The 57,671-nt window shown below is 41.3% G+C and carries 47 protein-coding genes and 3 pseudogenes (1 of these 50 running past the window's edge); 33 read left to right on the top strand and 17 right to left on the bottom strand.

The genetic code is table 11. From position 1 onward, the window contains the following. Positions 1-255: HTH domain-containing protein (locus BW961_RS24865; RefSeq protein ID WP_342190557.1), on the bottom strand; the 255-nt coding region annotated here is incomplete at its 3' end. 279 nt (positions 256-534) lie between these two features. On the opposite strand from BW961_RS24865, the gene BW961_RS24870 reads away from it, so the two are divergent. Continuing rightward, positions 535-1,140, top strand: coding sequence for a pentapeptide repeat-containing protein (locus BW961_RS24870; protein WP_068587388.1), 606 nt, complete (start codon positions 535-537; stop codon positions 1,138-1,140). A 244-nt stretch (positions 1,141-1,384) separates the two neighbouring features. Here BW961_RS24870 and BW961_RS24875 read toward each other — a convergent pair whose 3' ends face one another. Continuing rightward, positions 1,385-1,789 (bottom strand): DUF4003 family protein, encoded by a 405-nt coding sequence (locus tag BW961_RS24875; protein WP_280175224.1) that lies wholly within the window; start codon positions 1,787-1,789, stop codon positions 1,385-1,387. 175 nt (positions 1,790-1,964) lie between these two features. Here BW961_RS24875 and BW961_RS24880 point away from each other — a divergent pair, with 175 nt between their 5' ends. Next, entirely contained in the window at positions 1,965-2,870 is a 906-nt protein-coding gene (locus tag BW961_RS24880) for a VanZ family protein (RefSeq protein WP_068587389.1), read from the top strand. A gap of 604 nt (positions 2,871-3,474) precedes the next feature. On the opposite strand, the gene BW961_RS24885 is transcribed toward BW961_RS24880, so the two are convergent. From BW961_RS24885 to BW961_RS31360, 3 genes are all read right to left on the bottom strand, one after another. Continuing rightward, positions 3,475-3,909, bottom strand: a complete 435-nt coding sequence (locus BW961_RS24885) for an SRPBCC family protein (RefSeq protein ID WP_076577023.1) — start codon at positions 3,907-3,909, stop codon at positions 3,475-3,477. Between the two features lie 643 nt (positions 3,910-4,552). Next, on the bottom strand, positions 4,553-4,789 hold the full coding sequence (locus BW961_RS24890; protein ID WP_068587394.1) for a hypothetical protein: 237 nt from the start codon (positions 4,787-4,789) through the stop codon (positions 4,553-4,555). A gap of 364 nt (positions 4,790-5,153) precedes the next feature. Continuing rightward, on the bottom strand, positions 5,154-5,519 hold the full coding sequence (locus BW961_RS31360) for an S-layer homology domain-containing protein (protein ID WP_068587396.1): 366 nt from the start codon (positions 5,517-5,519) through the stop codon (positions 5,154-5,156). Positions 5,520-5,715: 196 nt separating this feature from the next. Between BW961_RS31360 and BW961_RS24900 the strand changes: the two genes are divergently transcribed. The 6 genes from BW961_RS24900 (at position 5,716) to BW961_RS24925 (ending at position 10,491) form a co-directional block, all read left to right on the top strand. Continuing rightward, on the top strand, positions 5,716-6,087 hold the full coding sequence (locus BW961_RS24900) for an iron chaperone (protein ID WP_068587397.1): 372 nt from the start codon (positions 5,716-5,718) through the stop codon (positions 6,085-6,087). Positions 6,088-6,128: 41 nt separating this feature from the next. Next, a complete protein-coding gene (locus BW961_RS24905; protein ID WP_068587400.1) occupies positions 6,129-6,722 on the top strand; it encodes a YdeI/OmpD-associated family protein in 594 nt (197 codons plus the stop codon). Between the two features lie 367 nt (positions 6,723-7,089). Continuing rightward, positions 7,090-7,752, top strand: coding sequence for an MgtC/SapB family protein (locus tag BW961_RS24910; RefSeq protein ID WP_068587403.1), 663 nt, complete (start codon positions 7,090-7,092; stop codon positions 7,750-7,752). A gap of 283 nt (positions 7,753-8,035) precedes the next feature. Next, entirely contained in the window at positions 8,036-8,617 is a 582-nt protein-coding gene (locus BW961_RS24915) for a GNAT family N-acetyltransferase (RefSeq protein ID WP_068587405.1), read from the top strand. 121 nt (positions 8,618-8,738) lie between these two features. Beyond that, positions 8,739-9,722 carry an ROK family protein gene (locus BW961_RS24920; protein ID WP_068587408.1) on the top strand — a complete coding sequence of 328 codons (984 nt, stop codon included), beginning with the start codon at positions 8,739-8,741 and terminating at the stop codon, positions 9,720-9,722. A 247-nt stretch (positions 9,723-9,969) separates the two neighbouring features. Beyond that, positions 9,970-10,491 (top strand): GNAT family N-acetyltransferase, encoded by a 522-nt coding sequence (locus tag BW961_RS24925; protein WP_068587410.1) that lies wholly within the window; start codon positions 9,970-9,972, stop codon positions 10,489-10,491. Positions 10,492-10,520: 29 nt separating this feature from the next. Here the strand turns inward: BW961_RS24925 and BW961_RS24930 are convergent. Beyond that, positions 10,521-11,614 (bottom strand): annotated as a pseudogene (locus BW961_RS24930) (lactonase family protein). Positions 11,615-12,309: 695 nt separating this feature from the next. Here BW961_RS24930 and BW961_RS24935 point away from each other — a divergent pair. The 8 genes from BW961_RS24935 to BW961_RS24975 all read left to right on the top strand — a co-directional run bounded on the left by BW961_RS24935 (position 12,310) and on the right by BW961_RS24975 (position 23,310). After that, on the top strand, positions 12,310-13,182 hold the full coding sequence (locus BW961_RS24935) for a YitT family protein (RefSeq protein ID WP_170878610.1): 873 nt from the start codon (positions 12,310-12,312) through the stop codon (positions 13,180-13,182). 366 nt (positions 13,183-13,548) lie between these two features. After that, positions 13,549-14,544 (top strand): amidohydrolase family protein, encoded by a 996-nt coding sequence (locus BW961_RS24945; RefSeq protein ID WP_068587412.1) that lies wholly within the window; start codon positions 13,549-13,551, stop codon positions 14,542-14,544. A gap of 465 nt (positions 14,545-15,009) precedes the next feature. Beyond that, complete coding sequence (locus BW961_RS24950; RefSeq protein WP_068587414.1) at positions 15,010-16,629, top strand: response regulator transcription factor; 1,620 nt, start codon at positions 15,010-15,012, stop codon at positions 16,627-16,629. A gap of 5 nt (positions 16,630-16,634) precedes the next feature. Next, positions 16,635-18,395: a cache domain-containing sensor histidine kinase gene (locus BW961_RS24955; protein WP_068587416.1), complete on the top strand. Its 1,761-nt coding sequence runs from the start codon at positions 16,635-16,637 to the stop codon at positions 18,393-18,395. A gap of 19 nt (positions 18,396-18,414) precedes the next feature. Beyond that, complete coding sequence (locus BW961_RS24960; protein ID WP_169810311.1) at positions 18,415-19,398, top strand: substrate-binding domain-containing protein; 984 nt, start codon at positions 18,415-18,417, stop codon at positions 19,396-19,398. 280 nt (positions 19,399-19,678) lie between these two features. After that, on the top strand, positions 19,679-21,211 hold the full coding sequence (locus BW961_RS24965; RefSeq protein ID WP_068587420.1) for a sugar ABC transporter ATP-binding protein: 1,533 nt from the start codon (positions 19,679-19,681) through the stop codon (positions 21,209-21,211). 24 nt (positions 21,212-21,235) lie between these two features. Beyond that, positions 21,236-22,219, top strand: coding sequence for an ABC transporter permease (locus BW961_RS24970; protein ID WP_139331744.1), 984 nt, complete (start codon positions 21,236-21,238; stop codon positions 22,217-22,219). 71 nt (positions 22,220-22,290) lie between these two features. Next, positions 22,291-23,310, top strand: a complete 1,020-nt coding sequence (locus tag BW961_RS24975) for an ABC transporter substrate-binding protein (protein ID WP_068587424.1) — start codon at positions 22,291-22,293, stop codon at positions 23,308-23,310. 187 nt (positions 23,311-23,497) lie between these two features. On the opposite strand, the gene BW961_RS24980 is transcribed toward BW961_RS24975, so the two are convergent. After that, positions 23,498-24,367, bottom strand: a complete 870-nt coding sequence (locus BW961_RS24980; protein ID WP_068587425.1) for a helix-turn-helix domain-containing protein — start codon at positions 24,365-24,367, stop codon at positions 23,498-23,500. A 127-nt stretch (positions 24,368-24,494) separates the two neighbouring features. On the opposite strand from BW961_RS24980, the gene BW961_RS24985 reads away from it, so the two are divergent. From BW961_RS24985 to BW961_RS25000, 4 genes are all read left to right on the top strand, one after another. Beyond that, entirely contained in the window at positions 24,495-25,316 is an 822-nt protein-coding gene (locus BW961_RS24985) for a phytanoyl-CoA dioxygenase family protein (RefSeq protein ID WP_068587426.1), read from the top strand. A gap of 90 nt (positions 25,317-25,406) precedes the next feature. Beyond that, entirely contained in the window at positions 25,407-26,333 is a 927-nt protein-coding gene (locus tag BW961_RS24990) for an NHL repeat-containing protein (protein ID WP_068587428.1), read from the top strand. Positions 26,334-26,663: 330 nt separating this feature from the next. Continuing rightward, entirely contained in the window at positions 26,664-29,123 is a 2,460-nt protein-coding gene (locus BW961_RS24995; protein WP_068587430.1) for a GH39 family glycosyl hydrolase, read from the top strand. Between the two features lie 326 nt (positions 29,124-29,449). Next, positions 29,450-30,562 carry an alpha/beta hydrolase gene (locus BW961_RS25000; RefSeq protein WP_068587432.1) on the top strand — a complete coding sequence of 371 codons (1,113 nt, stop codon included), beginning with the start codon at positions 29,450-29,452 and terminating at the stop codon, positions 30,560-30,562. Positions 30,563-30,941: 379 nt separating this feature from the next. On the opposite strand, the gene BW961_RS25005 is transcribed toward BW961_RS25000, so the two are convergent. Further along, complete coding sequence (locus BW961_RS25005) at positions 30,942-31,793, bottom strand: aldo/keto reductase (protein ID WP_068587434.1); 852 nt, start codon at positions 31,791-31,793, stop codon at positions 30,942-30,944. A gap of 425 nt (positions 31,794-32,218) precedes the next feature. Here BW961_RS25005 and BW961_RS25010 point away from each other — a divergent pair, with 425 nt between their 5' ends. Continuing rightward, positions 32,219-33,103, top strand: coding sequence for an AraC family transcriptional regulator (locus tag BW961_RS25010; protein ID WP_068587436.1), 885 nt, complete (start codon positions 32,219-32,221; stop codon positions 33,101-33,103). Between the two features lie 252 nt (positions 33,104-33,355). Here BW961_RS25010 and BW961_RS25015 read toward each other — a convergent pair whose 3' ends face one another. Then, complete coding sequence (locus BW961_RS25015) at positions 33,356-34,567, bottom strand: sugar efflux transporter (protein ID WP_068587438.1); 1,212 nt, start codon at positions 34,565-34,567, stop codon at positions 33,356-33,358. Between the two features lie 691 nt (positions 34,568-35,258). Here BW961_RS25015 and ppsA point away from each other — a divergent pair. Beyond that, entirely contained in the window at positions 35,259-37,910 is a 2,652-nt protein-coding gene (ppsA, locus tag BW961_RS25020) for a phosphoenolpyruvate synthase (RefSeq protein WP_068587440.1), read from the top strand. Positions 37,911-38,221: 311 nt separating this feature from the next. On the opposite strand, the gene BW961_RS25025 is transcribed toward ppsA, so the two are convergent. The 4 genes from BW961_RS25025 to BW961_RS25040 form a co-directional block, all read right to left on the bottom strand. Continuing rightward, the gene (locus tag BW961_RS25025) at positions 38,222-39,370 is read right to left on the bottom strand and encodes a Ger(x)C family spore germination protein (RefSeq protein ID WP_082867544.1); all 1,149 of its coding nucleotides are present in this window, start codon (positions 39,368-39,370) and stop codon (positions 38,222-38,224) included. Next, positions 39,367-40,806, bottom strand: coding sequence for a spore germination protein (locus BW961_RS25030; RefSeq protein WP_068587442.1), 1,440 nt, complete (start codon positions 40,804-40,806; stop codon positions 39,367-39,369). The genes BW961_RS25025 and BW961_RS25030 overlap by 4 nt, the downstream gene beginning before the upstream one ends. After that, positions 40,803-41,897, bottom strand: a complete 1,095-nt coding sequence (locus BW961_RS25035; protein WP_068587444.1) for a GerAB/ArcD/ProY family transporter — start codon at positions 41,895-41,897, stop codon at positions 40,803-40,805. Before BW961_RS25035 ends, BW961_RS25030 begins: the two co-directional genes overlap by 4 nt. A 467-nt stretch (positions 41,898-42,364) precedes the next feature. Then, positions 42,365-43,081 (bottom strand): CAP domain-containing protein, encoded by a 717-nt coding sequence (locus tag BW961_RS25040; RefSeq protein WP_068587446.1) that lies wholly within the window; start codon positions 43,079-43,081, stop codon positions 42,365-42,367. Positions 43,082-43,197: 116 nt separating this feature from the next. Between BW961_RS25040 and BW961_RS31365 the strand changes: the two are divergent. Both BW961_RS31365 and BW961_RS31370 read left to right on the top strand, forming a co-directional pair. Then, positions 43,198-43,611: pseudogene (locus BW961_RS31365) on the top strand (VOC family protein). A 307-nt stretch (positions 43,612-43,918) separates the two neighbouring features. Beyond that, positions 43,919-44,122, top strand: coding sequence for a pentapeptide repeat-containing protein (locus BW961_RS31370; protein WP_068587448.1), 204 nt, complete (start codon positions 43,919-43,921; stop codon positions 44,120-44,122). Positions 44,123-44,189: 67 nt separating this feature from the next. On the opposite strand, the gene BW961_RS30070 is transcribed toward BW961_RS31370, so the two are convergent. The 3 genes from BW961_RS30070 to BW961_RS32130 all read right to left on the bottom strand — a co-directional run bounded on the left by BW961_RS30070 (position 44,190) and on the right by BW961_RS32130 (position 46,795). After that, a complete protein-coding gene (locus tag BW961_RS30070; RefSeq protein WP_139331745.1) occupies positions 44,190-44,471 on the bottom strand; it encodes a hypothetical protein in 282 nt (93 codons plus the stop codon). A 159-nt stretch (positions 44,472-44,630) separates the two neighbouring features. Then, positions 44,631-46,511 carry a terpene cyclase/mutase family protein gene (locus BW961_RS25055; protein ID WP_082867545.1) on the bottom strand — a complete coding sequence of 627 codons (1,881 nt, stop codon included), beginning with the start codon at positions 46,509-46,511 and terminating at the stop codon, positions 44,631-44,633. Positions 46,512-46,597: 86 nt separating this feature from the next. Next, positions 46,598-46,795, bottom strand: a complete 198-nt coding sequence (locus BW961_RS32130; protein ID WP_139331748.1) for an IS3 family transposase — start codon at positions 46,793-46,795, stop codon at positions 46,598-46,600. Between the two features lie 458 nt (positions 46,796-47,253). On the opposite strand from BW961_RS32130, the gene BW961_RS25060 reads away from it, so the two are divergent. From BW961_RS25060 to BW961_RS30080, 3 genes are all read left to right on the top strand, one after another. Then, the gene (locus tag BW961_RS25060) at positions 47,254-47,931 is read left to right on the top strand and encodes a MarR family winged helix-turn-helix transcriptional regulator (RefSeq protein WP_068587450.1); all 678 of its coding nucleotides are present in this window, start codon (positions 47,254-47,256) and stop codon (positions 47,929-47,931) included. Between the two features lie 150 nt (positions 47,932-48,081). After that, on the top strand, positions 48,082-49,434 hold the full coding sequence (locus BW961_RS25065) for an MATE family efflux transporter (RefSeq protein WP_068587452.1): 1,353 nt from the start codon (positions 48,082-48,084) through the stop codon (positions 49,432-49,434). Between the two features lie 172 nt (positions 49,435-49,606). After that, entirely contained in the window at positions 49,607-49,786 is a 180-nt protein-coding gene (locus BW961_RS30080) for a hypothetical protein (protein WP_139331746.1), read from the top strand. A gap of 258 nt (positions 49,787-50,044) precedes the next feature. Here the strand turns inward: BW961_RS30080 and BW961_RS25070 are convergent, their stop codons facing one another. After that, the gene (locus tag BW961_RS25070; RefSeq protein ID WP_068587454.1) at positions 50,045-50,662 is read right to left on the bottom strand and encodes a TetR/AcrR family transcriptional regulator; all 618 of its coding nucleotides are present in this window, start codon (positions 50,660-50,662) and stop codon (positions 50,045-50,047) included. A 303-nt stretch (positions 50,663-50,965) separates the two neighbouring features. Between BW961_RS25070 and BW961_RS25075 the strand changes: the two genes are divergently transcribed. The 6 genes and pseudogenes from BW961_RS25075 to BW961_RS25105 all read left to right on the top strand — a co-directional run. Then, positions 50,966-52,660: a CocE/NonD family hydrolase gene (locus tag BW961_RS25075; RefSeq protein ID WP_068587456.1), complete on the top strand. Its 1,695-nt coding sequence runs from the start codon at positions 50,966-50,968 to the stop codon at positions 52,658-52,660. A 552-nt stretch (positions 52,661-53,212) separates the two neighbouring features. Next, positions 53,213-53,536: an ArsR/SmtB family transcription factor gene (locus BW961_RS25080; protein WP_068587459.1), complete on the top strand. Its 324-nt coding sequence runs from the start codon at positions 53,213-53,215 to the stop codon at positions 53,534-53,536. A 64-nt stretch (positions 53,537-53,600) separates the two neighbouring features. Further along, the gene (locus tag BW961_RS25085) at positions 53,601-55,037 is read left to right on the top strand and encodes an NAD(P)-binding domain-containing protein (RefSeq protein WP_068587461.1); all 1,437 of its coding nucleotides are present in this window, start codon (positions 53,601-53,603) and stop codon (positions 55,035-55,037) included. A gap of 227 nt (positions 55,038-55,264) precedes the next feature. After that, positions 55,265-55,936, top strand: a pseudogene (locus BW961_RS25095) (ArsB/NhaD family transporter); the annotation flags it as partial. 24 nt (positions 55,937-55,960) lie between these two features. Beyond that, the gene (gene arsC, locus BW961_RS25100) at positions 55,961-56,380 is read left to right on the top strand and encodes an arsenate reductase (thioredoxin) (protein ID WP_068587465.1); all 420 of its coding nucleotides are present in this window, start codon (positions 55,961-55,963) and stop codon (positions 56,378-56,380) included. Positions 56,381-56,652: 272 nt separating this feature from the next. Next, positions 56,653-57,671: the 5' portion of a chromate transporter gene (locus tag BW961_RS25105; protein WP_068587467.1), read on the top strand. Its footprint extends 193 nt past the window's final position; 1,019 of the gene's 1,212 nt are visible here — the first part of the coding sequence; the start codon lies at positions 56,653-56,655; the stop codon falls past the right edge of the window.

The raw sequence follows: 57,671 nt of genomic DNA on the forward strand, positions 1-57,671 counted from the left end.
AGCAGTGTACGTATTACGCCAACGATTTAGACAATGCTTTGGCTTGTCACGACCAATGAAATCCAAGTCAAATCCAGCTTCAAGAAAGATCTCCATTGGAGTCTGTCCCTTCTCGTAGGCTTTCACTGCGGCCAGCTTAAATGTGGGTGAATACGTAATGGTCTTCTCCCTGACATTCTGAACATGGGGATTTACCTCCAATTGCTTGATCTCATGTTCATTAAATATCTTTGAAGTTCCTCTCGCTTTGTTCATAAATTGACCTCCGCTTTTTTAGATAATTCGATTAAAACACAAATGACCCGCAAGAGGGTCACTTTTTTCAAAGTTTCCATCTTACGGGTCACAGTTCATTACATTCTCGGCGGTCCTTTTTTACAGATTCAGGTTTCACATCATGTTGTATAAAAAAATATCTAGATTGACTTTCAGTTGAGTTCATGCAGGTACTTGACACCCGTGTGGTATATTAAAAAAAGTGATTTCACGAGGAAAGAGTCGGAAGTCTAACAAACTCTACTTAGGAGGCATTTAATGTTTCAGCATAGCAATCAGGATTTTACGGAAATAAACTTTGGTACACAAGATTTAAGGTATAGCGATCTAGTTGGTTGTACATTTAATCGATGCTCATTTGCTAACGGATCACTAGAGGAGATTAACACCACCAACTGCCGATTCATCGAGTGTGATTTTCGCGGAGCATTGCTAAATGGCTCCATTCATAAAGAAACGGCATTTGTGAATTGTAACTTTAACGGAGCAAATCTTTTTGTTTCGAAATTTGAAATATGCAAAATGACAGGTTCGGATTTCTCTGGATCAAATATGGACGGGATCACCATTTATCAAGGCGATTGGTCATATACAAATTTAAGACATGCCAGATTAGTTAAGCAGGACTTACGTGGAATTAAATTCTTTGAAGCAGATTTATCAGGAAGTAATTTAGAAAAAGCTGATTTAAGAGATTCCGATCTGACAATGGCAATACTAGGAAAGGCACAGCTACAGGGTACTGATGTGAGAGGGGCTAAACTAGAAGGCGTAGATTTTAAAACATTCAACGTTTCAGGGATGAGAATGGATAGAGAGCAGACTGTATTGTTAGCGATTTCTCATGGAGCCAAGGTGAATTAATGATCATTCTATGCCTACAATGGATCAACAAACAAGCAGGTCAGTAGAGGGGATTCCCTTAACTGGTCTGCTTGGCATTCAATATGATTTATCGCGTTACTATTTAAAGCGTTTAATGGTAAATTGAGAGGTAGATTTTACTTTTTGGAAATGGACTGCCGCTCTTTATTGGATAGTCTATTTTTATTTCCTCCCGCCCTTATTAAAAAAATGGACGCATAGCATCCCATGTCTTCCCTCACAGTCAATTCGAAGAGGAATCTGCAGCGGCAGCTGACGAAGCCGCAGCAACGGCAATGGCAGTCTGCTGCGCAATTACAATATTGGTAATGCTGGTAGAGAGCATCGTGGTTAAAATGCCGTTTCGGACATCATCCACATTTTTGAAGGCTACCAACGCAGCCGACAGCAGCAACAACTCCTGCTTTGCAATGGACCAGTTGCCGAAGCCTTTTTTGGTACGTAAAAATTCGTATGTCTCCGAGACATCAGTAACGATTGTATCTTTGTTGCAGGGGAGCAACGATAGCACACCAAGCGAGGAAAGGGTATATTCCTTGTCCAGCCGGATGCCACGTGTACGGAATTCATCGCGTAATGCAAGTACACGGGCCACCGTTTCTAAGGCTTCCTCCCCAAGAACCAGCACTTGTGTCAGGTTAAGTGACTAGAATGTCACTTAAAAGTCACTTGAAAGTCATTTTGGGCAGATATACTAAATTTATCGCAACATGAGGGAGAGATTGTGGGTAGTGGGGTATTAAGTGAGACTAAGGATCCGTAGTGTTAGCAATGTAAATTCAACCTATATTAAAGGAGATATTATGGAAGTGAAATTACGAAAGACCCTCTTTGTAGGAACCATCTTATACACAATTGTTGTCTTATATTTTATGTTCTTTGCTTTTAATAGAGTAGATCATGCAGCCAGTGAAAATGGATACACATTTATGCTTGTTCCAGAGGGAGTTCCGCTTCTATTTCCAAAACTAACCTTCTCATGGATATTTGCCTTTGGAAATATTGCTGCTTTTATCCCTTTTGGTGTACTCATTCCCCTATTGTATCGTATACGCTTTGGGAAGTTTATAACCTTCTTTATCTTGGCGATTCTCGTTTTGGAAACACTGCAAGCTTTAACCTATCTTGGTTCCTTTGATGTAGATGATGTAATATCCAATACATTAGGTGCAGCGATTGGATTTGTTATGTATAGAGTTGGATTTGCTTCAAAGATCTCTTATAAAAAGCTTATTGTTTCGGTTCTATCTATGGGTGTACTTCTTATTGGAATCATAGCGATCTCTGAAACCATCCATTACGTTCTAGAGAAAAGAGAAGGTCCTATTCAAGCATTAACTGATGTGAAAGAAATTACAGGAAGTACGCCTATGACTGAGAACCTTCCAAGTTTCACTGTAGCAGGTAAGAGAATAGAGCCTAAAATGAACGTGTATAGCAGTGAAAGTGAACCAATCAAAGAATACAACTATATCCTTGGGAACAAAAAAGATGTCTGGTTTCATTCCTATTACGGTTTTCCCGACAAGGGTGAAGTTGAAATAATCGTAGATGGGCAAAGAATAGCTCAGTTAAATGACCAATATTATCAAGAGGCAGAGGCTTTGGATCGGCATTTTGAGAAGATAAATGAAATTACGATTATAGTTTCCGGGAACGCTAAGCTTTGGGACGTTGGATTCAGTGAGATGAAGCATTGGTGGGAGTGAAGAACTAGCAGATGTTTATGATGTGGAATCAGGCGACACATCCAACCGGCTAAGTGGCAGAGCCACCCGGACCTTCAGTCCTTAAGCCGTGTGGAATGTCAGGATAGTTTAATACCAAAAGGGCTGTCTAATGGCAGTCCTTTGTTACGTTAACGGGCAGTATTCACAAGTATTAACATGAACAATTATCTATGATAAAAGAATGGGGTCTTACATGATGAAAACCTTGAAGTTGGCATCTATCTACTCTTTAGTTATCTTTTTTGTATTAATCATAGTTAAATTTATTTCTTCGCCTAAATTTGTTATAAGTATTTTTGAAAAAGGATTTTGGATGGGATTAGGACTCTTAATATCCTGGATAATTATTATTTTTATAATTACCTTCCTAACGTTATCTATAAGAAGGACTAAAAGGTTAAACTAACGGGTAACGATAGTTGAATCAAACAATGAGCAGTTTAACGCAAACTGTGTTTTATTTGTGGTTACGGTTCGCCGTTAACGGTCTGGTATTTTAATCTCCAGGCGTTTAGTCTCTAAACTTAATTTTGTTAACTTAAAAAACCCTTCCGGAAGGAAGGGTTAAATTAATGTTTTCATCCTAATCTTCTTTAGAAAGTTCACTATATTTTTTAAAATTGTCTAGAATCGCCTGAAAGCCTGCTTTTTGCATATCAATGGGATTGGTGGATTCTGCTTCAAAAGTTTCAATTACCTTTGTGTCGTTTTCTTGGCTAATAAAAGTAATCGCAACTTTTCTTCCATCTCCAATAGTGTAAGAAATAAACTCGTTTATTCTCACTTCATCATAAACACCACCAAAATCAAATCCAAAGCTACCATCCTTAGCTTCCATTCTTGTAAGAAAACTCCCGCCAATTCTTAAATCATTTTCAGCATTAGGAGCATGCCATTCATCAGAAGCAAAAGACCATTTCGTTATATGCTGTGGTTCTGTCCAATATCCCCACACTTTTTCAACGGGTGCATGAACTATGGTTTCTACCGTTATTGTTACTTTATCACCTGTTTCCATGATGATTACCGCCTCACTGTAGTGAATTTATTTTCATGATTGATTATATCATTGTACTGACGGATAACGAAAGCGGAGGGGCTTCCTATAGGTACAAACGGGCAGTAATGTGTAATAATTTCTGAACTTATTCTACATATTAAATATATATTCCCAAGTAATTGTACTCAATCCTATTAGATCTATTTAATCTTGAAAAGAAGCATGTTCATATCATATTGAGGAGAAATAAATATGAAAAAAAAGTTACTCAAATACAATTATGTTGATCTCCATTTTACTTAATTTTGTACTATTAGTTTGTATTATTAATCAGAATTTTAATATGTTTGGTTCAAAAGATACAATCGCTACAACATACTCTAGTTTCTACGACAGTGTGAGAAAATTAGATGGGACGTTAGATCAAATAGATGATTCAACGGAAGAAATGAAGATTATAGAGAATATGTATATATCCAAAGTTTGTTCAAAAGTTCAATGATGTAGTCAAATCATTAAATATTTTCCAATGATTAATAATCAATGGAATCTAAAAGAAGATGACTCCTGTATAATAAAGAAATCATCTTCTTCAAATTGCCTAGTCTTTTTTAAAAGTATCCTTTAAAAAGGGTACTCATTACTCGTGAAGTTGAGCTAATTAACCTTTGGTCTTGTAGGGCTTTCTTTTTTTGCTACGGCTTGCGTTCCTATTACCGTTTGCTTTGGCGTTAACTGCTGCAATAACTTGTAACGCATTTCCTAAGGATTGAAGGAGGTTACCTACAACCGTTAAATCGTTGGAATCCTTGTTAACTGTGGTTTCCCAAAGCTCTGCGGTCAATTCAGCCTGTGCCGCATTAGCTATGGATTGCATCGTATTGCCAATAATAGACAACTGTTCAGCTTCTTCCTGTCGCCGCTTGCTTTTGGATAGATTTTTGGACTGACCGATAGCTGCAATTTACGACTGTTATTTCGTTTTTGTGAAAACATGCTCTTTACACTTCAATAAAGAACAAATATTCGCGCATAATCAAACCAGGTAGTATAGCCTTGATGTTTGAAAAGGAAACTTTTGATATCTGTAGATGAGGTAGTAAAGAGAGAAGAGGTTAGAATTAAACTACTATTCAGTGAGAGGTTTTCTTTTTTCGGTTATCAACTATAAGAGAGAGAACACCAAATATAAAGAAAGACCTTGCTCTCATAAACAATTGAGAGCGAGGTCTTTTTGATAGAATAATTGTTGAAAAACGAAGTTAGTTTTTTACATTTAACAGTTTAGCGATAAAGGCTGCTGCTTCAGCACGGGTTGCAACTTGTTGAGGAGCAAATCGGTTCTGACCAACACCGTTCACAAGTCCTTCTTTGACGGCAGTCGCGACATAAGGTACAGCCCACGCCGGGATGGAGTTCTTATCGGAGAAGGAAAGTGATGCTTTTGTATTTACCCCAAGTTTTGCTGCCCGAACCATGGTAATGTATCCTGCATCAAATCCGGATTTAATAGCGCTCTCACCCCAGTGTCCTGAAATGTCTTTTAGAGACACAGTAGGTTGAGGATTACTGTCTGGACCCGTTGTAGGCAGTTCTACATCTTTTTTGATTATTCCGAATTGATCCACAATTTAAAACGATTTACTGTTTTTAAAAAAGTTGCACCGTTTCACCCCGTTGGATATGATTATCTATACACACAATGAGGTTAGTTTACAAACCGATTATGCATATAGAAAAAGTTGAACCTAAAAAAGAGTCTGCGGAATTTTGTCGGAATTGAAGAAGAAGTAAAAAAACTATGGCTGAATAGGAGAGTACGACATGGAAGTTTTTGCAGAATATTTAGCGCATATTGATAACCCACAACATCGGGACCGAACGGAAGAAGTTTTGGCTTGGATAACTAGGAAATTTACAAATTTAAAGCCAAAAATTGCGTGGAATCAGCCTATGTTCACCGATCACGACACATATATTATTGGCTTTAGCGTGGCCAAACATCATTTGGCTGTTGCCCCTGAAATTGCAGGGATTAATCATTTTTCTGAAGAAATTGTGCAGGCTGGCTATGATCACACCAAACAGTTGGTGCGTATCCAGTGGGATAGTCCGGTTGATTTCTCATTACTTGAGAAAATGATCAAGTTTAATATTTTGGATAAGGCAGACTGTTCAACTTTTTGGAGGAAATAAAAATGACTCTCAATACCTAGAAAGGAGAATGTATTTTATCTATGGAAATTGAAAATTTAATTACAGTACAATCGAGAGATGATTTGAGGGTTTGGTTACAGGGGAATTGTAAGTTCGAAAAATTTTGTTGGGTAGTAGTTAGTATGACGCCGAACCCCGATACGCTGTTATATTTGGACGCGGTCGAAGAATCATTATGCTTTGGATGGATCGATGGAGTCAAAAAGAAAATATCTGAAACCCAACTGGCGCAGAGACTGTCTCCCAGAAGTAAAGGGAGTTCATGGACTGAATTGAATAAAGAACGTGTCCGCCGCCTCGAAAAGATGGGGTTAATGAGTGACGATGGAAGAAAGGTGCTTCCTGATATGGGCCACGATTCTTTTAAAATAGACAGGGTTATTGAGCAAAGGCTAAAAGAAGAAAAGCAAGTATATGAGAATTTCATGGCATTTCCAGCTCTTTATAAAAGAGTTCGGATCGACACGATACAAAGCAATAAAAATCAGCCAGTCTTATTTAAGAGCAGATTAGACAAGTTGATAACAAACACTAAAGAAAACAAAATGTACGGTCAATGGCATGATAATGGACGCCTTCTAGATTACTTAGATGCAATAGATCGAATAAAGTGAAATTATTGGTTGAGTTGGTAATATTGTTGCTTTAACGGGGAAACTCTATTTCAATGATATATTAATGAGCAGGCGCTGCGGTGCCTGCTTATTTCATTGAAGTAACAAGCAGGGGAGTTTCAAGATCGTGTAGAACAAATTTAGAAAAGACACGGGAGAATAATAAATTTAAGCAAGAAATTTTATTTAATCTGCCAATAGTACGGATTAAGTCCCCAATTTAAGGAGACTTACGGAGGTCTAGCGATGGTTGTTACACCTAGTTACAATATGATTTTAAGTGCTAAAGTGAAGTTATCTGAATAGATTTGAGAGATGTCAGTGATAGTCTAGATTGATGAGAAATACGAACAGGAGGTGAGTCTTAATGCAATATCATTACTTGCTGCGTATTATTTTAGCCGGCATTTGCGGGCTGATTATCGGGTACGAACGTAAAAGCCGTATGAAGGAAGCGGGTATTCGAACTCATTTTGTTATAGCTATCGGAGCATCCATGATGATGGTGGTTTCCAAATATGGTTTTCAAGACATTCTGGGCGAGAAAAATATTGCGCTCGATCCGTCCCGGATAGCCGCTCAAGTCGTTAGCGGAGTCGGTTTTCTTGGAGCAGGGATGATCTTTATGCAGCGGCAAACGATAAAAGGACTAACTACAGCGGCAGGGATGTGGACAACGGCGGGTATAGGTATGGCAATCGGCTCCGGCCTTTATGTAATCGGCATAGGGGTTACTGCGCTTATCCTTGCGGCTCAAATGCTGTTGCACAGTCGTTTTGGCTGGATATCCGCTCCCAAGACCGAGCATTTGGCGATCCGTTTAATCGACGAACCCGGAGCTGTGGGTTATATTCAAAAAATGCTTAAGGAAAAAGATATTACCCTTTTAAATTTTCATGTGGAAAAAGATAAGGGAACTTCAGATATACTCATGGAGATTACAATCAGGTTACCCAAGGCTTTAGGAGTTGAGCACTTATTACCGCTCATTCAAGACTTTTCCTTCATCAAAGCTATCGAGGTTCATTAGTGGTTGTTACAGGTCCTTCTGAGATGCCGATGGTTTATGCCAGAATGAATAAAAAAATGGATAAAATAACACTAAGTGTTGATCTTGTTGAAGATCAGCTTTTTTTGTTGGTCCTAAGAGGGGATAGGTATAGATTATAATCCCGCTTTTAACCATAATTCATTAAACTAACGAGCAGTTATGTTTAGCTATAATTAATCTTTACCAGCCATGACCTCTTACAGTTTGTTATTATAATACGTGGTAGTGCAATCTACGAAATATGTATTAGGGAGATAAATTGATGAGCTCAAATACTCATTCCACTTCGGAAGAAAACGTGTTTAAGATTGACTGCAAGGATATTATTTTAAGAGAATACATAATTGAGGATTTGGACGACCTACAAGACATTACCTGGCAACCTGAAATATATGAATTTTTGATTGATTGGAACGTATCAAGGGAACAACGTGAAGACTGGATAAAGAATTATGAAATACCAGAGAACAAAGGGTTTTTAAATGCTGTTTCAAAAGATGGAGATATTGGACAACTTCGTTTGCGATTGGGTATCATATCCAAAGAGTCAGGTGAATTTATCGGCTGGTGTTGTACAGGAATATTGGATAAGTTGCCCCCACCAAATAGAGAGATTTTTTATGGAATCTCAAAACACCATACAAACAAGGGTTACACGACCCAAGCTGCGGAAGGTTTAATTAAGTATTTATTTGAAAACACCAATGTCGAGGAACTCATCGCTATAGCTCAGATACGTAACGTCCCATCGAATAAAGTGATACAAAAATGTGGTTTTGAATTTCAATACAATATTGAGATTGAAAGTAGACAATATAATTATTACAAACTTAGTAAGAGATAGTTGAATAACGGTAAACTAACAGGGGTGCCACGTGGCAGCAATTAGTTCCGCTAACGGGCAGGATAGTTTAACTACTAACTAGAATTGTATAAATCGACAAAGCAAAAAAAGGGGATTTATAATGAATCATTCACCGAACTATATTATTGGCATTGACCTAGGTGGAACAAATATCAAATCAGCAATCCTAGATGAGAATTTACAAGTTGTAACCGAAAGAAGCGATCCCACATACGCTTTCGAAGGTCCTGATCATGTGATAAAAACAATTAAAAACATTATCCGTGAGATGATGCAGCTTCATCATATTACCAACGAAAATGTATTGTGTATGGGATTAGGTATTCCCGGATTGCTCAATCCCAAGGAAGGGCTTTCTATATTCTCACCTAACTTTCCAGGGTGGGAAAATATCCACGTTGTCCAGGAGATGAATAAAGACTTTTCATTCCCAGTTTTTATCGACAACGATGTCCGGGTAAATCTTTACGGAGAGTTGTATTTTGGAGCTGGAAAAGGATTTAAAAACTTAGTGCTAGTTACCATTGGAACTGGATTGGGATCTGGGATTGTGGTGGATGGAAAGGTCCTATATGGTACTACTTCCAGCATCGGAGAAATTGGGCATATGAACATGTACAGGGAGGGTCGACCATGCAGATGTGGTAGTTCGGGTTGTTTGGGTAGATATGTGTCTGCCATAGGCATGGTACGTACCTGTGTTGAAAAGTTGGAAAGCGGAGAGCAGAGTATTATTCAGACCTGGGTTGAAGGCGACCCGAGCCGGATCAATGCGAAAATGATCTCGGACGCCTATGACTTGAACGACTCATTGGCTATAGAGGTCATGCACGAAACTGGTGAAATTCTAGGGTTTGGTCTTGCAAATGTAGTCAACTTATTTAATCCTGAATTAATAATTATTGGTGGTGGTGTATCAGCCGCTGGAGACAGACTCCTACATACCGTCCGCGAAACCATCCGTAATCATGCGCTTAAATTGTCTTCAAATGCTTGCAGTGTGGTGACTGCACAACTTGGTGGACGGTCAGGTATGATAGGGGCAGCGGCTTATGCAAAGCATCAGTTGGATATAGGTTATTAGTATGGACTATTCAACTAACGGGACACGATAGTTGAATAAGGAATTACTGAAGTCGGTCAACATGTTAATTGTTGGTCTTTTTCTGTCGCATCGGGACGAAACTACGTACTTGCTCTTGAATTAACGGGCAGTATAATTGAATATAGGCGTTCGTCTATACATAGATGATTATAAAATATTATAAACGAATAGAAATGAGATGCTTATAAATAAAACTACGTTTCGCATGATGAGCGAGGTTAAACCAATGAATATAATAATTAGACAAGAAAAAATAGAAGACGTTAACGAAGTCTACCATGTAGTACAAAAAGCATTTGAAGATGCTGACTATTCAGACCATGATGAGCATAATTTGGTAAATAGGCTTAGGAATTCGACGGAGTATATTCCGGAGTTGTCTCTTGTAGCTGAATACGAAGACAAAATCGTGGGTCATATTCTTTTTACAGAAATAAAAGTGGGTGATCAAACTCTGATTGCTCTTGCACCTGTTGCTGTATTACCAGAAATGCAAAGCAAGAGCATAGGGAAGCTACTGATTAAGGAAGGCCACAAAATCGCGGCACAGCTTGGATATAAGGGTTCCATTGTTTTGGGTCATGATAAGTATTATCCGAAGTTCGGTTATAAAAAAGCCAGTCAATATGGTATAGAAGCACCATTCGAAGTTTCTGAAGATAGTTATATGGCAGTTGAGCTTATTGATGGTGGTCTTTCAGATGTCCATGGCGTTGTACAATATGCTAAAGAATTTTTTGAAAAGTAGATTATTAACTTGATATGAACCAATCAGAATCAAAGAACAGCTAAACCTTGCGATCCAAAATACGGGTAGTGGGTTGAAGTAGCAACCTGTAAACTGACTAAACTACCATCATCTTTGATTTTAAATACTGAGACTGTGCCCTGATTACCATTCAGGGTGTATAAATTGCGACCATCTTTACTGACTCCAGAATCTATTGGTATACCTGTAGGTGTGCCAACTGGAGTACTCGTAATATGCCCGAGAACCGTTAGTTTTCCATTGTCTTCTATTCGGAAGGTGGATATTGTACCACTTAAGGTATTCGAGGTATATGCAAAACGTTCATTCCTCGTAGTTGTAACCCAGCATGCTGTCTTCTGGCCGTTCGGTACAGAACCACTGATAACATCAAGTATCCCGTTGTCACTCATAGAATATGATGACAGCGCGCTTGAAGCTACTTCTGTAACTAAAAGGATTCCTGAGGATAGGAAATAAGATCCTAACGGCCTAGTGCCATTAGAATCATTAATGATTGGTCCTGTAACCGTGCCATTTTTATTAACACGGAATACACTTAGTCGGTCAGTAGTAAACTCAGATACAACGATTTTACTGCCATCTGGTGTGAATAAAACCTGCGCAGGCTGAGCGTTGATCGTACTTAGAGAATGGGAGGAACCCGGAATATAAGTAAGACGTCCGTTATTCTCAATGTGAAAACCAGTGATATTGGATGCGAAGTTATTGCCGGCATTACCAACATTTGAAACATAAAGAAGATTACCGAATTCACTTACGCTATTTGGCTGAGCACCTTCCGATGGCTTCACATCGGCAAGAACAAGTCCTCCGCTGTCGGTAATGATGAAACTACTGATACTATTACTGCCTGCATTCACTGCAAATAAGAAACGACCATCACGAGATATAGAAAGTGATCCTTGTGACACAAGGGGATCGATGCCATCGTTTGCTGTTACAGATGAGACTTTCCTTGTACCAGTACCATTTCCATACGTGGGGTATGAACCCATAAAGGTAAGTATTCCATTCAGTTCCGGTAAAAAGCAATGACTTCGTTCATTACTTCCATATTGGTCATAATGTAAACCATGTTTGTTCGATTTGATGTCGACATTTTATGACTTCCCTCCTTTGAGTAGTTCTTTGCTCCGCATATGATTGATTATGCTATCGTTTAATATTATTCATCTGACCTTAGAACAATGCCCCCGCTGTAAGTCTGTGGGGGCATTGTTCTAAGGTCAGGTTTGTGTTGGAAAACCGATCAGGAGGAGTGGAATTAGGATGTACTGGACTCGATGTGGTTTACGAGACGGTCATTTGATTCAAAAATATATGAAAATTACGATTTTTTTGATTTAGGGTGACCATGGACAGTTCAATGGTAAGTACAAAGTACATTTGAACAACCCTTACCAGGAAAAAGGTCTGAACTATAAAGACAACAACGAAATGAAGTGGAGAGCTTACTTTTAGTGTGGGGGCGGAGCGCTTACCTGCTGAGATTAAGCTGGATCAATTTCATGTGGGCCAAACAAAGTATATTGGTGAAAGAAATAGATGAGAACCACACTGGTAAGTTAGTAAAACTTGTGTGGTTCTTTTTTATCTATACGTAAAAACCTAGATAGGAATATGTTTTTATCCTATATGGATGATGTGACTCAATTTGCCAAAACAGTGATAAATGTTATAGACTGTTTTTTATCAGTTCTTGTCCAAGTGATCCATTATATACCGAAAGAAAGCACTTTCGGAGGGTTTTTACTTTTAATGATAAGAAGAATTTATTTGAAACGGGGAAACTTAATGAATGGAAAGAGACAACAAAAATCAAATAAACTAAAGATATTTTCAAGAGTATTATTAATTATTATTGGGGCTCTTATAGCTGCATATGGTCTAGAAGCAGTATTAATACCTAACAACGTCTCAGACGGTGGTGTGACAGGCCTAAGTATCGTTGGATCAAAATTGTTTGGATTACCGTTAGGGTTGCTAATTGGCGTAATTAACATCCCTTTTATTTGGCTAGGATATAAGCAAATTGGTAAAAGTTTTGCTATTTATTCCGTTATCGGTATTGCATCACTAGCAGTTGGTACTGTTTTTATGCACAATGTACCAACGATTATTCAAGGTGATACATTGTTAATTACCGTTGTTGGTGGGATTATCATCGGTTTTGGTATGGGGTTAGCATTGCGTAATGGTGGAGCAATAGATGGGATCGATATGTTAGCGGTACTACTTTCACGTAAATTACCTTTTGGTACGAGTGATCTAATCTTATTCTTAAACATGTTTGTTTTTATAGTTGTTTCAACAGTATTTGGTCTACAAGGGGCGATTCTATCAGCACTCGCATATTATATTGCTTCTAAAGTAATTCATATTGTTGAAGAAGGTTTGAGCGGATCTAAAACATTTAAAATCATCACAAATCAACCCGAAATCATGGTAGAAACGATTCGTGACCGATTAGGTCGTGGATCAACTTATACAGATGCTTACGGCGGCTACTCAAATGAACAATTCAAAGAAATCACTTGTGTCATTAACCGTCTGGAAGAAAGCAAAATAAAAGAAATCATTCATGAAATTGATCCTAATGCCTTTGTTGTAGTATATGATGTAGCAGAAGTTAAGGGCGGTAATTTCAAAAAGCATAATATTCATTAATTAATCAATAAATTACAAAATAACGCGTAGGTAGAGAAGATAACTATTCTCTCGCCAGCGCGTTATTTGTTTACCTTTAATAGAAGACTGTAGAGACAAGCTAATGATTCTTAGTGGGTAACGGAGGTTACACAATATCGTGTATTCGATAAGAAGATTTACCTATCGGCTATTAAGGATATGTGGAATAACGAGATTGTTGGGTTCCATATCAGCAGACGTAACTTCGATATTCCCTATCACGGTTAAAATAATAGATAACGTTAAAAAATACAAATTTCCCAATTTGCCTTATCACATCGTATACTTAAGAAGTAACTACAACGAAAGAGATACATACATTAATGGACTGGTTGGTGTTTAAAATTGAAAATTATTGCGCTTGAAGAACATTTTACAAATCCTGCACTAAATGCTGATATTCAAAAACAGGTCAAAAAATTGTCACCTCATTTCTATGAAGCTTATGGTAATAATGGACTAGGAGGCTCTCCCAATTCGGAAGAGCTGATCGATATGGAGAACCTGCGCCTAGCGAATATGGATGCGAATGGAATCGACATTCAGTGTCTGTCGTATTCAGCTCCGGGAGCACAGATCCTTCCTCCATCTGAAGCTATTTATTTCGCAAAAGAAGCTAACGATTATTTGGCTGATTCCATAAAAGCACATCCTGATCGTTTTGTTGGATTCGCCATGTTACCAACTGCTGCGCCAGAACAGGCGGCAATCGAATTAGAAAGAGCAGTTCGTCAGCTAAATTTCAAAGGGTTTATGATAAACGGATGTACTGATGGTTTGTTTCTTGATCACGTGAAGTTTCGTCCTATTCTTGAAGCGGCATCTGCACTGGATGTTCCACTCTTTTTACATCCTTCATTAATATCGAAGGGAATACAGGAATCTTATTATGGCGGTTTTGACCCGATTGTCAGCACTCGGTTTGCTACATCAGGTTTTGGATGGCATGCCGAAACAGGCATTCATGCAATGCGTATGATTCTTGGTGGAGTTTTTGATGAGTATCCTAATTTGCAAATTATTCTAGGCCATTGGGGAGAAATGATTCCTCCATTTTTGGACAGAATGGACTCAACTTTATCTGGAGCGGCCAAACATCTAGAGCGTAGTGTATCTGAGTATTTTACGAGCCAAATGTACGTGACGCCAAGCGGTATGTGGAGTCTTCCACAACTGATGATGAACATGCAGATTATGGGTGCAGATCGGATTATGTATTCTGTAGATTACCCTTTTATTAAGAATGATGAGGCTCGAGCTTTTATAGAAAATGCCCCAATTAGTAGTCTGGATAAAGAAAAGATAACTCATATAAATGCAGAAAAACTACTGAAATTATAGACGGATCAAATACAAAATTCCAAATGAAATCTATATTAAGAAATCCCGAATAAGTCGCCATCTCGGCGGCTTTTTTAGCAGCTTTTCTCTTTCCTTCAGATTCGTTACGCCCAGGTACAAATCCAGCCCACGAGTAACAATGCACAGTAATGGGAAACGGCTACTTAATTTCCGTTCCAATTTCCGCTGGCTGCAGCCCTATGATCGTATCAATTAAATATCAAGTTTACGGGTACTAATCCATTTCACCAGTTCAGGATCCGATCTTCTTCACATCCTTCTTCATTAAGAAGTGTTTGAACTAGTTTTTTTGATGTGGTAAACTTTTCCATGAATTCACCTCTTTCAATTCGTTATGTGGTGCATACGATTTTACACAAAGGGCGATCTATTATTTCAATATGTTAATACCTCAAATTGGATAATCAAAAACCGTGATTCATTAAATAACAAGGAGGGGATCTCATGTATAAGTTGTTGATTGTCGACGACGAAGCATTGGTTCGGGAAGCGATACAAGATCAGATGGACTGGGAAAGGCTTGGCTTTGAATGCATTAGCACTTGCGAGAACGGATTGGAAGCGCTTACCCTTATTGACCGTCATACGCCTGACGTCGTATTGACCGATATTGGGATGCCGTTCATGAACGGCATCGAGCTGACACGTGAACTTTCCATTCGTTATCCGCAGGTGAGGGTTATCATTTTTACAGGGTACGATGAATTCGATTTTGCGCAGCAGGCTTTGAAATTGCAAGTCGTCGACTTTATATTAAAACCGATTACGGCAGCAGAGCTTGAGACGGTGATAAGTAAAGTGCGCCATAAGTTGGACGGCGAAAGAGGACAGATACAAGATTATGAGCAGTTGAAACGTCAATTGGCAGAGAGTCTACCTCTGTTAAAAGAACGTTTTTTAGAACGATTGGCGACCTCACCAATGACAGGGAAACAAATGAAAGAAGGCTTCAGTTATTTTGATATTGAGTGGAATGGATCCTTCGTGATCGAACTGGCCATAGATGTGGACGAGTTTGTATTGGGCCAGCCTTCGACTTTGTCCGACGAGGAACTTATCCGTTTTGCCGTATATAACATTACCCAGGAAGTTATAGCTGAACGCTCAGATACGCTCATTTTCAGGGATCGGGAAAATCGGGTACTTGTATTAATCTCAAGTGTAAATGCGGATGAATTGAATGATCTATCCTCGCAGGTGGCCGATGAAATTCACAGCACGATCACCAATTATTTACCTGTTAAACTATCGATAGGCATCGGACATGTCTGCAATTTGGCTGACAAAGTTCCGCGATTTCATCAATCAGCATTAGCGGCATTGGATTATCGCTTTGTGATCGGTACCAACCGAATAATTTGTATATCGGATATAGAGCAACACAAGCGGCCAGAATTGTTATCGGTGCTTGATTGGGAAAGCGAGTTGATGACCAAATTGAAAACTGGAACACCGAAAGAGATGGACGAATGGATCGATCAACTCTTCATTACGTTCCGAAAACATGTGTTTCCACTTGATATTTGTCAAATGTACCTTCAACGAATCGTATTGACGATTATGCACACGCTTTATGCGATGGGCATTGACTACATAAAAGTGTTCGGAGAAAACCAAACTCCAATAACTCAAATTACTCGGTTTACCGTGCTGAATGAAGTTGAATTATGGATGAAGGATCAATGCACCAAAGTGGTTGGGATCATCAAAAACATGCGAGAACACCAAAGTGTGTTTCAGGTCACGAAAGCGATAGAGTACATTAAGCAGCATTATATGGATTCGAAATTATCGTTAAAGTCCGTGTGCCATCACGTATCCATGAGCTCAAGTTACTTCAGCATCATATTTAAGCAAACCAACGGCAAAACATTCATAGAATTCGTAACCCATCTGCGTATGGAAAAAGCGAAGGAACTTTTAAACGTATCCTCCTTGAGGAGTTACGAGATTGCGTATGCCGTCGGCTATAGCGATCCTCATTATTTCAGCGGCGTGTTCAAGAAGCATACGGGAGAAACGCCAACAGATTATCGCCAAAAAATGATAACAGGGAATGCGTGATACGGATGAAATTTTTTTCACGATTGCCTAGTATTCAGACGAACATGGTACTTTCCTCGGTCTCTCTCATTTTGATGACCATTATTATTATGAGTGTTACTTCCTATTATTTGACTAAGGATTCAGTTAAGTCCACGGCGGAGACTTACACGACAGAGCTCGTGAAACAGGTAAACAACAATATTAAATCCTACATTAATGGTATGAAGTCAATGTCCGATCTTGTAGCTGGCAACTATGCCGTCCAAGATTTTTTGTCTTCAAATACGTTTAATAGCTTACAGGAGGAGAGGGACTATAAGGAAAAAATCTCGGACATGCTAGGGGCGATGCTAGTATCTCGAACGGATATTAGCTCTGCTAACATATTTGGCTATCAAGGACAGTTCGTGTCCGGTCGTAAAGAACTGGAATTAAATCCGTTTGTCGATATTACAAGTATGAATTGGTATATGAACGCACAGAACAATGACGGGAACAGCGTTATATCCCCTTCACACGTGCAGCCTATTTTTAAAGATCGGTATCCTTGGGTTGTATCGCTAAGCCGAGAACTGGTTAGTAAAGACGGTAATAAGAAACTGGGCATATTTTTGGTAGATTTGAATTTCAGCGTTATGAACGATATGTTTAAGGATATTCGGCTCGGTCAAAGGGGTTATTTATTCATCATTGATTCAGACGGCAAAATTGTCTATCACCCCCAGCAGCAATTGATATACAGTAATTTAAAATCAGAAGTGATCGATAAAGTTCTTGAAGTCAGAAACGGAACTTTCATAAGCGGCCAAGGTAGCAACAGTCGTATGTATACGGTTCAGGATTCCGAATTTGGTTGGAAAATTGTTGGAGTTTCTTACGTGAACGAATTGGTCGACAATCAGAATGAAGTGTTGCTTTCCATTGTTTTTCTGGGAACTATCTGTATCATCATTGCAATTATTATTTCTCTGTTCTTATCGCAGCGAGTGACCCAACCAATTAAACGATTGCAGGGCTATATGAAAGAAGTGGAAAATGGTAATTTCGACATCCACGTGCCGGTCTCCAAAACGATAGAAATCCAGAGGTTTGCAAGAGCCTTCAATATGATGGTCGGCAAAATTAAAGAACTGATGACGCAAACGGTATCGGATCAGGAACAGAAACGCAAGAGCGAGATTAGCGCACTGCAAGCCCAGATCAATCCGCATTTTCTTTATAACACGCTAGATTCCATTGTGTGGATGGCAGAGAGCAACAAATCTCGGGAAGTCGTATTGATGACCTCGGCACTTGCCAAGCTGTTTCGTTCATCGATCAGCAAAAACGACGAGTTGGTTGCGATTAGAACCGAAATCGAGCATATTACGAACTATTTGATGATCCAAAAGATGCGCTATAAAAATAAATTGGATTATCATATTGAAATATCCGAATTGGTGCTGGAATATCGGATCATCAAAATCATAATGCAGCCCCTTATCGAGAATGCCATCTATCATGGTATTAAGATGAAGCAGGGGCCTGGTTTTATCCGAATCGCTTCCGAGGAGACGCAAACGGATATTATTGTGATTATCGAAGATAACGGAAATGGCATGGATGAGGAAAAATTGAAATCGCTTCTTCTTTCAACGGCGGTAATGGAGAGCGGAAGAGGGATCGGAGTGCGAAATGTTCATGAGCGGCTTAAGCTATATTACGGGGAGAGATACGGATTGACCTACCATAGCGTTCTAGGCGTCGGAACAACCGTATATATTCGTATTCCCAAATCACGCTAAGTATTGGAGGATGAGAGACATGCAAGGAATCCGAAAGTGGCTAATAAGTGCAGTTGCATTCCTTCTCATTACGACGGTCGTTTTTGCTTATGGATATAACAGATTATCTGCGAAAAAGAAGATAGATGTTACAGTAATACTTAAAACGATCGATACATCGGTCGAATTCTGGCAGGTGTTAACCGATGGCGTGCACGAAGCCGCACAAGAGTTCAATGTTAATGTTCAAGTATGGGGGACGGCATCGGAAACGGATGTTGACGATCAAATTTCCCTTGTGGAAAAGGCGATAGAGAATCGACCGGATGCGATCGTATTAGCCGCGACCGATTATGAGAGGATCGTGCCCGTTTCGGATAAAATAAAGAAAAGCGGCATTAAGCTTATTATCGTCGATTCGGGGATTAAATCCGACGTTGCTGATAGTGTCGTGGCCACAGACAACTTCAACGCCGGCAGAGAAGCGGGCAAAGCAATGATAAATTTGATTAAACATCCGGCCAAAATAGCGATCATCAGCTACTTTAAAAATGCCGCTTCTCAAATCGATAGGGAAAAAGGCATCCTTGAAGTGATGGAGAATCATCCTGAAATCGAGGTACTAGGGACATACAATGGCGAAGGATCCGAGCAAAACGCCTATTTATTAGCTAAGGAAATGTTACAAGCGCATGCCGATTTGTTCGGAATTATCGGTTTGAACGAGCCGACAACTGTTGGGGCCGGAAGAGCGATTCAGGAATTGGGACTAAAAGGGAAGGTGCAGCTGATCGGGTTAGACAGCTCTTTCAACGAGATCAAGTTACTGGATGAAGGTTTGATGAAAGCTACCGTAATCCAGAGACCTTTTCAAATGGGTTATCTCAGTATTAAGACGGCAGTAGAGGTTGTCAAAGGTACTAAGGTTTCCAAGCTTATCGATACGGGCTCGCTACTCATAACAAAACAAAACATGTACGAAGAGGAGAATCAGAAGCTTTTGTTCCCCTTTGTTGGGGATTAAAGAGCAAATATGAGGTTAAACAGATAATCATAGTACGTTAATACAAAAGCAGCCGTCCCATTTTGGGAGCGGCTGCTTTTACAATATGCCCAGCTGGAAAGGTTGTCCATCATGTGATGGAAGTAACGTTTGAATAGACGCATGCAGGATCATGATCTTGCATGTTTTTTTTCACGATATTATTCAACTTTTAAAAGATAAAATTACATGTAAGTGAAGCAAACAAAGCTGTACAGTTACATTAAGAGCATGCAGTACAGTTTTTAAAAGAGGTGATATGATGGAGCACCCGCTAGTGAAGATGGAAGGTATTGTGAAAAACTTTGCCGGCGTTCATGCGTTGAAGGAGTGTGAATTCGAATTGCGTTCGGGTGAAGTACACGCACTTGTTGGTGAAAACGGCGCGGGCAAATCGACCATGATGAAAGTGCTGACGGGCGTGTATCAGAAGGACCAAGGAAGCACTTTCTATAAGGGCAAGAAGGTGGATATCACCGATACAGCTACGGCACAGAAGCTAGGGATCAGCATGATTCATCAGGAACTGAATCTATCGCAGGATCTAACTGTCGCTCAAAATATTTTTATCGGCAGGGAGCCCCGTAAGGCGATTCGCTTATTTCTAGATGATAAGGAAATGAACCGAAAAACGGAGTTGCTGCTGAAGCAAATGAATTTGGATATTTCTCCAACGATGAAGGTCTCGGAGCTTACGGTGGCCAAGCAGCAAATGGTGGAAATCATTAAAGCCATGTCGTACGAATCACAGGTGTTAATTATGGACGAACCGACAGCTGCATTAAGTGATTCTGAAATTGATGACTTGTTCAGAATGATCGAGCAGCTAAAGCTAAAAGGAGTCGGTATCGTTTATATTTCCCACAGAATGGCAGAATTAAAACGGATTACGGATCGGATTACAGTTATGCGGGACGGTGTTTATATCAACACGATGCAGACGGCTGACGTGAGTATCGACCGAATTATCGCAATGATGGTCGGGAGGGAAATTTATCAACCAGCGAAGTCTGAACGCAATACGGGGGGCAAATCGGAGACAGTATTGCAGGTAAAGGGTCTGATGCGCAGGAATACTCTCCAAGATATCAGTTTTTCGCTCCAAAAAGGCGAAATTTTAGGAATCGCCGGTTTGATTGGAGCAGGCAGAACAGAATTGGCGCGGGCCATTTTTGGGGCTGATCAGATCGATGCTGGCGAAATTTTTATTCATGACCAAAAAGTGAAGATTACAGGTCCGCATCAAGCGGTCAAGCACGGCATCGGATATTTATCAGAGGACAGGAAGCATTTAGGTTGTTTGCTCGATATGGATGTGAAGACGAATGTTGTACTTGCCACAATGAATGATTTCACTAAAGGCTTAGGTTGGATTAATAATAATCGAATTTCCGAAACCTCGATAAAAATCGTTGAGGAGCTGACAGTGAAAACTCCGAGTATTGGACAAAAATTGAAATTTTTGTCCGGTGGAAATCAACAGAAGGTTATTCTAGGTAAATGGCTGACGAGGGACTGCGATATTTTGATTTTCGATGAACCTACTCGAGGAATTGACATCGGGGCAAAGAGCGAAATTTATAAATTACTTGAAAGTTTGGTGGCACAAGGCAAGTCGATTATTATGATTAGCTCAGAACTTCCCGAAATTTTGAGGATCAGTCATAGAATTATCGTGATGTGCGAAGGTAGAATTACCGGAGAGTTTAATAATGACGATGACATTACACAGGAGCAAATTATGGCCTGCGCTACGAATCGGACTAGTTCAGCAAAGACAGAGAGAGAGGAATAGGAGGATTTCAGTATGAAAGAAGCAATGATAGCTGCAAAAAAACCAGCATTTTCGTTCAAATCAGCACTAGAGCAGTTTTTGGCTTTCGGCAGTTTGATATTACTAATTATCTTTTTTTCAATCGCTTCAAGTAATTTTTTTCATTTTTCCAATATAGTTGGAATTTTGCTCTCAACTGCAGTTATTGGTGTACTTGCGCTCGGTTCGACATTTGTAATTATAACGGGAGGCATTGATTTATCGGTCGGTACAGTTATGACTCTTTGTTCGGTTATGACGGGTGTTTTTATTACGACGTTGGGACTTCCCGTGTATATCGGAATTATTGGCGGATTACTCACTGGTGCGGTATGTGGCTTGATTTCAGGAATTGCGATTTCACGATTTGGAATCCCCCCCTTTATCGCCACGCTCGCAATGATGATGATCGCCAAAGGGCTTGCGCTCGTCATTTCGGGGACGAAGCCGATCTATTTTACGAAATCCCCAGTATTCATGGAGATTTCGCAGGGATCGCTGCTTGGTGATCTGATTCCTGGCTTCGAAGTTCCGAATGCAGTGCTTATATTCTTTATTGCGGCGATTGTTGGAAGCGTTTTACTTACTCGTACTATAATTGGCCGATATAACTTTGCAATCGGAAGCAATGAGGAAGCGACACGTTTGTCTGGGGTCAATGTACGCAACTGGAAGATAGTTATTTACACGATCACGGGAGTATTCACCGGGCTAGCCGGCATACTGATGGCTTCTCGTCTTAATTCGGCGCAGCCCTCGCTCGGCATGGGCTATGAACTGGAAGCAATTGCAGCTGTCATCATCGGTGGCACCTCGCTCAGCGGAGGCAAAGGTACGATTGTTGGTACAGTCATCGGTGCTTTGATCATGAGCGTGCTTACAAACGGTCTCCGTATTCTATCGGTCCCGCAGGAATGGCAAACGGTTGTTGTTGGATTCGTTATTTTGTTGGCTGTTTATGTGGATAATTTGCGACGCCGCAAAGCTTGACCCAAGTTATTATTTCCTATGGAAATGATATAGATCAGAATTTATTATTTAATTGAAAAGGGGATTTGGATATGAAAATGAAAAATGGTTTGCTCGTAATGCTACTTGGTTGTGGAATGATTTTAAGTGCTTGTGGTTCGAATGGCGGTAGCGGCAACACGACACCTACAGCGACACCTGAAAATAAAGGAGCAGTTACTGAGAAGCCCACGATAGCCAAAAAAATGTACATCCCAATCATTTCCAAAGGGTTTCAGCATCAATTTTGGCAAGCAGTGAAGATGGGTGCAGAGAAGGCAGCAACCGAGTTTGATGTAGAAATTACATTTGAAGGTCCAGAAACGGAATCGCAGGTAGATAAGCAATTGGAAATGCTCCAAGTAGCTTTGAACAAAACACCAAGTGCAATTGGTTTTGCTGCACTAGACAGTCAGGCTTCCATTCCTTATCTGCAAAAAGCGAAGGATGCAGGCATTCCTATTGTTGCTTTCGACTCCGGCGTAGAAAGTGATATTCCAGTCAGTCTAGTTACGACGGATAACATAGCTGCTGCTGCTATGGCGGCAGACAAAATGGCAGAGTTTATCGGTGGAGAAGGAGAAGTGGCGGTTATTGGTCATGATCAAACGAGCCGCACAGGGATTGATCGCAGTGAAGGTTTCATGAACCGGATAAAAGAAAAATATCCGAACATTAAAATTGTCGACATTCAATATGGTGGCGGCGATCACTTGAAGTCGACCGATCTAGCCAAAACCATTATGCAGGCATATCCGAAGCTAAAAGGATTTTTCGGTACAAATGAAGGATCTGCTATCGGTATTATTAATGCGGTTACAGAAATGAAAGCGGAAGGAAAAATTACCGTTATCGGCTATGACTCCGGCCAAGCGCAAATTGATGCGATCAATAATGGTCTAATGGTGGGCGCCATTTCCCAAAATCCGGTTGGTATTGGCTATGAAACGGTGAAAGCAGCAGTAGCTGCAGCAAAAGGCGAGAAGGTTACCCCTATCATCGATAGTGGTTTTGTATGGTATGATAAATCGAATATTGAGAGTGATGAAGTGAAAGCGGTTATTTACAAGTAGGCTTGTTTTTAGCACCAATCATCGCGAGTTAGAAAAAAGGTAGCCGTTCCTGAGATGGGACGGCTGCTTTTTGGACTTATCTGTAGCTTCTGCGACAGACTGGATAGGTCCAGTGCGACATCGTCTACGATAACCATGAACCGATTAGGTATTTAGTCGTTACGCTCGGTACGATCCACTTCACTGTTTATTTTCCTCTAAAGACTCCTGGAGATAGACCCGTACTGGAGCGAAATCTATTTGTGAAATGACTGACATCTGAAAACCCGCAAAACTCTGCTATTTTGGCAATCGAATATGTAGTAGAGGACAGTAGTTCCTTAGCATGATCCAGCCTGAGATTAATTAGAAACTGATGTGGAGGAACTCCATATCTCTCGCGGAAAACCGTCCGAAATCGAGACGTGGAAAGATTCGTCCGCTTAGCTAAGTCCTCTATGCTCAGTGTTTCTGCAAGGTGAAACGAAAAGTAAGATGGGATCCAATCCAGATCATGAGGATGCCTTGATCTTAGATTGGCGGGATTATAATGGTCTTGAATGATGTGATGAAGGAGTTGTAAAGCTATTGCTTGCGCCTTTAGCTTAGATAAAGGATTCGGTTCAAGCCAGCTTTCTATCATATCCATTAGCAAATTGCGGTAAAGATACGGCTTGCTCGGTGCTAGCAAAACCGGGATTGATAAACCCTCGAAGTCATTAAGCCTTGGTTGCATCAAATGCTGGAAGGAATGTACATCGATTTGTCCAGGTTTTGTCGGAAAGCTCTTCTCCCGATCAGCGTGAAAGAAAAAGTCCATATGGGCAAATGGTGTAGTATTATGAGTAAAAGCTTGCAAATCATGTACGGTTCCAGGTTGAAGCAAACAGAACTGCCCCTCTTCGAGCACATATGTGGTTCCATCGGCAATGATCGTTAGTTCTCCCTTTTGTATATAGATAAACAAATAATCAAGGAGTTTTCGGAAAGGGAGATAATAGGCAGAACGTACTGCAAAATCACTTTCTCTTATGTAGGGGACAATGGGGTGCGTATTAGCAAATGAAAATAGATTCATAGTAGCCATCCTTAAATTCAGTCATTTTATACAAGTAAAATAATCATCACACACAAAGACCAAACTGTCAAAATCTCTTACAATAAGCTATATCATATATGAATAGCAGAAAAGGAGAGAATTCAAAATGAGCATATTAAACAACCTTCCTAGCTTGAACGAGGTACATGATCTTCCAGAAGAACAAATTTCAAATTACCAACGCGATGGACATACCATTGTAAGAGGACTAGCCAAACATGATGAAATTTCCATCTATCGTGAGGTAATTAGTGAGATCGTCAAAGAACATAACAACCATACAAAACCACTGCATGAACGGGATACATATGGTAAAGCATTTATTCAAATCGGCAACCTATGGAAAATAAGTGATTCTGTTGAAAAGTTTGTGCTGGCGCGCCGCTTCGCAAAAGTAGCTGCTGATCTCATGGGCGTCCCATCAGTACGAATTTACCATGATCAGGCATTGTTCAAAGAGCCCGGAGGCGGTCATACGCCATGGCATCAGGATCAAATTTATTGGCCATTGGACACCGACAAAACAATAACACTATGGATGCCGCTTGTTCCAATTTCGGAGGAAGTTGGATCGATGACCTTTGCTTCTGAAACCCAACACAATGGCTATATCTCGAAGCAGGAAATATCGGATGAGTCGCATAAAACCTTCAAGGGTTATATTGAAGGTAAGGGCATAGAACAGGTAAATTACGGTGCAATGGCAGCGGGCGACGCCACTTTTCACTCTGGATGGACTCTTCACAGCGCTCCGGGAAATCCAACGGATCAAATGCGTGAAGTGATGACCATTATCTATATTGCCGATGGGCTCTCTATTGCTGAACCGGATAGTAATGCACAAAAAAATGACTTAGCAAACTGGTTTCCAGGACAAAAAGCAGGAGATGCTGCCGCAAGTCCGCTTAATCCAATTGTGTATCCTTAGTTTTTTTGCAACTCACGCGTTCTTTTTGACAAACTAACTTCCATTAATATCATCGATTTGGTATTGGGGAATATGGAATGGGGCTAACAAATGTCTAATCAAATAAAATTAGGTAATACCGAACGTAGTTATAATCTTGTTCCAGGTTGGGCCAAACTTCCTGCTGACTTGGACTTCGGATATACGCATGGAATTGTCGTTGATCAGGAAGATAACGTCTATGTGTTTCATACGGGAAAACCTTCGATTTTCAAATTTAATCAAGACGGACAATTTCTAGGGGCATGGGGCGAAGAGTTTGAGGGCGGCGCACATGGATTTTACTTGAATAAAGAGCAGGATGGCGAATACCTCTATGTAACAGATACTTCGCGATGTAATATTGTGAAAATGGATTTAAGCGGCAACCACTTGCTTACATTGGAAACGCCAGATCGCGCGGACATTTATAATGAAGAGTTGAAATTTGTACCTACGGATGTAGCTGTCTCTGCTAATGGCGATATTTATGTAGCTGACGGTTATGGTCAAAGCTGGATTCATCAATATACAGCAGCTGGTGAATATATCCGGTCGTGGGGTGGAAAGGGTACAGAATGCGGACAATTGAACTGTCCGCATGGCATTTCCATTGATACACGACAAGGTGAAGAAGAAGTTTACGTAGCGGATCGTGGCAATCACCGTATTCAAGTTTTCACTTTGCAAGGTGATTTCAAAAGAGTAATCATGGATGATTTGGACATGCCTTGTAGCTTTTATTTTCAAGGAGATGAAGTTTACATCCCTGACTTGGATAGCCGCATTACAATTTTCGACAAGAATGATCGGTTGATCTGTCATTTAGGTGAAGATCAACAGGCATATAAACAAACGGGCTGGCCTAATTTGCCGAAGTCTTATTATCGTGATAATAAATTCAGCTCACCTCATGGTATTTGTGTAGATTCCCAAGGTTCTGTTTATGTAGCTGAATGGATTGTTGATGGTCGTGTAACGAAGCTTTCTCGATCATGAAACTAACAGAATAGGTGTGCAGTCACTTACAAAATTAAGAGTGACGTGATCTTCGGATCCATTCGTCTTCCATCAAGCAAATCCACAACCTTTTTCGGTTGTGGATTTTTCATATTATAAGGAAAGGATGCAAGACTGGTGAGGTTTAATAAGGTTTTATATGACTATATTTTGGATGAGTGACGCATTATATCGAAGAAACAAGACCATTCTTCAGTCATACGTGATTTATTCGCAGAAGGGAAATCATGATACAAGGCAAAACCCCGGAAATGCTATAATCTTAACAGGGTAGTCTGTCCATTAAGATATATGTATAGGAGGTTAGGTATGCAAGAAGATACATCGGCAGCCTCGGAATTTCGGTTTTCTATTAACCTCCCTGACGACGCAATCGCTTCCTGGCATCAGGAACTAGAGGTGCTATACATCTTGCAGGGAACTGGGGTACTACAGCTGGATGACAATCAGTTTGCCTATGAAGTTCGGCAGGATGACATCATTGTGTTGAATAGCTACCAACTGCACTGCTTGGACATGCAAGGTTCGGGCAAGGCTCTATCGTTGTTTATCTCGCCCGCATTTTTGGCGGCTTTTTGTCCTGAGATCGAAAGTATTATTATCGAGTGTAAGTCTTTTCTGTACCCGAAGGAGGAGCAGGCACGCTTTGATTTACTCCGCAGTGAGTTCGCTAGCGTATTCCAGGCCTATTACAAAAACGAATCTCGTTTACCTATATTATTGCGTAGTCGTGTGGGAGTACTGTTGAACAATCTAGTACATAATTTTCTCGAGCAGAACAAACAAAAGGATCCTTCTAGATCCTCAAGCAGGGAAAGGTTGCGCAAAGCCACCGATTATATCCACCGACATTATCGGGAGAATATTACTCTGAGCGGACTAGCCGCCACTGTCTATTTAAGCAGCTCCTACCTGTCCCATTTATTTCAGAAACAACTTGGTCTTACTTTCACTGCCTACCTTACGAATGTCAGGTTGAGTCAGGCAGTGACTCTTCTTCGGAGTGAAAGAACGATCACGGACATCGCCTCAGAAGTTGGGTTTCCAAGTGCCAACGCATTGATCGACGCCTTCAAACGGCGCTTTGGCGTTACACCAGGGCAATACCGCCACATAAATGAGCATGTTGCCGCTGAGCCTAATGAGAAAGGTACCGCAAGCGAGGGATTCTCGACCGATTTTTCTTCACTGATGCGACATTTGCATCAACCCGAGCAATCCATTGTCCGACCCCAGGTTAACGAGGTACATGATCTTCATGTGGACATTAGCCGTAAGATTCGGTCGCTGAGTCATAATTGGCGGACGTTGGTTAATGCAGGATATGCCAAAGATCTGTTGAATGGCGCAGTACAGGCGCAAATACGAAAGATGCAAAAGGAGATTGGGTTTCGCTATGTGCGATGCAAAGGTCTGTTAGACGATGACATGATGCTGTATGTCAGCAAATTGTCGGGCAGCGCAGATTATAACTTTGTTTATGTAGATGAGGTACTGGACTTCATGCTTTCAGTGGAGTTAAAACCTTATGTGGAATTCAGTTATATGCCCTCTGCATTAGCGAGGGCAGCCGTGTTTCCATTCAAGAGGCCAAGTATCCTATCTATGCCTGAAAAATTAGACGAATGGCTCGCCCTTGTGACTTCTCTTGTCCGACATTTCATAGACCGATATGGGATTGAGTCAGTGCGGGAATGGAGGTTCGCTCCCTTCGTGAGTCCAGAGTTTTCGGGCTATGGTGTGTTTACAATGGAAGAATACTGGGTGCTTTACCGAGAGACCAGCCACGCGATCCGTGCTATCAATCCGCAGCTTCATATCGTCGGCCCAGGAAGCAACATTGATTCGAGTGATTATATCAGCGACTTTCTGGTGTCTTGTAGCAAGGATAACTGTATGCCCGACTCACTGGCTCTGCGTGCTTATCACAGCATATTACCCGATCAGGAAGACACTGGTCTACAGCTCATGGCGGAGGATGAAGCGTTTCCTCTTGCGGCAAGCGGCGATGAACAGTTTTTGGGGCACTCGTTGCACAAGGTCAAAAAGATGCTGCGCCAACGCGGTTTCGGTAATCTGCCCGTGATTCTTGAAGAGTGGAGCAATAGCATTTGGCAGCGTGATTTGTGCAACGATACCTCCTACAAATCCGCTTTTCTTTTCAAAAACATTTTGGAAAACTACGACCAGTTTGAGGCTATGGGATACTGGTCGCTAAGTGACCATATGGAGGAGATCGTTCCTTCGGCGGATCTTTTTCATGGAGGGTTTGGTTTATTCACACGCGGGGGATTGCCCAAAAGCTGCTATTGCGCCCTGCAGATGTTGCGATATGCAGGTAGTAGCCTGCTATCTGAAGGTGACGGGTATTTTATAACTTCTTCGAAAAGTGAAATACAGATATTTTTATATAATTATTGTCATTATGATACACTTTATCGCTACCGTCATACCACTCACCTGACTCAAACCGAACGGTACAACGTGTTCAATATACGCAATACCCGTAAGTACCACATTTGTCTGGACGGCTTAATGCCGGGTGTTTATACTGAGCGCAGGTATTCTGTAGGTCCGGCTGGGGGAAGCGCCTTTGACGAATGGCTAAATATGGGTGCGCCCAAGGACATGCGTCCAGAAGAATGGTCTTATCTTGAAAGTCGGTCCCTGCCGTTATTTCAAATGCGGTCGCAGCAAGTGACAGCGAACTTTGTAGTAAATGCTGTTGTTCAGCCGCATGAGGTGCAAGTGATTCTATTAACACGATAAACAAAAAATAATACTACGAGGATGACATTCGCGTCGTCCTTTTTTTGTTTTTTTATATGGTACTTTTGCTCTCGACTACATAAATGGAATCGCTCTCATTTGAGACAATATAAGAAGTATATAATAAAAGAAATAAATCGATATTTTTTCTGAAAGCCCAAACCTATAATTGAGTTATGGCAAACCTACTACAAATATGCCATTCAACAACGATCATATAGATAAATCGAGCTTATTGAAGACGAGCCAGAATAATAAACTTACCATTAGTCCTAGCTCAGTAAGATTAGGCCCAATGGATACAACATTCGAAAGGAAGTATCATTATGGAACGCAAATATTCTCAACAACTTCTTAAATCTATGCTTGAAAGGCAGTATGTAATCAATGAAAATGGTCTAGATATCCTGATTAAGCCCATTCCTGAAACCGATGAGCCTGGTGTACTGGATCCTCGCTTTTATCAGAGTATGGCGCCAATGTTGAAAGGCTACAAGGGCTTGATGATTAAGATGATGATGAAAGGCGGCAAAAAGAAAAACATCCAAAAAAGCGCAGCTCAAATGCGTCGGATGATGAATGGCGTGAATAGCATACCGATCACTGAAGGCGTTGATGTGAGGCATGCTACCGTTCAGAACGGCGATGTGGCATTACCTGTCCGTATTTATACCTCGCAAAAGAAGAAGGCAGGCTTGCAGCCAGTGTTCTATTATATTCACGGCGGAGGTTTCGTAGCAGGAGGGCCAGACGTGGTGGATGAGATGTGCAAGCTTGTAGTTGCGAATACCGGATGTGTATCGATTCAGGTTGATTACCGCCTTGCTCCGGAGAACCCTTACCCTGCAGGGCACGATGACTGCTATGAGGTGTTGAAATGGATATATGCCCACGCCGAAGAATTCAATGGTGACCCGCATCGCATCTGTATCTCTGGTGATTCCGCCGGTGGGAATCTAGCTACGGTGTGCACAATGAAGGATCGGGATGAGGGAACCCAGATGGTGAAGGCACAGGCACTACTATATCCAAGTGTGGACGCAGCAGGTATGATTGGACATATGCAGCGCAGAGATGTTTATGAAATATCCCCGTCTCAGGATAAACCGATTCGTTCGATCCTGGATATGTTGAGCGGCGCATTAGGAAGTGTCACATTGGGCGATTATTTGGGAGTGCCCGATGATACAATCCCTCATATAAGCCCGCTGCGAGGAGATCTGAAAGGGATGCCGCCTACCATTATTTTGTTTGGCGAATATGACTTTTTGCGTATAGAGGATGATGCATATGCCTTAAAGCTGAAGGAGTCAGGTGTCAAAGTGAAAACGGTACGGTACAAAGGACTTTCCCACGGCTTTGCCGATCAAGTGGGTGTTACACCACAAGCGGAGGACAGTCTGATTGAAATCGGAAAATTCATGTTGGAAAATGTGTAATAAAAAATTTCGAGCTGTGCTGCTCCTTTATCATGAGGGGTAGTCACTAAGGTTACAACTTTAGACGGATTGGACAGGAATCGCGATTTTTATACAGGACAAATCACTGTATTTGATTTCGATAATTCATGTTTCTGTTGGTATATGATGACCTGGCAAATCTCTGGACACATGGGGTGGGCTGGATACAATTTGAACTATAGTAGATGCATTCGAAGTAATGCGGAACAATGGTGAAGTGCTGGAGTGCGATGAGGAGCTGTCGGATCGCATAAAATGTCTGTAAGAGGATATCCCGTATTTTTGTATGGCAATCGAGCAGATAACGAAGAAAAAAGGCTGCAGCTAGTTAGTAGCTGCAGCCTTATGTTCGTATCGATTAAATATCAAGTTTACGGGTACCCATCCATTTCACCATTTCAGGATCGCGATGTGAAAAGAAGAGGCTCTGATTCGTATCTAACGTACTAATCAATTCCATATCCTCTTGACTTAATTCAAAATCAAAGTTACTAAAGTTCTCGATAATTCTATCTTTACGAACAGATTTTGGAATCACAACGACTTCTCTTTGTGTCAACCAACGCAAAACCACTTGAGCAACGGATTTATTATACTTTCCAGCTATAGATACTAATACCTCATTCTGGAACAAGTTATTTTTCCCTTCAGCAAAAGGCGCCCAGGACTCAATCTGAACATTGTTTTCTTTCATAAATTTAGCACTTAAGATTTGCTGGTTGAAGGGGTGCGTTTCGACCTGGTTTATAGCGGGAGTTACTTCGTTATGAATAGCCAAATCGATCAGACGATCCGGTTCGAAGTTACTAACGCCGATTGCACGGACCTTTCCTTCACGATACAACTCCTCCATAGCGCGCCAAGATCCATATACATCTCCAAATGGCTGATGAATTAAATATAAATCCAAATAATCCAATTGCAATCTTTCTAGTGATTTTTCAAAGGCTTTTTTGGTGCGTTCATAACCAGTATCCTGTACCCAAAGTTTTGTCGTGATAAATAACTCTTCTCTTGCCACGCCACTACGTTTGATCGCTCTTCCAACTGCTTCCTCATTTAAATAAGAGGCAGCAGTATCAATCAGACGATAGCCTGCCATGATAGCATCATAAACGGTTTGTTCACATTCATTTGGATCTGCAATCTGATAAACACCAAAGCCGAGTATAGGCATCTCAACACCATTGTTTAAAATTACTTTCTGCATTTAAAACCCTCCATTTTTTTGAAGTTATTAATAAATAAGATATTTTGATCTTATCCACTACACCCATAACAGGGTTATTCCGACGCCACATGTTTAGAGAACATACGGGTAAGCCAGAAATGAAACTGAAGTTACGGCGTCAGCAACTAATCGATTAAAATAATTCACCACACCGTAACTCCTCGATACCAACGAATATTTGCTATGAAAAGCGCTTATATGCTACGCACGTGCTGAGTTTATTTCCCAAAAACTCGCTTATTATCTAACAGTAGCACCTCAAGGGCATGTCTATATTATGCATTCCTGAACAAAGAACGGATATCTAATTCGTCTCAAATCATTGCCTAATCCTCTTAAGACCATTCCTTTTCAGCAAACTAATGCCGTATAATCATATAAAACAACGCATCAAGGAGGGGCCAATGATAGAAGAATTAAGAATCCGACAGTATAACCTTACACAACTGATTAACCGCCATTGTAAACAATCAGGAGTATTGCAGACAACGATCCCTTCACTGTTTCTTATTCGTTCGGAAAAGGTAGAAGAGCCTGCCTACAGAGTATTTAATCCTTCCTTTTGTTTTGTTACTCAAGGGCTAAAAGAAATATTCCTAGCTGAGGAACGCCTAGAATATGGCTCATCTAATTACCTGATAACATCTATGAACCTTCCGGTAATTGGGCAGGTAATCAAGGCTTCACCCGATGTTCCGTATTTGAGCATAAAACTTGATTTTAGTCAGAATGAAATTTTAGAGGTATTGAAAGACGCTCAAATTCATGTCAATGCAAAGGACGATGCTACACGAGCCATGTTCGTCGGTCAGATCGAATTATCCATATTGGATGCCGTACTCCGTTTGGTTCAATTGCTCGATTCTCCTCAAGACATACCGTTTCTTGCTCCTATTCATAAGAAAGAGATCATATATAGACTCCTTCAAGGGCAATATGGAGCAAGGCTTGCGCAAATTGCAATGGAAGGAAGTAACACCTATCGCATCAGGGGGGCAATCGACCAAATTATCCAACATTATGATCAACCTTTAAAAGTTGAAGAGCTTGCAGATGTAGCTAGTATGAGCACTTCTTCATTTCATAGACACTTTAAGGAAATCACTAACATGAGCCCACTTCAATTTCAAAAACAGCTTCGGTTACAAGAAGCCCGGAGTCTTTTGTTAATAGAGTCAGGGGATGCTACTGAGGTTGCGTATCGGGTTGGTTATGAAAGTGCCTCCCAGTTTAGTCGTGAATATTCTCGTATGTTTGGTTTTCCTCCCAAGGCGGACATAAGCGACTGAAGGAAGCATTTGAACCAATAGAGGGGAATGCAGATCAAAACCTCATTGGGACATCCAATTAACCGCTAATAAGTAGGTCGGCTACATGTTGTATGCGTGGGTACGACAATTCCTGGGTTAAATGATGTCGGTTGGTCCAAACAACGGACCTTTCCGTCAACCACCATTATTGGTGTAGGTGATAATGCACAAAAACCCATTATCTTCACATTAGAAGAGAATGGGCTAGAAGATTAAGCCAACAAAGGCGGATTAAACCGCTAATTTTTGTGGTTCATTTACTGTGTGACGTCCACTTACCACGAGCATGATTACAGAAATAATGATGAGTATGAAACAGAACACAAATGAATATCGGTAACCTACAAAACTGGCTAATCCCCCGCCAACAAGACTACCAATCAGTCTGCCGATCGTGGATGAATTAGAGTAGAGTGTGGATGCATACCCAGGCATGCTTGGTAGCAGATCCTGGATGTAGCTAATGCCAATCGCTGAAATAACGGCAACAAAAACGGCGAGCAGAACTTGCGCTGCAAGCATCTGCCACATCGCGCCTGAGTTAATGACAACGAGATAATAAACTCCTCCTAGAATGGCCCCACACATCATCAAGATTCGGTTACTGTACTTTGCACTGAGTAGACCGAGTATAATCATAAAAGGAATTTCCAGCGCAGCACAAATACTGCTGACTAGACCAATATCGCTTGTCGTTCCCCCTAGATTGTTAGTAATAAAGAGGGCGGTATTGATGGTGCTCGTCCAGTGAGCTATATACATAAGTATCAGAATCAGAAAGGGAAGCAGAATATTACGGTTCTGACTCAGCCGGAAACTTTTTACTTTTACTTCAGCATTATTTCTTTTCAGTTCTGTATTTGATTTGAGAAATAGGAAAATAAGTAAGGCAACAAGTAGGAAAACTCCGATCGTACCCGCGAAAATCCCCTTAAACCCAACAGCAGCGATTAGCAGGGTACCGATTAAAGGACCTGTAATAAAGCCGAGCGAGAAAGCAGAACGCAAGGTAGAATTAGCAAACGCATGCTCAGTAAAATTACTCTTATTCACAGCTTCTCTAGAAATGGCGAACAATTGAGCCATCCCTGGTGCACCTAGGGCAGTGAACACAGTCATGTAGATGAACAAGATCGTAAAATCCTGGATGAGCAAGTATCCGCTATAAGCCAGAGCATTGCAGAGTGTGGCGACAAGGTAAATGTTTTTTCGATTCAAGCCGAGGTCAGACCGTTTCCCGATTAGCGTACTGATCCATATCCCGCCAATTAACGTCACGGATAGAAAAATACCAAACATCCCGACAGATACTCCAAGCTGTTCCGTGAAATAAATGGATAAAAAAGGTGCACTGAGTGAAATGCCCATTCCCTGCAGTAACATACATAAAAAGAGTAAGGCATAAGAGGGAATCGAAAATAGTGCAGTGAGTCGGTTGATCATGATGTGAAGTTACTCCTTTATATTTGTTTAGATAGTCAATTAGGTTATAGTATACCTGAAAAAGAAAGCAATAATATATATGATATTTCACTAGAAACCTAAACTATTTGGCTAAAGGTGTGACCTGTCTAGATAAAACCACTGGACCTGGAGAAACCATCAGCAGAACATCTATACGTAAGAAACATATAGATATATGTGACTATATTATAGTTAAACACTCGCAATCTCAGCCATTTTGCATAGATATATGTGATATTTCCTCAGAAATCTATCCAAGACCATTCCATTTTTAGTATTTTAGCTTCTATCCAGCCAAAATGAAGCGGGTGGAGAAGGTTGTATTCCTCATCTGCATAACCGCTGAAGCAATAGTACGGAGGGCTCGAACAAGTGGCCTTCTGTTATACTCAGGAAAATCTAGACAGATAAGTTGAGAGATAGTTGTTCACTGTTTCGAAAATTGGGAGGGAGATACTTCGGTTGGATGATAGAGGAACATCAAAAAAGAACCTGGATAGTTTCATCCGGTTCTTGTATATTGCATATAAAAAGACACAATGATATAATCAGATCACGACCGCATAAAATTAAATGGACATAATTGTTCTATCCTACAATTTAATAATATCATGTCGGTAAACTCTTGTCAAAATTTTTTTCTCAATTTAATGGTTAGGAGCGATATTGAATGAGTTCATTGGTTCTAGGTTTTCATGAAGTGGAAAAAACGCAGCTTTTGCTCGTTGGCGGAAAAGGGTTAAATCTAGGGAAATTATCAAAAATCGAAGGAATACACGTACCAGAAGGATTCTGTGTTACAACAGTGGGGTATCAAAAAGCCCTCGAACAAAACGAAACATATCATGCTTTGCTCAATCGACTAACAAGGCTAAAAGTAGAAGATCGAGATCAAATTGGTGAAATTAGCAGGATGATTCGACAAATCATTATGGAAGTAGAAATTCCTTCCGATGTTGTGACAGCTGTTACTCACTATCTCTCACAGTTTGGCGATGAACTTGGCTTTGCAGTACGTTCTAGTGCGACTGCTGAAGATTTACCACATGCCTCTTTTGCTGGTCAACAAGATACCTATTTAAATATCATCGGCGTCGATGCCATCTTGCAGCATATCAGCAAATGCTGGGCTTCCCTATTTATGGATCGTGCGGTAATCTACCGTATACAAAATGGATTTGACCACAGTCAAGTTTATTTATCCGTAATCGTTCAAAGGATGGTTTTCCCACATGCTTCAGGGATTTTATTTACCGCTGATCCAATGACTTCCAACCGGAAGTTACTATCAATCAATGCCAGTTATGGACTTGGAGAAGCATTGGTCTCTGGCTTGGTATCTGCCGATTGTTATAAAGTACAGGAAGAGGAAATCGTCGATAAGATGATAGCAACCAAAAAATTGGCTATCTATGGACTAAAAGAAGGCGGAACAGAGACGCGGGAGATCGATCCTGATCAGCAAAAGACTCAAACGCTTACTGAACAACAAATTTTACAACTAGCACGCATCGGAAGACAGATCGAAGCTCATTTTGGTTGCCCGCAAGATATCGAATGGTGTTTGGCTGATGATACATTTTATATTGTCCAGAGTCGGCCGATCACTACTTTATACCCGATCCCTGAAGCGAATGATCAAGAAAATCACGTCTATCTATCTGTTGGTCATCAACAAATGATGACAGATCCCATAAAACCATTGGGATTGTCTTTTTACCTGTTAATTACTCCTGCACCTATGCGTAAAGCCGGTGGGAGGTTGTTTGTTGATGTTGCACCTAGGCTGGCTACACCTGTCGGCCGGGAAACTTTATTAAATACCCTGGGATCCGATCCGCTCATAATAGGCGCACTTATGACCATAATAGAGCGAGATTTTATAAAATTGTTACCAAATGATCAAACAGCTCCGATTCCCAACAGAAGTAATAAAGATATGTCACCCTCGGGTACTCAAGCACAAATCGAATACGATCCGACAATCGTTCCTGATTTGATTAAGCGTAGTCAGACATCGATAGAAGAGTTACAAAAAAACATCCAAATGAAATCAGGAGCAGATTTATTTGATTTTATTCTGGAAGATCTCCAGGAATTAAAGAAGATCTTATTTGACCCACAAAGTTCAAAGGTTTTTATGACTGCTATGAATGCATCGTCATGGATCAATGAAAAAATGTACGAGTGGTTAGGTGAAAAAAACGCAGCAGATACGCTTTCTCAATCTGTACCAAACAACATTACTTCGGAAATGGGTCTGGCGCTATTGGATGTCGCAGATGTGATTCGTCCGTATCCGGAAGTCATTGCTTATTTACAACATGTGAAAGAAGATAACTTTTTGGATGAACTGGTTAAGTTTGATGGTGGACAGGAAACTCAGGACGCTATCTATGCTTATCTCAACAAATACGGAATGCGATGTGCCGGTGAAATCGATATTTCAAGAACTCGTTGGAGTGAAAAACCAATTACACTTGTCCCGTTGATTCTGGGTAATATCAAAAACTTTGAGCCTAATGCAAGCAAACGGAAATTTGAGCAAGGGCGACAGGAAGCTTTGAAAAAAGAACAAGTATTATTAGATCGATTGAAGCTGTTGCCGGATGGTGAACAAAAAGCCCAAGAAACCAAACGAATGATCGACCTCATCCGCAACTTCATCGGTTATCGGGAATATCCAAAATACGGCATGATTAATCGCTACTTCGTTTATAAGCAGGCTTTACTGAAAGAAGCCGAACAACTCGTACAAGCTAGCGTTATTCATGAAAAAGAAGATATATACTTTCTCACCTTTGAAGAACTTCACGAAGTCGTACGCACAAATAAACTGGATTATCCGGGTTGCTTGGTCGAGCAGCAAGCAAAGCTTGCGACCAGACAGATCATCAGTAAACGAAAAGACGATTACAAATTTTTCGAAAAACTAACTCCCCCACGTGTAATCACGTCTGATGGTGAAATCATTGCGGGTGAGTACAAACGAGAAAATCTGCCAGACAAAGCGATTGTAGGTCTACCTGTTTCTACCGGAGTTATAGAGGGACGAGCACGTGTCATCTTAAACATGGAAGATGCTGATCTGGAAGATGGAGATATATTAGTCACCACCTTTACGGACCCTGGCTGGACATCATTGTTTGTATCCATTAAAGGCCTGGTCACCGAAGTTGGCGGACTGATGACCCATGGAGCAGTTATCGCGCGTGAATATGGCTTGCCGGCAGTTGTTGGAGTGGAGAATGCTACCAAACTGATCAAAGAAGGGCAACGAATTCGCGTGAATGGAACAGAAGGGTATATCGAAATATTGTAATGGCTGAATACTTCTAGTTATTCGGCAACTGTTATTTATAGAGTGGAAGCGGGAGCCAAAATTTCACTTTAACTATATGGAGCTTGTTTCGAAGCAGGTGCAATTGATAGATGGTGTTCAAGGAGCTTCATCTATCAATTATGAAGCTTGGCTAAAAGCCACTTCCAATCAGGTATACGAAGCAAAAAAGTCATCACTCTGTAAAGGTGATGGCTTTCTTTTTGTTTACGATTACCCTCTACACGTTTGAAGCAGTACGTGCAATCACGCCCAAGAGTTCAGCGATGAGATTGAGAGGGAAAACAGTAAGCTTACTTCATCTTTGATATTCCACCGCTGATCAGATTCACTTTGATATCGATCTGATCGATGCTGCTTTGATCCAATGGGATTCTATCCTTGGTACTTAGATTGTGCCACGCATTTGGGATTTTGCGATAGAGTATGCCCGATAGCCCATAAACATCAACATCCATATCCAAACCCTTCAAGTAGGTCTCCATAATTTGATTTTTAATTTCTTTTATCGCTTGCATTTCAAGCTTGCTCTTATGAAAACTTGTGTTCAACTCAGGGAGGGTCGCCTGCATTGACACTTTAATGTCGAATACAGGTTTGCCATGGATCAGCTTCGGACGGATTGATGATTTAATTTTGTTCATGACCATCAAAGCCTTTACGGTTTTTTCATCCTTGAGAATCAAGGGCGTTCTTATCGTTTTCTTTTCCACCCAACGAATCCCTAAAATATCTTTGCTCTCCAGGCAGCCCCGGAATTTGTGATTATCCAGAAAACAGATCCCGGACATGCTAATGTTGGGAGATGGCTTTTTGTTATCGGTCCAGCCTGACACAATTTCCAGATAAGGTAATAGAACCGTTTCGCCCTTCTCTTTCCACTTCCATATAAACTTGTACAGATACAGCGGAGCGATGATCGAGTTCTGTTCATACGTTCGAATGGGATTGTTAAGCTGCGAGTAAATCGCCGATAAATTGCTGATCGACGCGGTATTGAGCACTTTGTCCATGGGTTCCTTGGTCGCCATGGTCCAAACGGTATAACGAAATTCATAATATCGGTCCCACACGTCCAAAACCTGATTGATAACGCTATTCTTTAAAGCCGATTCACTAAATACGATCGTTTTCACATTGCTCCAGACAATCCTTTGTGGGCTTGAAGCATACAAATTGAATATCGCGGTATCAAACGAATCCCCCTCAGCTTTTCCGATGTTTGTTTTCTGTTCCTGGGCCTGACCCGACTCTTTCTTGGCAATGCCGCTGAAATTAACCATTTGGATATAAACAACGACTTTGTTATTTACATAATCGACTCCGAGTGTATTCACATAGATCATATGCTCAATTTCCCTTGCTCCCCAACAACCTGTGAGCAGCAAGGAGAGCAGAGTGGTGACAAGAATGCATCGGATCAATTTCATTATCATTCTCATCCTTTATCTCCCTTATTGTCAGTGAACTTTCCCTTTCCCCATGGCATTCTGAAAAGAATCTTATATATTTCCTTGAAATGCAGTGGAGACAAGGGAGTTAAATAGGGTGTGCCGAAAGAACGTAAATTGACCAAATAGAGGATCAGGGCCAAAAGACTGATTAAAGTACCAAACAACCCAAGAAACCCGCTAATCAGGAGCACGACAATTCGAATCAAGCTGACGATGCTAATTAATGATTGATTCACCAATGTAAAGGTGGCGAGTACTGAAATTGCAATAACCACAATAGTACCTGGACCTGCAATACCGGCGCTAATGGCCGCCTGACCGATGATTAACCCCCCTACCACCGATAAGGTCTGACCGAAAGAGGTGGGCAATCTCATACCCGCTTCCCGGAAAATCTCGAACAAAAGCAGCATTACCAACGCTTCAAGGGGAGCCGGAAGAGGCACTCCCTGTCTCGAGTTCACTATAGTTGCAAGCAATGTAAAGGGGATTTGATCCTGATGAAACGTAGTGAGTGCGATCCAAAAACCAGGTAAAAACAGGGAAAGTAATATTCCGAATACTCTTAATAACCTCGTAAAAGCAACAAAGACATTCATCATGTGTGCATCTTCCGAAGTATTCAACAAGAAGTTAAAGCTCACCGGAGCCATGATCACCGTAGGCGAACCACCCGTCAAAAGGACAAATTTGCCATGAAGCAGGGAATTTACTGCATAATCAGGTCTTCCCGTATAAGAGAATAATGGAAATAACGAAAATCCAGTCAGAATTTCCTCAAGCTGGGTACTGCTCACAAGTCCCTCGACTTGGATACCGACCAGTTTTGTCTTTATTTCATTTAGAACATGAGTATTGATCGTGTCCTTGAGGTATAAAAGATGTACTTTTGTAGCAGTTTGGGATCCAAACGTGTATTCTTCAACCGCCAATAAATCGGTCTTGAGTCTTTTTCGAATAAGACCGATATTAGTAAATGATTCTTCCGTAAATCCATCTTTAGGCCCTCTTGTTGAGACTTCCGTATTTGGTTCCTCCGGCTGCCGTTTGGGTGGATCCGCCAAGGTTACGGAGTAAATATGATTCGAAGGTGAAAATATAAGAAGAAGATCACCATCCAGCACGGTTTTTTTTATCGAGTTTTCCATCTCAGCCGTGGGAAGGGGAGTCATGTGAAACGGAACCTTATGCTGAAGGTCCAGTTCATTTGATATGAGGATATCTTCCGGGATATTTTTTAACTCGGGTATAATGGATTGCTCCACTTTGTTCACATCACACAACCCCTGGCAATAAACCAGATGTACGGCAAAGTCCGATGGCGACAAAGAAATTGTCATGGTCTTTACATCTGAGCTTGAACCGAATAGTTGTGAAACCACATCCTCGAATGTTGAGGATTCATTCTGGTCATGACCCTTCATGATGTTGCTTTCCCCTTTCGGTGGGCCAAGCTGATAAGCACCACAATAATCACAGAAAAAACTAGCACCCCCCATAAAGAAAAGGGAAGCACATAGGAAGACATCATTCTCAGAAACAATTGGTCGCTAATAGGAATGGCAGTGAAGACTGCTATGGCTGAACAAATGCATCCAAGCACCAATGCCTTCACTTTTCTGCTTTGAATTTGGAATATATCGAGAATAAGGAACATGGTCAGGGAAATTCTCAGAAAGGCTCCGCTAAACCATTGGTAAATGCTAAAAAAGTCCAGATGTTCAATATAACTACCAATCGTCAGTAATCTCCATTCTTCATACGCGGGAAATCTGAGCTTATCTGCCTCATCCGGACCAAATTCAACAATTGCGCCAATAATCGGACCCATGGTGAGACCCAAGATAAGTAGGATCATGATCATAAAGGAACGATACGACAGGCGCGACCTGATGTGGTGCTGCAAAAAGAAAAGCATAATGACCTCAACAAAACCGGCTCCTGCGTACACTACCCCACCCCAAACCGGCTGCATTCCATGCTCAAGTATCGGACTTAATAAGGAATAATCCTTATGAGGCGTGTTGGACAGCATTACAAAAAAGCCCAATAAAATGACAAAAGGAAGCAAGATGCCGGCGGTATAGGCGAGGGAATGAATACCCATATAAGCATTTAGTGCACAAATCAATAGTAATATGAAGGTAAGTACCAAAATAGGCGTTTCCGAAGAGAAGGTGAGATGAACCCAATATACAGTGTCTCTGGTTGTAACCGCGCATAAGACAAAAAGATATATTCCCGCGAATGCTGCAAGCATGCGGCCCACGATGGGGTGGTAAGCTTTTTCCAGCCATTCGAAAAGATGCTGCTTATTGATTCTGGTGATGCCGATGTGCAGTATAAAAATCCAAACCAGTGCACATGCGCCTGCCAGCAGCACCGAAATCCAGGCGTCCCGCTTTGCCGCGTCCAGCATTATAGGAATAAGGATGACATGGTTCAGAAGGCCTGTACTCAGCATAATGATCATGACAGATTGAATAAACGAAATATTTGTTTTTATTTTCCTCATCCTCCTAAATAAACCGAACCGTTTCTCAATCCTTATAGTGCCATTTTTATAGATGATATATTCTTCCCTCCATCTATAATCTGAAACGGGAATGGATTGAAAATTGAAATCTTGAGTCGTGTACGGGCTTGTTGAATAAAGAAAATGAGGAAAATTGCATCATTAGTGAAACGGAAGAGGAACAAGAAAACATCGAAGTATTAGAATACTCATTTGAGGAAGCCATTCACATGGTGAAAAATGGTGAGTTCAAAGATACGTAGGAGAGTGTAAGCACTAGAGATAGAGAAATCGGGGTCGCGCGCGATAGGTGTGAAATATAATCGGATCTTTCATCCTTCATCCATCCGACTGTTATAGGTGCAACCATAAAACCAGACTTTCAGAATTTTGGGTTCTGAGGTCTGGTTCGCTGCGCAGATTTCACACTATCTATATAAAACTTAAAAACTAACAATTTATTGGCATTATCCAGTAAATTCTTGGACCCATTCTTTGTTATAATAAGAAATACCTATACGGGTATAACTACTATTCAGTATATTTGCTTTGTGCCCTGGGCTGTTCATCCATTCGTTCATAACCTGGGTAGGGGTTGTTTGCCCCTTAGCAATGTTTTCTCCAGCTGAATTATATGTGATCCCGAACTCCTTCATCATATCGAAGGGAGATCCATGTGTTGGGGAATTATGATCAAAATAATTGTTATTGTACATGTCCTGTGCCTTGACCATAGCCATTTTTGACAATTCTTCACTCATACTCAGGGAACCTAATCCTGCTTTGGACCTTTCTTTATTTACTAAATCCAGAACCTGCTCCGCGAATTGGGATGAATCCTTCGTACCCTCCTGTGCCTGTCCTGTTGGACTTGTCGGACTTGTCGGACTTGTTGGGACTTTTTCTCCAGAATTTCCGGTCGGTTGCTGGTTTGTTGGATTTCCGGTCGGTGTTTGAATCAGACCCAACAAATCCGAAGGATATCCGTTTTGTGCTCCTTTTGTTGTAATGTTCGATGTAGCTGTTGATGATGCCTGTGTTATGACAGGAGTGGGTGCAGCAGTATGAACATGATTTGAAATCCTTGTTTGCTTAGGTGTCACTTGCTTTTGCGTCACCTTGTTATTGGCCGTACAGCCTGTCACCAGTAATACTACTGCTAATACGATAAACTTCTTTAACATATGCCAACCTCCCTGGTCCGTTATTTAGTGAAGTTACCGAATTAAGATTTCCTGCGCGCCCTTTATTTATTCCTTATTTTCTGAGAATTCTATTCGAATTATTTATAGCTTGTGTCATAATGATCCATAGAATAGATCATGTGGGTGTAATCGCAAATGATCTCTCTTCCGCTAAAGCTTTTTTCTTGATTTCGGACTTGAGGTGGTAGGGGAAGGAGAATTGGAAGGAGAGTAGATCGATCAAATTTTATACGCCGTCAGATGATAAAGATATTCAGCAACCTTTGGCAAATACCCTGGGTATTCGTCATATTGCAATTGCAGTTGAAGATATTGAAGCTGTTGTTGCCAACTTGAAAAAGAAAGGTACGAAAATCTTTAGTGAGACACAACACTATGAAGATAGTTATAAGTTATGCTACTGTCACGGGCCAGAGGGGATAATTTTAGAGTTGGCGGAGCGAATCAGATATGTAAATTTACTAAACGATACATATATATATGTATATATGACTGTATCAAATAACTGAATTACATAGAGGAAGAAGATGAGATTAAAAAACTAGGTATTATAGTAATGGCAGTAGTCATAATATTGAGGTTTGGTATAACTAGTAGTGGAATAATGTATCTATAAAAAGGTGCAGAAAAATATTATTGCAAAATCTTAGAAATTATCAACTTAACTAAATAAAACTTGATGTAAAAAATACGATTTTTAATTTGAACACACTGATTATTTTGATCAGTGTGTTTCTTTGTAATGGGAGATTAACGGTAAAGATAGAACCCTAATCCGTAAAAAATATAACTTAGTGTTTTGATTGGAATATTACCTTGACTGTCATAGTAGTGTGCCGTATTAGACTAGAGCTCACAAAATTTGTAGGCGCTAAATTGACAGATGTCAGGCTGAACACGACTGACCTTAGAAATACAATTTTCGATAACGGTATTTTTGACGGCGCATTGATGGATAAGTTGACTTATGCAGCGCTCAAAGGTATGGAGGCTGATCTATCCAAGGTTATTGTTAGATAAGAAGGAGAGAATATGAAAAATAGGAAAGGCTGCTCATTGAGCAGCCTTTCGCCTTAACCTATTTCTTCTATCTACCCCACACTATACCCCGCATCCGTCTGCGGTGGTAAGGGTTCTGTGGATCTACGCCGCAGCCCATCAGCCATTGTGCCGCATTTTCTCTTTCAGCTGGTGACACCGGCACACCCATACATTCGGAGAGTCGATCAATCATACTGCAGCAGCCATGGTGGCATTTTAAATCTTTACATTTCTGGGCACGTAAAATGCCGCATACCTTGTAGAAACATCGTGGGTCCATCATTCTACAGCGGAATGTTCTCATTAACCGGGGATCTAGTTGGGACATGCTTGTTGTCTCCTTTCACATATGCTCCATTCTCGTCTGAAGTCGGAGTTATAGGTTAAAAACTACTTTTTATCGGCTTGGAGACGAGTTAGTATAGCATATGCGGATCGAATAGAAAGGACAGGGTGCATACCCTGTAATCCAGGGAAATGGGGCATTTTAGCAGCCTTTATACTTCTGTTCATAGTGACTGAGCGTGAGCAGGGGCCAGATCCGCGGATAACTGTGATACTGGATATAGAAATGCCCCGGAAGACCCGCTCCGGTCGGATATGTTACCCGCTTGCTAGCTTCCTCTCGATTCCAGTCGATCAGCAGGGAGGTGGCTTCTTTGATTTCCTTCACAGGTGTATCATGAACCGCAATCAACAGATCCAGCGCCCATGCGGTGTGAACGACCGTGGAGTAAGGAGCTGCAATGTAGGTTTTCGCTACATCACTCTTGCAGGACTCCCCCCAGCCACCATCTGGCTGTCTCATGCGGAGCAGCCAGTCTGCTGCTTGTTGAATCGCGGGATGCTTCGATGATAAACCTACCGCTCTTAGTCCTGTTACGGCAGCCCATGTCCCATACAGATACGATACTCCCCAGCGGCCATACCAGGATCCATCCCGTTGCTGCCGATCCAGCAGCCAGCGCACTCCCGCCTGTACCCGCGGATGATTCGTAGTCAGCTTCACATGGCTCCCCAGAAACTCCAACGTCCTCCCCGTCACATCTGCCGCAGAAGGATCAAACGCCGTATCTTCGAAGTTCTCTACTGCAAACAGACGAGTCATGAAGAAAGTGCTGTTCCGCTCAAAAGCGGCCCAGCCACCGTCATCATTTTGCCTGCGGAATAAGTGCTGTACTCCTTTTCTCCATGACTCAAGACTGTCTGCGTGATAAGACGTGTATCGCGTCAGCGCCCGCAGCACCGCTTGCGTATCATCCACATCGGGGTTCGCCTTGTTGCTTTCGGAGAATCCCCAGCCGCCTGTCATGCGCAGCAGAGAGCCTTCTGCCTGATCCTTCTTCTCTGTATGCTGAAGCGACAGCAAATATGCTGCTGCCCGCTGCACGGTATCATCCCCTGCAGAAAGCCCGGCCTCCTGTAGCGTGTAGGAAGCAAGCGCCGTATCCCATACGGTGGAAGGAGAGTTCTGAATATGCATTCCCCCGTCATCCGTCTTCGTTACAAAAGAGAGCAGTCCCTTCATCGCATGGGAGATTACAGGCGAGTCCGGCTGATAGCCGATCGCCAGCAGCGCATAGATCATAAAAAAAGTGGCACTTGCATAGCTGTACAGCGTCCCATCTCCTTCAATATTCTCCAGTATAAAACTCTCGGCCTTTTGTATGGAATGGTTTGACCTTTTTCCTTGCAAACCGGAAGGGTTCCGGTTTCGTTTTATCGCGGACCGTCTGCGGCCGTGGCTCTGATGATGCAGCTTCTTGTACTTCGACGTCGTGTAGAGATGGGAGATGTCTGCACCAGATGGATGCGGTAGAGAGAATTTGAGGTGCCCCAGAATGAGACTCGGGGCGAAATGAGTCCTGGCGTACGAGCTCCAGCGGTAAAAGCTAAATGGAATCCATTTCGGGAGATGGATCAAAAATAGAGGCATCGGATAATACGCAGGCCACGGATACAGGTCGTTCAAGGCCAGCATAAACTTAGTGGAGACATGTGCCTTCTCGATTCCGCCGCTGCGGAGAATATAATCCTTGGCCCGTATCATCGGCGGTGCATCCCGTTCCAGATAACCGGATAACAACAGCGCGGTATAAGCCTCTATTGTGGAGGATAGGTGGCCATCATCGTCGTCGTACTGTTTCCATTCGCCACCATCCGCCTGGTTTTGCACCAAGCGATGGGCCAGCTGCGAAAGGAGTTCTTGTTCTTCGGGATACAGGGAGCTGATGAGAATCATCATACTGGCATCCGTCATCGGCCCTGTTTCAAAATCATATCTCCATGACCCATCTTCCTGCTGTTCCGACTGAATCCGGGTCATATAACGGTTGATCTCGGCTTGTACTTTCTCCAGCAATTCCATAAGCGTTTCACCCCCTACCTTGGTTTGCTGTATATGGAATAACAGCATTGTTGTCCGTGATGCTCTTATCGTATGTAGGGGATTCGTTATTGGTGGAGGTGTATACCTAAAGAACTGTTTAAATTAAAAGGGAAAGTTCGATGCATTAGGAGGATATAGGGCTTGGGATGGGATGTTTGACGCATGAATAGCCGCTGGTAGTTATAGTAATAACTGTAATCTTCTACAGCTTGTTTAATTTCTTCTTCTAAAGTACACCTTTGTATGTAGATGAATCTCTGTATGGGTTATAAGAACCCGCGCCCCGCGCGGGTTTTGTACTTTGACCAGCAGAACCAGAATTGGACTAATCCAGAAGGTACACTTCAGAACTATTGTCTACTACCAGCTGTCCAGCCCGGCGAAAGTACACTATTGCGCCGAGGAATTACTGTCTGCCGCCGGTCACACTAGCAGCAGTAGATGATTATATTGCAGTGCTAAAAATGCAAATGATGAATGATGCGATAACCATAACGATGATAGCCTCCGCATTTAGGTTTAGCTAGTCAGGTGAAACAGCTTCAGTAAAGTCGACCGAAACTTCATTTTCAAGTTCTTTAGCCAAGGTCCTGGAAGTAGCGGAACAATATATTAACGGTACCTGTAAAAATATTTTGACAAATTCAACAGGTACCGTTAAAATATTAATCAACAGGTACGGTAAGGAAAATTGAATATACTAAATTAAGGAGGATTCATTATGAACATGGATACTGAATTGTACGAAAAACTCGCGAAATTACAATGGCTGTTGCAGAGGAAACACTTTAAAACCCACGCCGCTGTTGGCCCTATGGCCGACACGTCCCGTGGGCAAGGTAGGATACTGGCGTTTCTCCGGATGAAAGACGGTATCAGCACAAAAGATTTATCCTATATGTTGGACATCCGTGTATCATCCCTCAATGAATTGCTTGCAAAATTGGAGAAAGCCGGATATATCACCCGTAAACCCTCAGAGAAAGACAAACGCATCATGTTGATTTATCTGACGCAAAAAGGACAAGAGGAAGAGGAACCCGAGATAGACAGCGGCAATATATTTTCTCGCCTATCGCAAGAAGAGCAGGTTGCTTTCGGGGAATACCTAGTCCGCATCATTACAACTTTAGAGGAAGAACTTGGAACAGACGGAGAACGTGACGTAATGGCTATCTGGATGGAGGCCGCAAAAGAGCGTATAGGCACAGAGGAATTTGAAAGGCTAATGTCCATGCGCAGACAAATGTGGGGGGATTCTGGAGACAAACGCTTTAACGGAAGGTTCTCTGGGTTTGGTGAGGAAGGGCAGGGTAGCGGCATGCACGGATTCGGCTGGCCTTCCAGAGATGGAAGAAACTCGTCGCCGGACAACTCACATGACCCAGACGATAAGTAAGTAGAGCATTTTCAACAAGCAGCAGTGTCGCTACCTTTCCAAAAGAGAAGGATGAGCGGCTGAAGAAGATTAGAACAATATCAGTAAAGAACGATGATAGAATTCTAAGTAATTTGAAGATCAAAATAAATAAAGATAGTGGTGACCCACATGGATGCAGAAAACCTCCATTACTTTGAAAAAGCACCGGTTGCAAAAGCCGTAGCTCACTTCGCTGTACCGATGATGCTAGGCATGTCAATGAGTGTCATATACTCCATATTGAATGCCTATTTCCTTGGTACACTCAATAATACTGCCATGTTAACCGCACTCGCACTAACCTTGCCCTTATTCGCGGCCATTATGGCGCTGGGCAACTTGATTGGCGTGGGCAGCAGTACATTCATCTCCCGTTTGCTAGGAGAGAAAAAATACGATGATGTAAAGCATGTGTCTTCATTCGCCTTTTACAGCAGTATCGTTCTCGGTCTTATCTTGATGGCCGCCGGCCTCCCATTGATCGATTCAATCGTTCATGGCCTGGGAGCGACGCCTGACTCCTTCGGCTTCACGAAGGACTATGTCACGATTATGATTATTGGTTCACCGTTCATCGTATTATTCTTCACCCTGGAGAATATCGTGCGCTCGGAGGGTGCTGCAATGACGTCGATGATCGGTATGATTCTCAGCGTTGTCGTGAATATTATTCTCGATGCGCTAGTCATCTTCGTCTTCCATTGGGACGTGATCGGCGTTGCGTCTGCTACGGTCATTTCTAACATGGCTGCGAGTGCATTCTACACCTTCCATATCGGATCTAAGAGCCAATTCTTAACCGTCTCCGTAAAATGGTTCAAAGCTTCCAAGGACATTCTCAGCAATGTATTCAAAATCGGAGTTCCCGTCTTTGTTATGAGTATCTTCTTGGGTGCAATGTCGCTCATCTTTAACCGTTATTTGGTCGAATATGGGGAGCAGGCCATAGCGGCATTCGGAATTTCATCACGTTTATTGCAATTTCCTGAGGTTATTCTGATGGGCTTATGCGAGGGAGTCGTGCCGTTAATTGCCTTCTCTTTTACAGCTAATAAATTACGTATGAAGCATACCATTGGATTCACGTTCAAAGCGGTTGTGGCGTTAGCAGTCGTGTTCGGTGTCATCGTCTATCTGATTTCCGACAACTTAATTGGTTTATTTACGAATGACCCGCAATTAATTGAAATGGGCAGCTACATTCTACATGTGACGTTCTTATCCTTGTTCATTACAGGAATGACCGCGATGTTTATGGGGATCTTCCAAGCAACAGCACAAGGAACCGCCGCGTTTATTATGTCAGTTATTCAAGGAATTACTCTGATTCCTGTGTTGTATATCGCCAATCGAATGAACGGCTTCCACGGGGTGGTTTGGTCGCTCGTCATTTCGGATGCCGTCGCGTTCCTTGTTGGTGTCATCATGCTGTATGTTCTGCGGACCAAATTGCAGCCGGATTTGAATAGTTTAGTACAGTAGAAAACATATAATACGCAAGAAGGTAGGATAAGGGCACTCCCTGATCCTACCTTCTTAAGGTACCTGGACGGGGAATAGGCTATTGTCATTCAATAAAGGAAAATGTGCCTACTAGTAGTTTCCTGAAAGCTGTCCTAATGCTTATTCCTATGTCAATTGGAGAAGGACTCTTTTGAGAACAGAACATTTCTACCGTTATCTTTGTTCTTTGTGGCCACTGATGCCATGTGGTTTCTATCTGACTGCGGGGAGTGGAATGAGTGCCCTTTGTATAACAGCTAGCAGCGATAAGGATAGCCGCCTGATCGTGTTTGCAGCGCTGATGCAAGAAAATGATCGAGAAGATAACTAGTCACAACTGTCTGCCTGTATGGTGCAGACGGATATAAAATGCAAAACCCATCCATTAATATTTTGGAGCAAAGCGCCGCTACTCCTTTATCTTTGTACTGGCGGCGCTTAGTATATTCGTATAACCCTCGAGGCTTTGGATGTACTGAGCGAGGCGAATTTCTCTTTGTTGCCATCAATACCGACTACATCCCATGCTCCCCGTGATGCGTGAGGTATCAATCAACCGCCTCTATGATTACTATCACATCTTTGAGCATTATTTTTTTAAACCAGCTGCAAAGAAGGGACCATTAACCGTAATGGTCGTTAGGATACGAGCCATTTCTAGAGGAGATTCTTTCGTGCCACTTTCCAACCATTTTTGAATTACCCCTATTATTGCAGCTCCCATATAAGAAGCTAAATACTGTCCTGGAACAAGGATATTTTCTTCCTTTACAAATGCGTTTGGATTATTTCCATAGAGTGTTTCCCACATGAATTCTTTCAATCTTGTTTGAAATGTTAAATCCCCTTTTGGACCTAACACAGCTTTCATAAATCCACTATTTATATTTAAATACTCAAATAATGAAACTGTAAAGGAAAATGGAATTAATGTCTGAGAGTCAGTTTCAAGTGCGGCAATAACACTTGGGTAGCTTTGTTTTGTAATTCTGGACATATCCAGCATAATTTCTTCCTCACACTTAGTCATTAAATCAAATTTGTCTTGATAGTGTGCATAAAATGTTCCTCTATTAATATTCGCCCTTGTTGTTATGTCTTTAACCGTAATTGCTTTGAAACCTTTTTCATTTATTAATTCTACTAGTGCGTGTCGAATAGATTCTTTTGTCCGAATGACACGTAAATCAACATTAATATTACGCAAACAAATTCCTCCTTAATTTTTCCCAACACTATTATTAATAGTGTTCCGTAACCAACACATTTGCCACTTTTAATTATTGAACAGAACCTAATCCTATTTTATACTTTGGAATGTAATAAACAACAGGTTGTTCATTACTAATAATAATTTAACATCAGGGAGGGGATATAGACAACATATTAACGAAAATACGCTAAGGAAATTCGACATCAAATAAGTCGTATTTGTACTCAAAGCCGGGGATACTGATTATATGCTAAATACTTACAACAAATAAATTCATATGGAAGGAAGTAATATTAAATGAACAAATTTCTGGGCCACCCTGATCTGAAACCGACACATCCCAATGACAATAAACCAGGTTTGAACAAAATAGTCATGACTACTGCGCATTATGGAAATCAAGAGATGATAATGGAAAAGGATGTTCCCATCAAAATGCGGGACGGGATCACACTATACGTCAATGTTTTCCGTCCGGATAAGCCTGGGAAGTTTCCAACGGTAATGAGCATGGATCCATATAATAAAGATGGCTTACCCCCTTATGAGTTTTTGCGTCCAGTCTGGCCGACGTTAGGAGGTATCGACACATCTCTTTATACGCCAATGGAATCACCCGACCCCGGTTTTTGGGTGCCAAACGATTATGTACTGGTAAAAATTGCTGCGCGGGGGAGCTCCAATTCGGAGGGTGAACTCTATCCTTGGACGAAAACTGAAACTGAAGATTATTATGAAGTCATCGAATGGGCCGGCGTCCAGGATTGGTGCGACGGCAATGTGGGATTAAACGGCGTGTCGTATCTGGCCATGACCCAATGGCGGGTGGCCGCTTTGAATCCGCCTCATCTGAAGGCCATAATCCCATGGGAAGGGACTTCTGATCTGTACCGAGAATGGTTCTTTCACGGCGGAATACCGGAAACGGTTTTCTCATCATCTTTCGAGCAGTTATTAAATACCCGCTGGCCAAATAATAAAGTAGAAAGTATGATAGCGGCGCAAAAAGAACATCCTTTACTCGATGAGCACTGGGAGGAAAGAGAGGTCAAATTGTCCGATATAAAGGTTCCTATGTTTGTTTGCGCCAGCTGGTCGACCCAAGGCTTGCATTGCCGCGGTACCTTTGAAGGATTTAAACAAGCTTCATCCAAAGACAAGTGGCTGCTGGTTCATGGCCGCAAGGAGTGGGAAACCTATCATTTGCGTGAGTCGCTGGAACAGCAGAAGGATTTCTTCGATTATTTCCTGAAAGGCATTGAGAATGATTGGATGGATACGCCACGGGTACGCTACGAGGTCAGAGAGAAATTCTATAAGGGACAGACTCGCATCGCGAATGAGTGGCCGATAGCCCAAACAATATATTCCAAACATTATCTGAATGGTGAAGAAATGTCCCTGCAGCAGGCTCCCGTTCAGAACGAAACCAGCCTCACCTATAATGCTGAGCTCGGTCAGACAGAAAACAGTGATTTACGGTTCAAATTTACCGCTGACGAGGACATGGAGCTCACCGGAAATATGAAGCTCAAGCTCTGGGTCTCCGCCGATGACACGGATGATATGGATATTTTTGTTGGCATCAAGAAGTACGACAGACGCGGCAATGAAGTGTTCCTGCCTGACTTTAACCATATTGAAAACGGTCAGGTGGCCAATGGATGGCTGAGGGTTTCCCATAGAGAGCTAGATACTGAGAAATCTACTCCTTATCAGCCGGTACTTAAGCATAAGAGTTTATTGAAGCTTAAAAAAGGTGAGATTGTGCCGGTAGAAATTGAAATATTACCTTCAAGCATTCTCCTGAAATTTGGAGAAAGTCTGGTGTTGGTCATAAGAGGCAGCGAGATAATTATCGAAGATAACCCATCAGGTGATAAAAGACGTTATGGGCATACGGAAACAGTGAACAAAGGAAATCATTCGGTTTACACCGGTGGAAAGTATGATTCTTTCCTCTTGGTACCAGTGATTCCCAAGAGAGATTAGTGAAAGATTACGTCTCTTAATTCATTACGACCATTGAAAAAATAGGAAGTTGATGACTTGTGTCCGGGCTATATTGCCTGGACTATTGGGCTTAGAGAGAAGAAAAAACGCTAATTCGGTCATATCCGAAGACTTAGCGTTTTTTTTCGTTGAAATGTCTTCGGGCCCTCTTAAATAATAGATTATTCTTTTGATTAGGGGCGTTTAGAAAGGATCACATAGTTACGGTTTGCTCGGTACGCATCCGGTTAATCAAGTTATTATCGAGCTTCGTAATTGTTCGCTGAAAAATATCAGATCGGTGTGCTATGGTGACGAATGAATGCAATTGCCTAGCGGCATTATGGACGATTTCGTGGAAAGCATTGTAACATCACTTTTGATTTACAAGTACAATCGTGATGTATCTTAGCAGAGTAGAGCGGAGACTCTAATTATTGAGTTTAATAAAAAAAAGAACGCATCAAAATTATTTGATGGTTGACGAGACAAATATGAGGTGCTAAGATTAACACATCAACAAAAATTGATGTAAAAAAAGAAGGTGAACACATGAACAGTACAAGTACGAGTACCACTATAAATGATGCTACTTTAAGTCTGTATGAACAAAAGTTTAAAGCGCTATCCGATAAGAATCGTTTAAAAATTATATATGAGTTAAACCAAAAAGGTAAAGTCTGTGTATGTGACCTAACCGATCTACTTGGTTTACCGCAATCTAAACTTTCCTACCATTTAAAAATGTTGTTGGATGCGAATGTGATCCTCATGGAGCGCATCGGGAAATGGAACTATTACGAGTTAAATGAAAATGAAATCAAAGGGCTATTGTCAGAACAACTTTGTTGTATTTTTTATCCAAAACCTAAATGATTCATTTTTTTAATTAACATATCAAAATAATTTGATGTGTATGAAATTTAAGGAGGATATAACAATGAAAAACATCGAATTTAAACTGGAATCTAAAGAATGCTGTACTCCCAATACTCCCACAGAATGTTGCACAGATTCTACAAACAAAAGCTCTCAAAATGGAGAAACGAATGGAATTAATAAAGAATTGCCTGTAGCTATCATTGGGGCTGGTCCGATTGGGTTAGCGGCTGCCGCGCAATTAGCTGCTCGAAATAAGAGATTTATTCTTTTAGAAGCTGGTACTCAAATTGGCCACAACATTCTTGAATGGGGACATGTTCGACTCTTTTCACCTTGGCAATATAATGTCGATAAAGCAGCTCAAGAATTGCTATTTAAACATGGATGGAAAGCTCCATTATCCAATGAACTGCCACTAGGTAGGGAAATTGTAGAAGATTATCTACAACCATTAGCTGAACTACCTGAAATTAAGCCTCACATAATGATGAATTCTAAAGTCATTGCAGTAAGCAGAAAAGATACCGATAAAATAAAATCTAATCAACGTGAGGAACTTCCGTTTATTCTCTACGTAGAAACGAATGGAATTACGAAACGATATGAGGCAAGTTCGGTTATTGACGCTTCTGGAACTTGGGGTCATTCTAATCCTTTGTATGCAAGTGGCGTTTGGACAAAAGAAGAACGGTCGATGGATAAGCATATTGTCTATGGTATTCCTGATTTCTCTTCGGAGAATCAAACGAAATACAAGGGTAAACGCACTGCTGTTGTGGGAAGTGGACATTCCGCTTTGAATACGTTGCTCGATTTAGCACAATTGAAAGAAATCGATAACAATACCGAAATATATTGGATTATGAGAAAAAGCAAAGTTGAAGAAGCATACGGTGGAGAAGCAAATGATCAGCTTGAAGCCAGAGGTGAATTGGGAAGTCGGATACACCAGTTGGTTAGTTCTGGTCAGGTAAACGTTGTTACTCCATTTAAGATAGAACAACTTAAACAATCAGGGAAACAAGTTCAGATCATAGGGACATTAAATAACACAAATATGGAGATTAACGGAATTGATCAAATCATAGTTAATACTGGTAGCCGTCCTGATTTTTCCTTCTTACGGGAATTAAGACTCAGTATAGATTCAGCCACCGAGAGTATTGAAACACTAGCTCCACTTATTGATCCGAATATTCACAGCTGCAGTACGGTTAGACCTCATGGTGAAAAAGAACTTCGGCATCTCGAAAAAAACTTCTACATTGTAGGAATGAAAAGCTATGGACGTGCGCCAACATTCCTTATGGCTACTGGATACGAACAGGTTAGATCAATAGCTGCCTATCTCACTGGTGATTTTGAAGCAGCATCCAAAGTAGAACTGGAATTGCCTGAAACAGGGGTATGTAGTCTTAATAACAGTACGAGTACAGCAAGTGAAGGCAGCTGGTCGACAACCGCTGAATCATCTTCCTCTTCCTGCTGTAACTAAAATTTTAATCATGATTTATAAAGGAGAAACCTCTTATGACGATAATGGATGTAACTACTGATAAAATTGATTTTTTTGGATAAAAATGGAATAAATATTATCTCAGTCGCTAATGAAACTGGTAGTATTCAAATTATTGGGCTGGAGAATATTGAGAAAATTCGAAATTTTTTAAATGAATTAAAAGAGATGAATTACAATATGAGAGACCCATTTATACCAAGAATTTTGATTCAGCGGATTTGAAAGCACCTTCCGATGCCATTAAAGATCTTAAAATGTTTCGTATGTCATGGATAGTGTTAGGGGTTCTTCTCATAGGGTATTTTGTCAGTGAATCTCTAAATATACCTGTATCCATTGTCGCCGGCATTATCGCTATCCTATTCTTGCTTCTGGCGAGAAAAAGTCCGGTTGTTCCCATTGGAGATGTTGTCAAAGGCGCGCCATGGGCAATTGTATTTTTCTCCATCGGCATGTACGTCGTAGTATATGGCTTAAGGAATGCCGGACTAACCGATCTACTTGCCCAAGTCATACAAGTGGTAGCGGATCAAGGAATGTTCGTTGCTATAATGTCCATGGGAATCATAGCAGCTCTTCTGTCATCATTAATGAACAACATGCCTACGGTCATGATTGATGCACTTGCCATTGATGCAACTCATACCACGGAGGCGATTAGAGAGGCCTTGATTTATGCGAATGTGATTGGCTCGGATTTAGGTCCAAAAATAACCCCCATTGGTTCTCTTGTTACCCTTTTATGGCTTCACGTCTTAAGTACCAAAGGTGTCAAAATTTCTTGGGGTACTTATTTTAAAACAGGGATTATCTTGACGGTTCCAACCTTAATTATCACATTGGTAGGTCTATATTTATGGTTACTCATCTTATGATTTTATTATAAAGGAGCAGATATCATGGAAAAGAAATCAATTTACTTTTTATGCACAGGAAATTCATGTCGTAGTCAAATGGCGGAGGGATGGGCTAAAAAATACCTAGGGGACACTTGGAATGTAAACAGTGCAGGAATTGAGGCTCATGGTCTTAATCCCAATGCCGTAAAGGCCATGCATGAAGTAGACATTGATATTTCAAAACAAACGTCTGACATGATTAATTCTGAACTACTCAATCAAGCAGATCTCATTATCACATTGTGTGGGGATGCTGCAGATCGTTGTCCAATGACGCCTCCACATATCCGTCGTGAACATTGGGGATTTGATGACCCCGCCAAAGCACAAGGTACCGAGGATGAGAAGTGGGGAGTTTTCCAACGTGTCCGTGATCAAATTGGTGAGCGGATTGAGCATTTTTCCAAAACTGGTGTGTAGAGACCTGGAGCAATCAGCTATCGCTCATAATATATGATTGTTGATATAAAAAAACAATAATAATCATATAAAACTTAACTGAAGAATGATAATTCCTTTGTAGAAAAAATATATGTTATAGAAGGTTTTTTATCTTTCAGAACAAAAACATGGTTCGGATACTAGTGGATGTACACTCTTGATTATGCAAGACCATTTGGGGACCATGTACATAACTGCAATAATTATTAATGGATTGCTGCAATTAATGTTCAATTGAAGAGAGGCTATAAATGGACACCAATCAATCTGTAAATCTGGGTTTACCAAAGAGGAAATTAAAATTACTTTTGGAAGTTCTGGTCATATCGACCAAACTTGGGCTAACTTCATTCGGGGGGCCAATAGCACATCTTGGATATTTTCATAACGAATATATACGAAAACGTCAATGGATGGACGAACGAAGCTATGCAGATCTTGTAGCGTTGTGTCAGCTTCTTCCTGGACCGGCTAGCAGTCAGGTCGGCATTGGTATTGGCGTTATGCGGGCCGGTTTGCTTGGTGGAGTGGTCGCATGGATTGGGTTTACCCTTCCTTCGATTATTGCGCTGGTATTGTTCGCATTCCTTTTACAGGGGTTTGACATTAGCAACGCAGGTTGGATTCATGGATTGAAAATTGTGGCGGTGGCCATTGTAGCTCAAGCGATTCTAGGAATGGGGCAAAAACTTACACCTGATAAAAGACGAGTTACTATTGCAATTATAGTGGCTTCCATTACCCTTCTATGGCAGACGGCATTCAGTCAAGTATTACTTATTGTGGCTGCTGGATTAATTGGATTATGGATGTACCGAAAAATGGTCGTTCAGGAGGCTCTGAATCTTCCTGTACCAATCAGTCGTACCGTTGCAGTTCTAAGTTTGACAATCTTTTTCGGTCTTTTGATCGCTTTACCACTACTGCGCCAGGTTATGGATAACAGTTGGGTTTCATTGTTTGATAGTTTTTATCGGTCAGGTTCCTTTGTATTTGGCGGAGGGCACGTTGTATTACCGCTTTTAGAACGAGAACTAGTACCCACGGGTTGGATAAGTAAAGAAGATTTTCTTGCAGGGTATGGGGCGACACAGGCAGTCCCTGGACCATTGTTCACCGTTGCTGCATACTTAGGCGCAATGGCAAAGGGTATCTCCGGGGCTATAATCGCTACGGTGGCCATCTTCTTACCAGCCTTCTTGCTCATTATTGGGACCTTACCTTTCTGGAATTCCCTTCGCAAAAGCACCCATGTACAAGGGGCGCTAGT

Origin of the sequence: Paenibacillus macquariensis (genome assembly GCF_900156375.1) — a bacterium.
Classification (GTDB): Bacteria; Bacillota; Bacilli; order Paenibacillales; family Paenibacillaceae; genus Paenibacillus_AQ; species Paenibacillus_AQ macquariensis.

Excerpts from the sequence above, each read along its gene's own strand:
- BW961_RS24870 (WP_068587388.1), top strand. The coding sequence starts at position 535 with ATGTTTCAGCATAGCAATCAGGATTTTACGGAAATAAACTTTGGTACA.
- BW961_RS24880 (WP_068587389.1), top strand. The coding sequence starts at position 1,965 with ATGGAAGTGAAATTACGAAAGACCCTCTTTGTAGGAACCATCTTATAC.
- BW961_RS24885 (WP_076577023.1), bottom strand. The coding sequence starts at position 3,909 with ATGGAAACAGGTGATAAAGTAACAATAACGGTAGAAACCATAGTTCAT.
- BW961_RS24900 (WP_068587397.1), top strand. The coding sequence starts at position 5,716 with ATGGAAGTTTTTGCAGAATATTTAGCGCATATTGATAACCCACAACAT.
- BW961_RS24905 (WP_068587400.1), top strand. The coding sequence starts at position 6,129 with ATGGAAATTGAAAATTTAATTACAGTACAATCGAGAGATGATTTGAGG.
- BW961_RS24910 (WP_068587403.1), top strand. The coding sequence starts at position 7,090 with ATGCAATATCATTACTTGCTGCGTATTATTTTAGCCGGCATTTGCGGG.
- BW961_RS24915 (WP_068587405.1), top strand. The coding sequence starts at position 8,036 with ATGAGCTCAAATACTCATTCCACTTCGGAAGAAAACGTGTTTAAGATT.
- BW961_RS24920 (WP_068587408.1), top strand. The coding sequence starts at position 8,739 with ATGAATCATTCACCGAACTATATTATTGGCATTGACCTAGGTGGAACA.
- BW961_RS24925 (WP_068587410.1), top strand. The coding sequence starts at position 9,970 with ATGAATATAATAATTAGACAAGAAAAAATAGAAGACGTTAACGAAGTC.
- BW961_RS24935 (WP_170878610.1), top strand. The coding sequence starts at position 12,310 with ATGAATGGAAAGAGACAACAAAAATCAAATAAACTAAAGATATTTTCA.
- BW961_RS24950 (WP_068587414.1), top strand. The coding sequence starts at position 15,010 with ATGTATAAGTTGTTGATTGTCGACGACGAAGCATTGGTTCGGGAAGCG.
- BW961_RS24955 (WP_068587416.1), top strand. The coding sequence starts at position 16,635 with ATGAAATTTTTTTCACGATTGCCTAGTATTCAGACGAACATGGTACTT.
- BW961_RS24960 (WP_169810311.1), top strand. The coding sequence starts at position 18,415 with ATGCAAGGAATCCGAAAGTGGCTAATAAGTGCAGTTGCATTCCTTCTC.
- BW961_RS24965 (WP_068587420.1), top strand. The coding sequence starts at position 19,679 with ATGGAGCACCCGCTAGTGAAGATGGAAGGTATTGTGAAAAACTTTGCC.
- BW961_RS24970 (WP_139331744.1), top strand. The coding sequence starts at position 21,236 with ATGATAGCTGCAAAAAAACCAGCATTTTCGTTCAAATCAGCACTAGAG.
- BW961_RS24975 (WP_068587424.1), top strand. The coding sequence starts at position 22,291 with ATGAAAATGAAAAATGGTTTGCTCGTAATGCTACTTGGTTGTGGAATG.
- BW961_RS24980 (WP_068587425.1), bottom strand. The coding sequence starts at position 24,367 with ATGAATCTATTTTCATTTGCTAATACGCACCCCATTGTCCCCTACATA.
- BW961_RS24985 (WP_068587426.1), top strand. The coding sequence starts at position 24,495 with ATGAGCATATTAAACAACCTTCCTAGCTTGAACGAGGTACATGATCTT.
- BW961_RS24990 (WP_068587428.1), top strand. The coding sequence starts at position 25,407 with ATGTCTAATCAAATAAAATTAGGTAATACCGAACGTAGTTATAATCTT.
- BW961_RS24995 (WP_068587430.1), top strand. The coding sequence starts at position 26,664 with ATGCAAGAAGATACATCGGCAGCCTCGGAATTTCGGTTTTCTATTAAC.
- BW961_RS25000 (WP_068587432.1), top strand. The coding sequence starts at position 29,450 with ATGGAACGCAAATATTCTCAACAACTTCTTAAATCTATGCTTGAAAGG.
- BW961_RS25005 (WP_068587434.1), bottom strand. The coding sequence starts at position 31,793 with ATGCAGAAAGTAATTTTAAACAATGGTGTTGAGATGCCTATACTCGGC.
- BW961_RS25010 (WP_068587436.1), top strand. The coding sequence starts at position 32,219 with ATGATAGAAGAATTAAGAATCCGACAGTATAACCTTACACAACTGATT.
- BW961_RS25015 (WP_068587438.1), bottom strand. The coding sequence starts at position 34,567 with ATGATCAACCGACTCACTGCACTATTTTCGATTCCCTCTTATGCCTTA.
- ppsA (WP_068587440.1), top strand. The coding sequence starts at position 35,259 with ATGAGTTCATTGGTTCTAGGTTTTCATGAAGTGGAAAAAACGCAGCTT.
- BW961_RS25025 (WP_082867544.1), bottom strand. The coding sequence starts at position 39,370 with ATGAGAATGATAATGAAATTGATCCGATGCATTCTTGTCACCACTCTG.
- BW961_RS25030 (WP_068587442.1), bottom strand. The coding sequence starts at position 40,806 with ATGAAGGGTCATGACCAGAATGAATCCTCAACATTCGAGGATGTGGTT.
- BW961_RS25035 (WP_068587444.1), bottom strand. The coding sequence starts at position 41,897 with ATGAGGAAAATAAAAACAAATATTTCGTTTATTCAATCTGTCATGATC.
- BW961_RS25040 (WP_068587446.1), bottom strand. The coding sequence starts at position 43,081 with ATGTTAAAGAAGTTTATCGTATTAGCAGTAGTATTACTGGTGACAGGC.
- BW961_RS30070 (WP_139331745.1), bottom strand. The coding sequence starts at position 44,471 with ATGTCCCAACTAGATCCCCGGTTAATGAGAACATTCCGCTGTAGAATG.
- BW961_RS25055 (WP_082867545.1), bottom strand. The coding sequence starts at position 46,511 with ATGGAATTGCTGGAGAAAGTACAAGCCGAGATCAACCGTTATATGACC.
- BW961_RS25060 (WP_068587450.1), top strand. The coding sequence starts at position 47,254 with ATGAACATGGATACTGAATTGTACGAAAAACTCGCGAAATTACAATGG.
- BW961_RS25065 (WP_068587452.1), top strand. The coding sequence starts at position 48,082 with ATGGATGCAGAAAACCTCCATTACTTTGAAAAAGCACCGGTTGCAAAA.
- BW961_RS25075 (WP_068587456.1), top strand. The coding sequence starts at position 50,966 with ATGAACAAATTTCTGGGCCACCCTGATCTGAAACCGACACATCCCAAT.
- BW961_RS25080 (WP_068587459.1), top strand. The coding sequence starts at position 53,213 with ATGAACAGTACAAGTACGAGTACCACTATAAATGATGCTACTTTAAGT.
- BW961_RS25085 (WP_068587461.1), top strand. The coding sequence starts at position 53,601 with ATGAAAAACATCGAATTTAAACTGGAATCTAAAGAATGCTGTACTCCC.
- arsC (WP_068587465.1), top strand. The coding sequence starts at position 55,961 with ATGGAAAAGAAATCAATTTACTTTTTATGCACAGGAAATTCATGTCGT.